The organism is Flavobacterium sp. 38, assembly GCF_057799715.1.
The window spans coordinates 286,473-344,143 of sequence record NZ_JBYNWZ010000003.1 but is presented as its reverse complement, the minus strand read 5'-3'; the positions used below and the strand labels follow the sequence as shown (position 1 = coordinate 344,143).

The 57,671-nt window shown below is 33.9% G+C and carries 41 protein-coding genes (2 of these 41 cut by a window edge); 21 read left to right on the top strand and 20 right to left on the bottom strand.

Translation table 11 applies throughout. The annotated features are described in order from the left end of the window. Nucleotides 1-813, top strand: partial view of an O-antigen translocase gene (locus AC3E9W_RS10205; RefSeq protein WP_488768260.1) — the 3' portion only. The gene continues 462 nt to the left of window position 1, outside the view; 813 of the gene's 1,275 nt are visible here — the last part of the coding sequence; its start codon lies off the left edge, out of view; it ends in the stop codon at nucleotides 811-813. On the opposite strand, the gene AC3E9W_RS10200 is transcribed toward AC3E9W_RS10205, so the two are convergent. Next, nucleotides 810-1,946, bottom strand: a complete 1,137-nt coding sequence (locus tag AC3E9W_RS10200) for a glycosyltransferase (RefSeq protein ID WP_488768259.1) — start codon at nucleotides 1,944-1,946, stop codon at nucleotides 810-812. The two genes, AC3E9W_RS10205 and AC3E9W_RS10200, sit on opposite strands and share 4 nt — an antisense overlap. A 44-nt stretch (nucleotides 1,947-1,990) precedes the next feature. On the opposite strand from AC3E9W_RS10200, the gene AC3E9W_RS10195 reads away from it, so the two are divergent. Together AC3E9W_RS10195 and AC3E9W_RS10190 are read left to right on the top strand one after the other, a co-directional pair. Next, nucleotides 1,991-3,073 (top strand): glycosyltransferase, encoded by a 1,083-nt coding sequence (locus tag AC3E9W_RS10195; RefSeq protein WP_488768258.1) that lies wholly within the window; start codon nucleotides 1,991-1,993, stop codon nucleotides 3,071-3,073. Then, entirely contained in the window at nucleotides 3,046-3,477 is a 432-nt protein-coding gene (locus AC3E9W_RS10190; protein ID WP_488768257.1) for a sugar 3,4-ketoisomerase, read from the top strand. The genes AC3E9W_RS10195 and AC3E9W_RS10190 overlap by 28 nt, the downstream gene beginning before the upstream one ends. Here AC3E9W_RS10190 and AC3E9W_RS10185 read toward each other — a convergent pair. Genes AC3E9W_RS10185 through AC3E9W_RS10175 form a run of 3 tightly spaced genes read right to left on the bottom strand, consistent with a single transcriptional unit; the run spans nucleotide 3,463 to nucleotide 5,963 of the window. Continuing rightward, the gene (locus tag AC3E9W_RS10185) at nucleotides 3,463-4,392 is read right to left on the bottom strand and encodes a glycosyltransferase family 2 protein (RefSeq protein WP_488768256.1); all 930 of its coding nucleotides are present in this window, start codon (nucleotides 4,390-4,392) and stop codon (nucleotides 3,463-3,465) included. The genes AC3E9W_RS10190 and AC3E9W_RS10185 overlap by 15 nt on opposite strands. After that, nucleotides 4,393-5,280 carry a glycosyltransferase family 2 protein gene (locus tag AC3E9W_RS10180; protein ID WP_488768255.1) on the bottom strand — a complete coding sequence of 296 codons (888 nt, stop codon included), beginning with the start codon at nucleotides 5,278-5,280 and terminating at the stop codon, nucleotides 4,393-4,395. Continuing rightward, on the bottom strand, nucleotides 5,280-5,963 hold the full coding sequence (locus AC3E9W_RS10175; protein ID WP_306156918.1) for a cell division ATP-binding protein FtsE: 684 nt from the start codon (nucleotides 5,961-5,963) through the stop codon (nucleotides 5,280-5,282). Before AC3E9W_RS10175 ends, AC3E9W_RS10180 begins: the two co-directional genes overlap by 1 nt. A gap of 401 nt (nucleotides 5,964-6,364) precedes the next feature. Between AC3E9W_RS10175 and AC3E9W_RS10170 the strand changes: the two genes are divergently transcribed. The 11 genes from AC3E9W_RS10170 (at nucleotide 6,365) to AC3E9W_RS10120 (ending at nucleotide 25,914) form a co-directional block, all read left to right on the top strand. Then, nucleotides 6,365-9,388, top strand: coding sequence for a tetratricopeptide repeat protein (locus tag AC3E9W_RS10170; RefSeq protein ID WP_488768254.1), 3,024 nt, complete (start codon nucleotides 6,365-6,367; stop codon nucleotides 9,386-9,388). Nucleotides 9,389-9,498: 110 nt separating this feature from the next. Continuing rightward, a complete protein-coding gene (locus AC3E9W_RS10165) occupies nucleotides 9,499-10,362 on the top strand; it encodes a PhzF family phenazine biosynthesis protein (protein WP_488768253.1) in 864 nt (287 codons plus the stop codon). A 187-nt stretch (nucleotides 10,363-10,549) separates the two neighbouring features. Next, on the top strand, nucleotides 10,550-12,301 hold the full coding sequence (locus AC3E9W_RS10160; RefSeq protein ID WP_488768252.1) for a TonB-dependent receptor: 1,752 nt from the start codon (nucleotides 10,550-10,552) through the stop codon (nucleotides 12,299-12,301). A 218-nt stretch (nucleotides 12,302-12,519) separates the two neighbouring features. After that, nucleotides 12,520-12,969, top strand: coding sequence for a hypothetical protein (locus AC3E9W_RS10155; protein ID WP_488768251.1), 450 nt, complete (start codon nucleotides 12,520-12,522; stop codon nucleotides 12,967-12,969). 17 nt (nucleotides 12,970-12,986) lie between these two features. Then, complete coding sequence (locus tag AC3E9W_RS10150; protein ID WP_488768250.1) at nucleotides 12,987-14,555, top strand: hypothetical protein; 1,569 nt, start codon at nucleotides 12,987-12,989, stop codon at nucleotides 14,553-14,555. Nucleotides 14,556-15,043: 488 nt separating this feature from the next. Then, on the top strand, nucleotides 15,044-16,720 hold the full coding sequence (gene asnB, locus AC3E9W_RS10145; protein WP_306156908.1) for an asparagine synthase B: 1,677 nt from the start codon (nucleotides 15,044-15,046) through the stop codon (nucleotides 16,718-16,720). 319 nt (nucleotides 16,721-17,039) lie between these two features. Beyond that, nucleotides 17,040-18,656 (top strand): asparagine synthase B, encoded by a 1,617-nt coding sequence (asnB, locus tag AC3E9W_RS10140; protein WP_488768249.1) that lies wholly within the window; start codon nucleotides 17,040-17,042, stop codon nucleotides 18,654-18,656. A 352-nt stretch (nucleotides 18,657-19,008) separates the two neighbouring features. Continuing rightward, on the top strand, nucleotides 19,009-20,949 hold the full coding sequence (gene gyrB / locus AC3E9W_RS10135) for a DNA topoisomerase (ATP-hydrolyzing) subunit B (protein WP_306156905.1): 1,941 nt from the start codon (nucleotides 19,009-19,011) through the stop codon (nucleotides 20,947-20,949). Between the two features lie 115 nt (nucleotides 20,950-21,064). After that, nucleotides 21,065-22,000, top strand: a complete 936-nt coding sequence (gene mdh, locus AC3E9W_RS10130; RefSeq protein ID WP_488768248.1) for a malate dehydrogenase — start codon at nucleotides 21,065-21,067, stop codon at nucleotides 21,998-22,000. A gap of 225 nt (nucleotides 22,001-22,225) precedes the next feature. After that, on the top strand, nucleotides 22,226-25,216 hold the full coding sequence (secDF, locus tag AC3E9W_RS10125) for a protein translocase subunit SecDF (protein WP_488768247.1): 2,991 nt from the start codon (nucleotides 22,226-22,228) through the stop codon (nucleotides 25,214-25,216). A gap of 86 nt (nucleotides 25,217-25,302) precedes the next feature. Next, on the top strand, nucleotides 25,303-25,914 hold the full coding sequence (locus tag AC3E9W_RS10120; RefSeq protein WP_488768246.1) for an acyloxyacyl hydrolase: 612 nt from the start codon (nucleotides 25,303-25,305) through the stop codon (nucleotides 25,912-25,914). A gap of 429 nt (nucleotides 25,915-26,343) precedes the next feature. Here the strand turns inward: AC3E9W_RS10120 and lgt are convergent, their stop codons facing one another. The 6 genes from lgt to AC3E9W_RS10090 form a co-directional block, all read right to left on the bottom strand. Further along, complete coding sequence (gene lgt, locus AC3E9W_RS10115; RefSeq protein ID WP_306156897.1) at nucleotides 26,344-27,276, bottom strand: prolipoprotein diacylglyceryl transferase; 933 nt, start codon at nucleotides 27,274-27,276, stop codon at nucleotides 26,344-26,346. 62 nt (nucleotides 27,277-27,338) lie between these two features. Next, nucleotides 27,339-27,581 (bottom strand): membrane protein insertion efficiency factor YidD, encoded by a 243-nt coding sequence (gene yidD / locus AC3E9W_RS10110; protein WP_488768245.1) that lies wholly within the window; start codon nucleotides 27,579-27,581, stop codon nucleotides 27,339-27,341. A gap of 156 nt (nucleotides 27,582-27,737) precedes the next feature. Beyond that, a complete protein-coding gene (cysS, locus tag AC3E9W_RS10105) occupies nucleotides 27,738-29,219 on the bottom strand; it encodes a cysteine--tRNA ligase (protein WP_488768244.1) in 1,482 nt (493 codons plus the stop codon). Nucleotides 29,220-29,271: 52 nt separating this feature from the next. Then, complete coding sequence (locus AC3E9W_RS10100; protein ID WP_488768243.1) at nucleotides 29,272-29,661, bottom strand: four helix bundle protein; 390 nt, start codon at nucleotides 29,659-29,661, stop codon at nucleotides 29,272-29,274. Between the two features lie 38 nt (nucleotides 29,662-29,699). Continuing rightward, entirely contained in the window at nucleotides 29,700-30,371 is a 672-nt protein-coding gene (gene folE / locus AC3E9W_RS10095; protein WP_125721400.1) for a GTP cyclohydrolase I FolE, read from the bottom strand. 203 nt (nucleotides 30,372-30,574) lie between these two features. Next, entirely contained in the window at nucleotides 30,575-31,771 is a 1,197-nt protein-coding gene (locus AC3E9W_RS10090; protein ID WP_488768242.1) for a pyridoxal phosphate-dependent aminotransferase, read from the bottom strand. Nucleotides 31,772-31,894: 123 nt separating this feature from the next. On the opposite strand from AC3E9W_RS10090, the gene AC3E9W_RS10085 reads away from it, so the two are divergent. From AC3E9W_RS10085 to AC3E9W_RS10065, 5 genes are all read left to right on the top strand, one after another. After that, entirely contained in the window at nucleotides 31,895-33,220 is a 1,326-nt protein-coding gene (locus tag AC3E9W_RS10085; protein WP_488768241.1) for a PDZ domain-containing protein, read from the top strand. Between the two features lie 149 nt (nucleotides 33,221-33,369). Beyond that, nucleotides 33,370-36,006 carry a gliding motility-associated C-terminal domain-containing protein gene (locus AC3E9W_RS10080; protein WP_488768240.1) on the top strand — a complete coding sequence of 879 codons (2,637 nt, stop codon included), beginning with the start codon at nucleotides 33,370-33,372 and terminating at the stop codon, nucleotides 36,004-36,006. Nucleotides 36,007-36,038: 32 nt separating this feature from the next. Continuing rightward, nucleotides 36,039-36,965: a PorP/SprF family type IX secretion system membrane protein gene (locus AC3E9W_RS10075; protein ID WP_456893583.1), complete on the top strand. Its 927-nt coding sequence runs from the start codon at nucleotides 36,039-36,041 to the stop codon at nucleotides 36,963-36,965. 10 nt (nucleotides 36,966-36,975) lie between these two features. Beyond that, nucleotides 36,976-39,105, top strand: coding sequence for an OmpA family protein (locus tag AC3E9W_RS10070; protein WP_488768239.1), 2,130 nt, complete (start codon nucleotides 36,976-36,978; stop codon nucleotides 39,103-39,105). Nucleotides 39,106-39,168: 63 nt separating this feature from the next. Then, on the top strand, nucleotides 39,169-39,645 hold the full coding sequence (locus tag AC3E9W_RS10065; RefSeq protein WP_488768238.1) for a hypothetical protein: 477 nt from the start codon (nucleotides 39,169-39,171) through the stop codon (nucleotides 39,643-39,645). Nucleotides 39,646-39,790: 145 nt separating this feature from the next. Here AC3E9W_RS10065 and AC3E9W_RS10060 read toward each other — a convergent pair whose 3' ends face one another. Continuing rightward, on the bottom strand, nucleotides 39,791-40,171 hold the full coding sequence (locus AC3E9W_RS10060; protein ID WP_008462293.1) for a DUF1573 domain-containing protein: 381 nt from the start codon (nucleotides 40,169-40,171) through the stop codon (nucleotides 39,791-39,793). A 231-nt stretch (nucleotides 40,172-40,402) separates the two neighbouring features. Between AC3E9W_RS10060 and AC3E9W_RS10055 the strand changes: the two genes are divergently transcribed. Continuing rightward, nucleotides 40,403-43,036: a valine--tRNA ligase gene (locus AC3E9W_RS10055; RefSeq protein WP_488768237.1), complete on the top strand. Its 2,634-nt coding sequence runs from the start codon at nucleotides 40,403-40,405 to the stop codon at nucleotides 43,034-43,036. 59 nt (nucleotides 43,037-43,095) lie between these two features. Here the strand turns inward: AC3E9W_RS10055 and AC3E9W_RS10050 are convergent, their stop codons facing one another. The 6 genes from AC3E9W_RS10050 to AC3E9W_RS10025 form a co-directional block, all read right to left on the bottom strand. Next, nucleotides 43,096-43,722: a putative polyvalent protein kinase domain-containing protein gene (locus AC3E9W_RS10050; RefSeq protein WP_488768236.1), complete on the bottom strand. Its 627-nt coding sequence runs from the start codon at nucleotides 43,720-43,722 to the stop codon at nucleotides 43,096-43,098. 60 nt (nucleotides 43,723-43,782) lie between these two features. Continuing rightward, complete coding sequence (locus AC3E9W_RS10045) at nucleotides 43,783-45,099, bottom strand: APC family permease (RefSeq protein ID WP_488768235.1); 1,317 nt, start codon at nucleotides 45,097-45,099, stop codon at nucleotides 43,783-43,785. 136 nt (nucleotides 45,100-45,235) lie between these two features. After that, nucleotides 45,236-47,536 (bottom strand): TonB-dependent siderophore receptor, encoded by a 2,301-nt coding sequence (locus AC3E9W_RS10040; RefSeq protein WP_488768234.1) that lies wholly within the window; start codon nucleotides 47,534-47,536, stop codon nucleotides 45,236-45,238. Nucleotides 47,537-47,768: 232 nt separating this feature from the next. After that, on the bottom strand, nucleotides 47,769-48,491 hold the full coding sequence (locus AC3E9W_RS10035) for a DUF4198 domain-containing protein (protein ID WP_488768233.1): 723 nt from the start codon (nucleotides 48,489-48,491) through the stop codon (nucleotides 47,769-47,771). 140 nt (nucleotides 48,492-48,631) lie between these two features. After that, nucleotides 48,632-51,058: a TonB-dependent siderophore receptor gene (locus AC3E9W_RS10030; RefSeq protein ID WP_488768232.1), complete on the bottom strand. Its 2,427-nt coding sequence runs from the start codon at nucleotides 51,056-51,058 to the stop codon at nucleotides 48,632-48,634. Between the two features lie 84 nt (nucleotides 51,059-51,142). Then, the gene (locus AC3E9W_RS10025) at nucleotides 51,143-53,458 is read right to left on the bottom strand and encodes a TonB-dependent siderophore receptor (protein WP_488768231.1); all 2,316 of its coding nucleotides are present in this window, start codon (nucleotides 53,456-53,458) and stop codon (nucleotides 51,143-51,145) included. 232 nt (nucleotides 53,459-53,690) lie between these two features. On the opposite strand from AC3E9W_RS10025, the gene AC3E9W_RS10020 reads away from it, so the two are divergent. Next, complete coding sequence (locus AC3E9W_RS10020) at nucleotides 53,691-54,851, top strand: MFS transporter (RefSeq protein WP_306156865.1); 1,161 nt, start codon at nucleotides 53,691-53,693, stop codon at nucleotides 54,849-54,851. A 398-nt stretch (nucleotides 54,852-55,249) separates the two neighbouring features. On the opposite strand, the gene AC3E9W_RS10015 is transcribed toward AC3E9W_RS10020, so the two are convergent. The 3 genes from AC3E9W_RS10015 to AC3E9W_RS10005 form a co-directional block, all read right to left on the bottom strand. Then, nucleotides 55,250-55,747, bottom strand: coding sequence for a DUF6265 family protein (locus AC3E9W_RS10015; protein ID WP_488768230.1), 498 nt, complete (start codon nucleotides 55,745-55,747; stop codon nucleotides 55,250-55,252). Between the two features lie 117 nt (nucleotides 55,748-55,864). Beyond that, nucleotides 55,865-56,341: a DUF6265 family protein gene (locus AC3E9W_RS10010; protein WP_488768229.1), complete on the bottom strand. Its 477-nt coding sequence runs from the start codon at nucleotides 56,339-56,341 to the stop codon at nucleotides 55,865-55,867. A gap of 247 nt (nucleotides 56,342-56,588) precedes the next feature. Beyond that, nucleotides 56,589-57,671, bottom strand: the final stretch of a protein-coding gene (locus AC3E9W_RS10005) for a type IA DNA topoisomerase (RefSeq protein WP_488768228.1). Its footprint extends 1,224 nt past the window's final position; the window shows 1,083 of its 2,307 coding nt (coding positions 1,225-2,307); its start codon lies off the right edge, out of view; it ends in the stop codon at nucleotides 56,589-56,591.

Here is a 57,671-nt window from a genome sequence, read left to right as displayed (position 1 = left end):
TTTCAAAAAGTAATTAGGATCAACATTATCGGAAATATTATTGGTTTACTAACTTCCATTTTTCTAATCCTACAATTCAAAACCTCTGGAGCTTTATTTGCAATTGTAATTGCGCCAGCGTTGCTATTTTTTGCTACTTTTTATTTAGTTCAGCGAGAGATTCAGTTTCTTCAAATTATAAAATTAGATTCTTTCGATATTAAAATTTTAAAGAACCTTTCTTCATACTCTTTAATGGCGCTTGTTTCTTCTGTTTTTGGACCTTTTGTATTTCTTGCAATTCGAAATCATATTATTCAGCATTTAGGAATTGAGCAAGCAGGATATTGGGAATCAATGACGAGAATTTCGTCCTATTATCTAATGTTTGTAAGTACTATTGTGAGCGTTTATTTTTTACCAAAACTATCTAAAACCCAAAGTGATTTAGAAACAAAAAACATCTTATTACAGTATTACAAGTTCATTTTGCCGATCTTTGGTATAGCACTCACTCTCATTTATTTTATGAGATTTTTTATTGTCCGACTGCTTTTTACAAGAGATTTTTTACCTGTAACCGATTTGTTTTTTTGGCAGCTTTTGGGAGATATTTTTAAAGTTTGTGCTCTTATTTTAGGATATCAGTTTTTTGCTAAAAAAAAGACTTCCGCATTTATTTTAACCGAATTATTTTCGCTTTCCGTTTTATATTTTGCAACTTTATTTTGTATTCAATTGTTTCAAATAGAAGGCGTAGTCATCGCTTATGTTTTTCAGAATTTTATATATCTGATAGTATTATCAGTTTGTTTTAGAAAGAGTTTATTTTAATTCTCGCTCCATTTCTGAATATACTTTTCTGCAATTTTTATATAATGATGATGTTCTTCAATAAAAGTCCTCGCACGCTTTCCTACTGCTGTAATTTCGTTTGGATTTTCAATTAAAAAAGACAATGCATTTACCAGATAATCTACGTTTGGAATGGCATTTATACAGACTTTTTCAGAAAGATTGTACTGCGCTGTAAATTCAGTTTCTGCGCCTGTAAAAACCACTTTTCCTTTTGCCATTGCTTCGAGCGCATTATAGCCTTGATCGTAAGCATAAACCATATCCAATAACATATGACAGCTATTGTAGAGATTGATATATTCAGCATAAGGAACGCTTCGCACGGTAATTATTTCGACTTTTGAAGCATATTTTTGCTCAATTATTTCTAATGCTTTTTCAAAATAATCGTTTCCCTTTTTTAAATAATTATCATTGTTAATGCCATGAAAAATGATGATTTTATCTGTAATGTTTAAAGGTTGAAAAGCTAATTTTTCAATATTAATTGGATTCGGTATTAAGCCCAAGTATTTTTCGTTTCCGAGAAGTGGAAGATGATAATCTAAATCTGAAGCAATTATTCCGTTTACGTTTTTATAAATAAACTGATGCAATTTGAAAAACGCTTTTTCTTGAAATTTTAAAACATTTCCAAAAGACTTTTTATCGATTTTATGATTCAGATATAACGGAAAAACAGATTTAAAATCGGGATTTTCAAAGCAATATTTTATATTCAGAAAATCGTAGCCACAGCTTAATAAATAAAGCTTCTGATTATTTTTTAAAAGATGTGAAATGATTTTTTTTTCGAAGAAAGGCTGGCAATTAAAGCTGTTTTCGTTGATGAGCTGTACCACATCAAAACCAGAACATTGCTTTTTGAATTTTAGAAACTGGCGATAGGTTATAAACGAACTAAAATCAAATCCAGATAATTTATACACCCCAACTTTAATTTTTTTGAGAAAACCCGAATCCCATTTTTTATAAATAGGGAAATCAACAGGAAAATTTTTAAAACCGTCTTTCTGACCGATAATAAAAACTTCATGCCCTAAAGCCAGCAAACCATCTTTTAAAGAATTGTGCAAATGGCTGTATTCGCCTACCAATAAAACTTTCATTTATATGTATATTTGACAAATATATCTACTTTTTTGGTTAAAACATGAGTAAAACGAAAGTTGCGATTGTATCACATTCTTTAGGGCAAGGAGGAGCAGAGCGTTTTGCAAGTTTGCTGACTTTTATGCTGGAAGATTCAGGTTTTGAGATTCATTCTATTATTGTCAACAATTGTGTAGATTATGCGTATACTGGAACTTTATTCAATTTAGAAAAAGAAATTTCGGGCTCAGTTTCTTTTTTTAGAAAATTAAAAAAAGGAAGATTATTGAGAAATTATCTGGTTCAAAATAATATCGAAATTGTTATTGACGGAAGATCGAGAAATGTCCTTTTACGCGAATTAATGACCAGATATATTTACCACGGTTTAAAAATCTATTATATCGTACACAGTTATAATTTTCAGAATTATTTTCCGTCTTCAAAGTTTTGGTCGAGAATGCTTTACAAGAATGTTGAAGCTTTAATTTGTGTTTCAAAAGCAATTGAAGAAAAAGTAAATCGATTATACGAACTCAAAAATACAGTTACGATTTATAATCCTTTTTTTATTGCCGATTCAGCATTTAACAAAGAAATTTCGGAACCTCAAAAAGTGATTTTATATTTCGGAAGATTTGATGAAAAAGTGAAAAACTTCGGCCTGATGTTAGAAGCTTTTTCAGAATCAAAAATATATGAAAAAGGATATCGTTTGCATTTGATGGGAGCGGGAGTTGATTTAGATTTCATGCAGCAGAAAATTGCAGCTTTGAATTTGAATGATTATGTCGAAATTTTTTCTTTTAAAGAAAATCCGTTTGATGAAGTTCGGAAAGCAAAATTTACGGTTTTGACCAGTAATTTTGAAGGTTTTCCGATGTCGATTGTAGAATCATTAGCTTTAGGAACGCCCGTTATTGCTGTCGACTGTAATTCGGGACCGAGAGAAATTATCCAAAATGAATTTAATGGTTTATTGGTCGAAAATCACAATTCTAAAGCTTTTGCTGAGGCCATGAATCGATTTACAGATGACGATGAATTATATAATTTCTGTAAAAAGAATGCTGCTGAAAGTGTAAAACATTTGTCTTTAAAAAATATTTCAGAACAATGGAAGAACCTCCTAAATCATCAATAATGACGAATATTTCAGATGTTCAGCTGATTGAAATTCCTAAAATTCAAGACAGAAGAGGAAACCTTTCTGTTGTAGAAGGAAATACTATTCCGTTTGTTTCTAAAAGAGTGTATTATCTGTACGATGTGCCAAGCGGAAGCAAAAGGGGCGGACATGCGCATATTGAACAGCAGGAATTTTTAATTGCTTTAAGCGGCAGTTTTGATGTGGTTTTAAAAGACGGAAAAAGCTTAAAAACCGTAACGCTGAATAAACCAAATGTAGGCCTGCTGATCGTTTCTGGAATTTGGCGCGAACTTAAAAATTTCTCTTCAGGAAGTGTTTGTCTGGTTTTATCTTCTGGCGAATTCAATGAAGAAGATTACATTCGTGAATATAAAAAATTCAGATTATTTAAAGACTGACGAACCAATTCCGGTATTGGCTAAAAAGGTTTTAAAAGAAATTAAAAAGTGTAAGGCAAAAGCAGGAAGGCGAAGTAAAAAACTTTTTTTCCAGCCTAAATTTTTTAAATCTATTGCGTTGTGATAGTTGTAAAAAAGTGCTTTCTCTCCGGCTAATTTGCTTTTAATAGCAAGAGAAAAACGGTTTAAATCCAGAAACTTTTTTAAATCTGAATTAGTTTTTTCTGCCATTTTAAATTTCGAAAAATCCATTTTTTCTTTTATGAAATTGCGGTTTTTTGAAAGACTGTTAGGATCATAAACATAACGCGCTAAAATTTTCCAAGAAAAAACAATAGGATAAACAAGTCCGATTCGAATCCATAAATCTACGTCTTGCCCGCTTTTAATTCTAGTATCAAAATTTCCAATTTCTGCAAAAACAGATCGATGAAAAACGGCGCAGGAAGTGCAAAGAACCGTTTCTTTTATACTAGCTTTAAAGTAATTTACAATTTCAAATTCGTTATTTGTTTTTGAAATAGAATAGGTTGAAGGAATGATTTTTTTAGAAGTATCGACTTCAATCGCAGCCGAAAAAACTTTCTGTTCGGACAATTTCGAAATTAAGCCAAACATCGTTTCTAAAAATGTTGGATACCAAAAATCATCAGCATCGAGAAAAGTGATGTATTCTGAAGTTGCTTTCTCGATTCCGAAATTTCTTGCATCGGAAGCGCCTTCATTTTGTTTACTGAAATATTGGATTCTAGAATCTTTAAACTGCAATAGCTTTTCTTCGCTTTTATCTGTAGATCCGTCATTTACTACAATAATTTCAAAGTCCTGAAAAGTCTGATCCAAAACGCTTTTCATCGTGTTTTCGATGAAATTTTCTTTGTTGTATAGCGGAATAATGATAGAAAAAAAAGCCATTTATTTTGTTTTTAAAGAACAGAAATAACCCAGTTTGTAAATATCGAAAAGAAAAAGAGATGGTTTTTCTGAAAGCAAATTTCGCTCGATTTTCCGTTCTGATTTTTGGAAGATAAAATAAAATAGAGAAACCAGTTTTAGTTTGTTTAAAAGCCCAAATGCAGTAATAACTTTACTCTGATCTTTTGATATTTTAAGGCTGGCCTGTAAAAAGACTAAATTTTCTAAAGCCATTTTTGTTTTGTTTATAAAAACGGCTGATGTTTCAAAATTCAAATGAAAAATCGGATTTTCAATTTGAGAAATCGTAATGCCGTTTGATTTTAAAACAGTAAAAAAAAGTAAATCTTCGTAACCGTATTTTGTTAATGTTTCATCAAGAGGAAAACGAATAAAGATTTCTTTTTTGATTAATAAGTTAGAAAGCAAAGCAAAATCAGATGCGCTTTTATTGCGTTCATGTAGACTCTGAGATTCTCTTTTTCTTCCGTAAATCCAGCGTAAAAGCAGTTCTTTTGCTGGTTTTTCGTCTTTATATAATTGTCCGCCAAAGACCATTTTTTTTTCCTCTTTTATGGCAGCGATATATTTAGAAATAAAATTATCGTGAACAGGAATTACATCAGCATCTAAAAGAAGCAGATTTTCATAAGCAGCTTTATTGGCCAATAAGTTCCGAATCGCGCTTCGTCCAATATTTTTTTCTAAAACAGAAAAAGAGCAATTTTGAAACACATTGATTTTTTCATTCTCTGTTGTAAAAAGAGTTGATGCATCGTCAAAGCAAAGTATTTCAAAAATAATTCCGCACGAATTGCATTGCTTTACGAGTTCGCCTGCGAGCGGTAAAACATTGTAATTATAAACCGGAATTAAAATGGAAAGCATTACACGCTTCTTTGCACCACTTCGAAGATTCTTTCATCTTCGCATTTTAAGGTTTTAGAAGGGAATTTCATTAATAAAGCATAATCATGCGTTGCCATAATAACGGTTTTACCTGCGGCATTAATTGCTTTTAAAACTTCTAAAACTTCAGAACTTGTCTGTGGATCAAGATTTCCTGTAGGTTCGTCAGCAAGGATAAATTCTGGGTCGTTCAATAGCGCTCTAGCGATTGCAACACGCTGCTGTTCTCCTCCAGAAAGCTGATGCGGCATTTTGTTTACAAAGTCTTTCATTCCAACTTTGTCCAAAACTTCATCAATTTTATGTTGCATGGCTTCTTTTTCAACCCATCCTGTAGCTCTTAAAACAAAAAGCATATTGTCTTTTATAGAACGGTCTGGAAGCAGTTTAAAGTCTTGAAACACAATTCCGATTTTACGTCTTAAATACGGAATTTCACTTTCTTTTAAAGTTGCCAAATCAAATTCAACAATATGTCCTTCACCTTCAACTAGCGGTAAATCAGCATATAAAGTTTTTAGAAAACTACTTTTTCCAGAACCAGTTTTCCCGATAATGTAGATAAACTCACCATGGTTAACATCTAAGTTAATGTGAGAGATAATTTTTCTTCCTTCTTGATATATAGTGACTTCTTTAAGAGACAGTACGGTTTGTGACATAATAAAATTGGTTTGAATGGTAAAAGTAATAAGATAACGCTTGGATTCAAAATAAATTTAAATGAATTCTTATGAAAAAGTTTAAATGTAATTAAACCATATAAGCCATATAAGTTCATTTAATAAAATTGGAGCAAATTTATTTTTGGAAAGGCTTAAATTAAACCATATAAGCGATAAAAGCTTACTTTATAAAACGCAACAAAGTTTTAGAATATTATATTTATTTACATCACTTATATGGTTTCAAAATTTTTTTTAGAAGCTTTGAGAACCAATATTTTGAGATTGATTTGTTAAAAAAAATGAAGCAGTTTAATTTTTTAGAGATAATAAAAGCTTGAAACGTTTCGTTATAAACCGTATAAAAATGATACATTTGAATACTAAATATTATTAAAATGCGTAAACTTTCCAGGTTCTTTTTATTCCAAATTTTCCTTGCTTCGACTATAGCTTCCGCACAAAAATCAGCTATTTACACTTACGAATTAAAGGATTTTGACAAAGCACTGGCTTTATATAACGACAAACAATATGCCTCGGCTCAACTTATTTTTGAGCACGTAAAGAACAATGAAAACACAGCTATTACCGAGGAAGTGAAATCGGATTGTGCTTTTTATATTGCTAATTGCGCTATAAGAACGAATAAGGCAAATGCTGATGCTTTGGTAGAACAGTTTGTTAATGATTATCCAACAAGTACGAAGCAAAATCAGGCTTATATAGAAGCAGCGCAATTTTTCTTCGAACAGGGAAATTACCCAAAAGCTTTAATGTGGTTTGATAAAGTTGATGAAAGCTACATGAGTAAAGCTGAGTCTGATAAGTTTAACTTTATGAAAGGCTACAGCTATTTTAATGCTAAAAAGAAAAAAGAGGCGACGAACTATTTTAATAAAGTAGTGAATTCTAAAGAATACGGTTCTCAGGCCAAATATTACTTAGGTTTTATGGCTTATGAAGGAGATGATTATAAAGAAGCTACAAAATATTTTGATGAGGTTTCGGGAGAAGAAAAATACAAAGAAAAACTGTCGTACTATCAGGCTGATATGAATTTCAAACTTGGAAATTTCCAAAAAGCAATTGATTTAGGTCAGCAGGCGATGGGCAAATCAAACGAAATTGAAAAATCGGAACTGAATAAAATTATTGGAGAAAGTTATTTCAACCTAAAACAATACGGAAAAGCAATTCCATATTTAGAGCAATATGCTGGTAAAAAAGGGAAGTGGAATAATACCGATTTTTATCAGTTAGGTTATGCGTATTATGAGCAGAAAAACTACGAAAAAGCAATTTCCCAATTTAATAAAATTATTGAAGGAAAAGATTTTGTGGCTCAAAATGCATACTATCATTTAGGTTTGAGTTATCTGAATATTGGTAAAAAGCAAGAAGCCTTAAATGCTTTTAAAAATGCTTCAGAAATGGATTTTAATGCACAGATTCAAGAAGATGCTGCGTTAAACTATGCAAAATTGAGTTATGATATCGGAAACGCGTACCAAGCTGTCCCTGGAATTTTATTAGATTTCCTTAAAAAATATCCGAATAATTCAAGCCGTGCTGAGGTAGAGAAATTATTGGTCGATTCTTATATTTCTTCTAAAAACTACAAAGAAGCACTGGCTTTATTAGAAAAAAATAGAACTGCAGAAAATAAAGCAGCGTATCAAAAAGTACTTTTTTATCGTGGATTAGAATTGTACAATGAGAATAATTATCAGGAAGCGGGTAAACTGTTTAAAAGCGCGATAAACGAACAAAAAACTCCTGAATTTACGGCACGTGCCACTTTCTGGAAAGCAGAAACAGAATATTTGAACGATGATATGCAAAACGCATTATTAACGTACAAGCAATTTGCCGGAATGGCAGCGGCAAAGTCGACTGACGAATATAAAAATATCAACTACAATATTGGTTACACGTATTTCAAACTGAAAGAATACGATCAGGCTGCAAATTCTTTTCAAGCTCAAATTGATCAATCGCCTTCAGATAAAGTTCGTTTAAACGATTCTTATTTACGTTTGGGAGATTGCCGATTTGTAACGTCTAAATACAGCGCTGCAAACGAAGCTTACGCAAAAGCAATCGCTGCAAAAGGTGTAGATGCTGATTATGCTCAGTTTCAAAAAGCGCTTTCTTACGGATTTATGTCAAATAATGCGAAGAAAGTAGACGAGTTGAATAATTTCCTTCAGATGTACAAAAAATCATCGTACAGAGATGATGCTTTGTTCGAATTAGGAAATACGTATGTGGCAGAAAAGAAAAACGATCAAGCAATTAAAACTTACGATCAGTTAATTTCTGAATTTGGTAACGGAACATTTACATCAAAAGCAATCTTAAAACAAGGTTTAATCTACTATAATTCTGATCGTGATGCACAAGCTTTAACGAAGTTTAAAAAAGTGGCGGCAGAATTCCCAAAAACTCCAGAAGCTTTAGAAGCAGTTTCGACAGCAAGATTAATTTATGTTGATTCTGGAAAAGTAGACGAATATGCAACTTGGGTTCGTACGCTGGATTTTGTTTCTGTTACAGATGCAGAATTGGATAATGATACTTACGATGCAGCTTTCAAACAATACAGCCAGAATAACAGCAAAGCAGCAAGTACTGGTTTTGCGGGTTACGTAAGCAAATTCCCGAACGGATTACATGCGTTAGAAGCTAATTTTTATTTAGGACAATTAACGTATGCCGAAGGTTCTGAAACAAAATCTATTGCCAATTATCAATATGTAATTGATCAGCCGAGAAACGAATTTACAGAGCAAGCTTTAAACAGATTGGCTCAGATTTATCTAAAAGCAAAAGATTGCGATAAAGCAATTCCGGTTTTAGTAAGTCTAGAAAAAGAGGCAGATTATCCTCAAAATAAAACTTTTGCGCAAGCCAATTTAATGAAATGTTATTACGATAAAAAAGATTATGACAATTCGGTTGTTGCAGCAGATAAAGTATTAGAAAATCCAAAATCTGATGCAGGTGTAAAAGCCGATGCGCAAATTATCGTGGCGCGTGCAGCAATGCAGACAGGAAATGAAGATAAAGCAAAAGCGGCTTACGCAAAACTAGCTACAACTTCTAAAGGAGAATTGGCGGCAGAAGCGTTGTATTACGATGCGTATTTCAAAACAAAAGAAGGAAAATTTGAAGCTTCGAATACTGCGGTTCAAAAACTGGCAAAAAGTTATTCGGCTTACAAATATTACGGAGCTAAAGGTTTGGTCTTAATGGCGAAAAACTTCTACGGATTAAAAGACAGTTATCAGGCGACTTATATTCTAGATAACGTAATCAACAATTTTACCGATTATCCAGATGTGGTGGAAGAAGCAAAAAGAGAATTAAGCGCTATTAAATCAGAAGAGTCAAAAACGAATTCTTCAATTAATAAATAAGAAAAAAGATTATAGAACATAGAGAATAGAATATAGATTAAAAAATATTCACACGAAAGATTGAAAGTCTATTTTCTATACTCTTTTTTCTAATTTCTAAAAGAAAAAATATGAGTTTACCTTTTTACATAGTTGATGTTTTTACAGAAAAAAAATATGCTGGAAATCAGCTGGCGGTTTTTTTAGATGCTGGAAATTTAAGTTCGAAAGAAATGCAGCAGATAGCGCTTGAGATGAATTTTTCAGAAAGCACATTTATTACGAAACTAGACAAAGAAAAGAATAAAGCAGAGATTAGAATTTTTACTCCGTCTCAAGAAATGCAGTTTGCAGGGCATCCAATTATTGGGACTTCATGGGTTTTGATGAACAAAGTTTTTGAAAATTCTCCCGAAAATATAACAGTAGAAGTTCCGATTGGGCCAATTCAAATTAAACAATCTGAAGGCTTGATTTGGTTAAAAGCGGCACAGCCAAAATTCTGGGATGTTTTTGGGAAAGAAGATTTTCCAACTTTCAGTAACCTGACCATTGATGATTTTGACAATCAATATTTGATTCAGGAAGTGACAACAGGAAGTGCTTTTGTAATTGTGCCTTTAAATAGCAAAAGAGCTTTAGAAAATCTGACTTTAGATAAAGACAAAACAGATAAATGGCTTAAACAGCATTGCAAAACCGACCACCAAGGATTGTATTTCTATAGTTTTGAAGATGGTAAACTGGCAAGCAGACTTTTATACATTGAACACAATCAGCTGAAAGAGGATGCAGCGACAGGAAGCGCAAGTACTTGTCTGCAAGCTTATCTTTTAAAATACCATTCGCCAGAAATTGAAAAAATCAATTATCAGGGAGATTATATGGGGCGCCCTTCTCAGATTCATTTTAAAGGAAAATTAGCCAACGATCAATACGATATTACAATAGGAGGAAAAACTCAGTTTGTGGCCAAAGGGGAGTGGGAAGCTTAATTAATTTTAGATTTAAGACTGTAGATTTTAGATTTAAGAATATAGAGAATAGAACACAGATTTTAGAATATAGAAAATAGAACAAAAAATGTAGAGCAAATGAAATGAGAAAATGTAGAAAAATGAGAATTCTATTCTCTTTATTCTATTTTCTTTTCTCTAAATAATGCTCTCAAAAGAAAGAAATATGAAATTAAACTGCCGACATAAAATTATCATTTTGTTAGTGTTATTTGCTGCTCAGTTTTCGTTTGCACAGAAGAAGAATGAAAGTATCGGAACCGAGACAGTAAATGTTGTAAAACCGTATTCGCCGACTATTTCAGATGCTTTTAAAGTGAAAGAAACGCCTTCGCTTGACGACAGCGGAAATCAGCCAAAGGAAGTTATTAAGTATAGTATTTTGTCTGTTCCTGTGGCTTCTACTTTTACTCCTTCTAAAGGAAAAGCTGAAGGTGTAGAAAAAGCAAAAAAAGAAAGATTGTTTAATAATTATGCGACTTTAGGTTTGGGTAATTACAGTACTCTAAATGCTGAATTGTTTGTAAATCAGGACTTAGGGAACAATGATTATCTGGCAGGAATGTTTCGTCATCATTCTTCTCAAGGCGGAATTAAAGATGTGGAATTGAATGATGAGTTTTACGATACGGCGATTAATGTAGGTTACGGACAGAATAATAGAGATGTAACTTGGGGTGTTGATTTAGGGTATCAAAATCAGATTTATAATTGGTATGGACTTCCTTCAGATTTTGGATCGACAATTCCAGACCAGCGTTATGATTTGGTAAACAGCATTAATCCGGATCATTCTTATAATACCATTTCGCTTGGTGGAAATGCAGAATTTAACGAAAGTATTTTTAGTAAGCTTTCAGCAAGATTTACGCATTTTTCAGACAGTTATTCTTCATCAGAAAATCGTTTTTATTTAAAGCCAACTTTTACAGTTGATGTAATGGATCAGTCGATTAAAACAAACGTTATTGTAGATCACGTAAGCGGCTCTTTCAAGAATAATTATTTCCAAGACAACACAGAAGCATTAAAATATAGTTTTACAAATGTTGGAATCGAACCAAGTTTTGTAATCAATGAAAATGAATGGACTCTTGAATTAGGTGCGGGAGTTTATTACAGCGCAGATTCTGAAAACAGCGGAAACAAATTTTATTTCTATCCAAAAGTAAATGCTTCTTACAGACTGGTTGGCGATTTGATGATTTTCTACACAGGGGTAAATGGAGCTTTGAACCAGAATTCTTATGCAGATTTTGTAACCGATAATCCGTTTTTGTCTCCAACTTTAAATATGCGTCCGTCTAGCACGCAGTACAATGTTTTTGCTGGACTAAAAGGAAAATTGGCTAATAATGTTAATTATAACTTGACCGCTTCTTATTTAAATGAAAAAGATAAAGCCTTATTTAAAGCCAATGATTATACTGAAGTTATTACAAACGAAGATTACGCATTCGGAAACTCGTTTGGGGTAGTTTATGAAGATATTAGAGCTTTCCGTTTTTATGGAGAATTAAAAGCTGATTTTTCTCAGAATGTAACTTTCGGAATCAACGGAACTTTTAATAGTTATAATACTGATAATGCTGTTGAAGCATGGAATTTGCCGTCAATGAAATTAAGTTCAACTTTAGACGTTAGTATTACTAAGCAATTGTACGCAGGATTGAATGTGTTTTATGTTGGCGAAAGAAAAGATATGCAATCGAATTTAAATTTGACAGTTGATCCAGTCATTACAACGCTTAAAAGCTACTTTGATGCGAATGCTCATGTTGGTTATAAATTCAGCGAACGTTTAACGTTTTTCTTGAAAGCAAATAATATTGGAAATCAAGCTTATCAAAAATGGTTAAATTATCCGGTGCAAGGATTCCAGATTCTTGGAGGAGCTAATTATAAATTTGATTTTTAAGAGCGTTTAGCCACAAAGACACTAAGGCACAAAGAGTATTTTAATATAGAAGTGCCTTTTTTTTAAGCCACGGATTCATGGATTTTTTGGAGTAAATTCGTGAATTTGTGGCTTTTTAAATTTTTGTAATTGTAAAAATAGAAATTCTTTAGGCAGTAAGATATTTAAATGCTTTTTAACGATCTTTGTGTCTTAGCACCTTCGTGGCAAAATTAATTATGGACTTCAAAGAAAAAATATACTCTCATTATACTCAAATGGTTCAAGATAGAATTGATGTTTTTAAAGACATGATTTCGAACTTAACCGAAGATTCTAAAAACGATGCTAAAGGTTCTGCGGGCGATAAGCACGAAACGGCGCTGTCTATGATGCATATCGAACAAGAAAAATTGACGAACAAGCTAAAAGAAGCCATTGCTCAAATAGCGATTTTAGAAAAAATTGATCCTTCAAAAATTACAGAAAACATCAGTTTAGGAAGTTTGGTAAAAGCCAACGGCATTTATTTATATGTAAGTGTTGCACTTCCAAAAATCGCTATTGACGGAATTAATGTTATTGCGCTGTCTCCGCAGTCTCCGCTTGGGGCACATTTAATGGGGAATAAGGTTGGGTTTCAATTTGAGATTAATAAGACACATTATACGATTGAAAATGTTGAATAAGTAATTTAAAAACGAAAATGATGAGAAAACTATTTGCTTTTATGGTTTTGATCTGTTTGGATGTAACTGCTCAAAACACCGAATTTAAGGTGTATGATAATGGTTTGATTTACTCAGAAAATTCTGTTTCTAAATTGAAGCACATTGTTGATTCTTTAAATTTAAAATTTAAGGTCTGTGAGTTTGATAAAACTTTTAGGTCTTACGGGCAGGCAAAAGCAAACTTTATCCAAATCTCAAAAACGGATGTTCTCAAAGCAAAAGCAGATTTAGAAAAAGGCATCTCATATTCAGATTTTAAAGCTAAGTATGGAAAAGCACGTTATGATGAGAATCGAATTGTTTTAAAAGAGAATTACACTAATTATGATAATGTAGAGAAAGTTCAGTTTTCAAGCGTGTCTTTGGGAAACAGAGATGGAGAAAATATTACGAAAAACAAAAAAGACGTTGATCTTAATACAGATTTCAAAGGAAAATGGGTTTTGGAGTATCATGAAAAAACTTCATATTCAGATGAATCTTTAAAAGCTTTTTATTTTATAGAAGGTTTTAATACTAAACCGCTTTCTGAAAAATACGCTCGATTAATTCAATATTCAGATTGTCTCGTTGATACAACGTCTCAAATTTTTTATGATACTGCAAAAGATTCTGGTTTAAGATATTTGGATACAGTGCCATCAAAAGCGTCAAAATTTAATGCTTATGTTGAGAAAGTTTTAAAGAGACCAGATTATGATTCAGAAAAATATTCATTTTATTTTCAATTTTATCAGTTAGATAATAATGGAAAAGCAAAGAAAAAAAGTGAGGAAGAAATTGCTAAAAAAGATGCGATAAAAAAGGAATTAGATGCGTACCATAAAAAAATGGAAGAGTGGGAATCGCAGAGATTAGAAAGAGCAGATTCTCTTCGAAAGGCAGATAAAAACTTTGATGTTATGCTTCGTGATGCATTAGCGCAAGTCAAAATAACGAAATTTTCTGATGATAAATTTGAAGAATATGTTGAGCGCTATATAGGTAAGGAAGAAGCGTTAGAATTAAAAAGAAATAGGAATGTTATCGGAGGTTGTAGTATGGATAATGGTCCGAGAGTACATGCGCTTAATATTGCAATGCTTTCTGCTGAGACAGTAAAATGGGAAATTTTCCTTCGTTCTCATCTTAATATAATGAACGATCGTTTTGACAGGGCAAGTGATGGCAGTTATGCTCAAGACGCTCGAAGTACCTATATAAAAGAAATTGAAGTCTTGGATATAAATGTCCTGGATTTGATTCTAGGAATATCATTGCGAATTGACAATCCCTCAAAAAATCATTACTATTCAAGTATCGGAAGAGTTGGTCGTGCGCTTTCAGAAAGTTCAAATAAAGAACTAGTTGAAACAAGTTTGTTAAACATGATAAAAGATAATAATCTGGATGATTATAACAGGATTTTAATGTATTACTTATTTGATAATTACAATTACAATCTGAAAGACGAAAAGGTAAAAGAAATAAACGAATCGAAACTGAAGTTAGCGGTTGCGACTATGCCTGATTATATTTCTTCGAAAATTACTTTTGAAAAATAAAGGATAAAGTCTTTTTTTGTTTCGTCAAGCTTAAGCATGTAAACCCGACAGGTTTCCAAAACCTGTCGGGTTTCGACCATTATTTCAATTAAGAAACTTTGCGTCTTAGCGACTTTGCGAGATTATTACTTTTAGGTCTTTCACTCCGAATTAGGAAATGACAAACTTAAACTTGAATTGATTGTATAAAATACAATTCCAAAACAACTTTTCTTCTTCTCTTTACGAATCTTTCATTCATAAAGAAATAACTCAAAATTTAATTCAAATATTTCTCTAAAACTTTAAGTTTTAAAGCAATTTTCTGTTCGAAATTGAAATTTTCAAGTTTCAAGCTTTTTTTGATATCAAAATTTTACATTTTATATGTAAATGCGTAATTATGGTTTTAAATTGAAATTAAAATCGATTATTGTGTTTTTCAATTGTAACTAATATTCCATCTTTGCCCTATCAGATTAAAATTTAAAAAACAAAAATATAGAATTATGTGTGGAATTGTATGTGCCTTTGATCTTAAACAAAAAGCCGAAGCGTTAAGACCTCAAGTATTAGAAATGTCAAAAATCATTCGTCACCGCGGACCAGACTGGAGCGGAATTTACAGCAATGATAAAGCAATTCTTTCTCACGAGCGTTTGGCAATTGTAGATCCAGCGTCTGGAAAACAACCTTTATTTACAGAAGATAAAAAATTGGTTTTGGCTGCAAATGGGGAAATCTACAACCACAGAGAGCTGCGTAAACAATTTGCGGGTAAATATAACTTTCAAACTGAAAGTGACTGTGAAGTTATTTTGGCTTTATACAAAGAAAAAGGAGTAAGTTTCGTTGACGAATTAAACGGAATCTTCGGTTTCGCAATCTACGATGTTGATAAAGATGAATATTTTGTTGCTCGTGACCATATGGGAATTATTCCATTATATATTGGATGGGATCAGCACGGAACCTTTTACGTAGCTTCTGAGTTAAAAGCTTTAGAAGGATATTGTACAAAAATCGAATTATTTCCTCCAGGACACTACTTGTCAAGCAAAGACGGAGAATTTGTACAATGGTACAAAAGAGACTGGACAGAATATGATGCAGTAAAAGATAACGAAACAAGTATTCCTGCAATTAAAGAAGCGCTAGAAGCTGCGGTCCACAGACAATTAATGAGTGATGTTCCTTATGGGGTTTTACTTTCTGGAGGTTTAGATTCTTCTATTACTTCAGCTGTAGCTAAAAAATTCGCTCAAAAAAGAATTGAGTCAGATGATACTACAGATGCTTGGTATCCGCAATTGCACTCTTTCTCAGTTGGATTAGAAGGTTCGCCAGATTTAGCGGCAGCAAGAAAAGTAGCAGATCATATTGGAACTATTCATCACGAAATTAAATTTACAATCCAAGAAGGTTTAGATGCAGTTCGTGATGTAATTTACAACTTAGAAACTTACGATGTAACTACAGTTAGAGCTTCGACTCCAATGTGGTTAATGGCAAGAGTTATCAAATCTATGGGAATCAAAATGGTTCTTTCGGGAGAAGGTGCAGATGAGCTTTTCGGAGGATATTTATATTTCCACAAAGCGCCAAACGCAAGAGAATTCCACGAAGAAAACGTTCGTAAATTAGGAAAACTTCATATGTACGACTGTTTACGTGCGAACAAAAGTTTAGCAGCTTGGGGAATTGAAGGTCGTGTTCCATTCTTAGACAAAGAATTTATGGATGTTGCAATGCGCATCAACCCACAAGATAAAATGATCAACAAAGAGCACCCGATGGAAAAATGGGTTGTTCGTAAAGCTTTTGAAGACATGCTTCCAGAAAGTGTGGCTTGGAGACAAAAAGAGCAGTTTTCTGATGGAGTAGGATACAGCTGGATTGATACTTTGAAAGAAGTAGTGGCAAGAGAAGTTTCAGACGAGCAATTGGCAAACGCAAGATTCAAATTCCCATTGCAGACACCAACTTCAAAAGAAGAGTATTATTACCGTTCTATTTTTACAGAACATTTCCCAAGCGATGCAGCGGCATTATGCGTTCCTCAAGAAGCAAGTGTGGCTTGTAGTACAAAAATTGCTTTGGAGTGGGATGAAGCTTTCAAAAACCTAAACGATCCATCTGGAAGAGCAGTTGCCAATGTTCACGATGATGCTTACGTTAAGGCATAAAAAAAGAGTTTAATTTTTAGAATTAGTATATATTTTTTAGGAAAAACGTTCTCTAGCCGAGAGCGTTTTTCTTGTCTAAAGATGTTAAATAATAGGATTTGAAAAAGTTTGCACACTTTCAAATACAGTTGTTTGACTTTCTTTTAATATATTTGAAATCTGCTGTATTGATACTGAATTCTAAATATTTTAATCAATTTAATAGCTGAAAGCAAAAATTAATACATAGTTTTGCTTTCGCTGAAAAATTTTAATGATTTTTTAATGTTCAATTTATATTTTGAACACTAGAGGAAATAGAATAATAAAATAAAAGATTATGTCTGGATTATTAGCTGTAATTGGTAAAGGAAAAGACCCCAAACTTGTAAAAGAACTTTCTGAAAGAATGTCGCACCGCGGCCCTGATGAAAGCGATATTCATATTATGGAAAATGGCAGTATTTTGTGTCATGAAAGCTTATCTATTATTGATCTTACTTCTGGGAAACAGCCAATTCAAGGTACTGATAAAGCTTGGATGATTCATGATGGGGAAATTTATAACTATCAGGAACTTAAAAATACGGTTTTAAAAAATCATACTTTCAGAACCGAATCAGATTCGGAAGTAATTGTGCATCTTTATGAAGAATTCGGATACGATTTCTGTAATAAATTAGACGGAGATTTTGCTTTTGTGTTGGTTGACGGTGATAAATATATTGCAGGTCGCGATCCGATTGGAGTGAAACCTTTATATTATGGTTTGGACGAAAGAGGAAGAATTTATTTTTCTTCAGAAATGAAATCTATTGCTGATCAGTGCAAATCGTTTTCTACTTTTCCTCCAGGACATTATTATACCGCAAAAACCGGTTTTGTAAAATATTATCATCCAGAATACGAAGATCATAAAAAAGCAACTCAACCGCTAGATTTAGAATTGATTCGCGAAAGTCTGATTCAGGCTACTCGCAAACGGCTATTGGCAGAAGTGCCTCTAGGAGTTGTGCTGTCAGGAGGTTTGGATACATCTTTGATTTCGGCAATCACTTCGAGATTGCTAAAGGAAAAGGGAGAAAAACTGCATTCTTTTTCTATCGGATTAGATGCTGATGCGCCAGACAATATTTCGGCCAGAAAAGCGGCAGCATTTTTAGGAACAGAACATCACGAAATTCATTTCTCTGTTGAAGAAGGGGTTAAAGTTTTGGAGAATGTAATTTATCATATTGAAACTTACGATATTATTTCTGTGCGTTCTGGTGTTCCAATGTATTTGCTTTCTAAAGCAATTGCAGATCAAGGCATAAAAGTGATCTTGTCGGGCGAAGGTGCAGATGAAGTTTTTGGAGGGCATTTGTATTTTAGAAATGCGCCTTCTGAAGAAGAATTTCAAGATGAAACTATAGAAAGAGTGCAGAAGCTTTTTACAGCCGATTTACTGCGTGCAGATAAAACGACAATGGCAAATGGATTAGAAGTTCGTATTCCGTTTTTGGATACCGAATTTTTAGATGTTGCTATTCGAATTAAAACAGAAGAAAAACAGCCAAAAAATTATGATGGCGTTGAAAAATATATTTTAAGAAAAGCTTTCGATACTCCAGAAGATCCTTATTTGCCTTCAGAAGTTTTATGGCGTCAGAAAGAACAGTTTTCTGATGGAGTAGGATACAATTGGGTTGATGAATTGATTGAATACTGTTCTTCACAAGTTACAGATGAGCAATTGGCTGGAGCAAGTGCAGAATTTCCGTATAATTCGCCAACGACTAAAGAAGCGTATCTGTACAGATCGATTTTTCATAAATTCTATCCACAGGTCAGTGCGGCGCAAACTGTTCGTAAATGGATTCCGAAATGGCAAGAAAACCTTGATCCAAGTGGAAGAGCAAATGCAGCACACTTGAAAGGAAATTTTGAAGGTGTGAAGGCTAATGTTATTGCTTAGAATGAAATTCCAATAAAATAAATTGCAAATTCCAATTTTTATTGAAATTCCAATTAAATAAATCCCAAATTCCAATTGTGTTGAAATCCCAATAATAAAATTCCAAATTCCAATTTGGGAAATAGTATAAAATCCGAAACAGAAACTGTTTCGGATTTTTAGTTTTTTTACAGTATCTTTAGTATTTAAGCGTTGGAATTTGGAATTTTTAGCGCAAAGGTTTGAGATTGGAATTTAAATTCAAGTTTCTGTTGATAACTTACACGCTTTAACGTTTAATTTACTGGGTATATAGCCTGCATTTTTATATATTTGCGTGTTAGACATAAATACATTTATTAGAATAAATTATATGAGCGAAGAAATCAAGAAGAACAATTATTCAGCAGATAGTATTCAGGCATTAGAAGGGATGGAGCACGTAAGAATGCGTCCGTCGATGTATATTGGTGATGTAGGGGTTCGAGGACTACACCATTTAGTTTACGAGGTTGTTGATAACTCTATTGATGAGGCGATGGGAGGACATTGTGATACTATTAGTGTCTCAATAAACGAGGATGGTTCTGTTACTGTTGAAGATAATGGTCGTGGTATTCCAGTTGACTTGCATAAAAAAGAAGGAGTTTCTGCACTTGAGGTTGTAATGACTAAAATTGGTGCGGGAGGTAAATTCGACAAAGATTCATATAAAGTTTCTGGAGGTCTTCACGGGGTTGGGGTTTCTGTAGTAAACGCACTTTCTGTTCACATGAAATCTACTGTATTTAGAGAAGGTAAGATTTATGAGCAGGAATACGAAAGAGGAAAATCTTTATATCCGGTAAAACAAATTGGAGAAACTGATAAAAGAGGTACTCGTCAGACTTTCTTTCCAGATGATACAATCTTTACTCAGACAACTGAGTTTTCTTATGATACACTTTCTGCACGTATGCGTGAGCTTTCTTTCCTTAATAAAGGAATAACAATTACGTTTACAGATAAAAGAGAAGTTGATGATAAAGGCGAATTCAGAAGCGAAGTGTTTCATTCAGATGAAGGTCTAAAAGAATATATTCGTTATTTAGATGGTAACCGTGAGCCAATTGTTTCGCATGTTATCAGTATGGATAATGATAAAGGCGAAATTCCAGTTGAGGTTGCCTTAATCTACAATACAAGTTATACAGAGAATATTTTCTCTTACGTAAATAATATCAATACACACGAAGGAGGAACGCACTTGCAAGGTTTTAGAAGTGGTTTGACAAGAACGCTTAAAAAATATGCAGATGCTTCTGGTTTATTAGATAAATTAAAATTCGAAATTGCTGGAGATGACTTCCGTGAAGGATTAACAGCGATTATTTCGGTTAAAGTTTCAGAGCCTCAATTTGAAGGGCAAACAAAAACCAAGCTTGGAAACAGAGAGGTTGTTTCTCCAGTTTCTCAGGCGGTTGGAGAAATGTTAGAGAATTATTTGGAAGAAAATCCAAATGATGCAAAATTGATTATCCAAAAAGTAATCTTAGCAGCTCAGGCACGTCACGCAGCGAAAAAAGCGCGTGAAATGGTACAGCGTAAAACTGTTATGGGCGGCGGCGGATTGCCAGGAAAATTATCAGATTGTTCTGAGCAGGATCCAGCAAGATGTGAGGTTTACCTTGTCGAGGGAGATTCGGCTGGTGGAACAGCAAAACAAGGGCGTGATCGTAACTTTCAAGCAATTTTGCCATTACGTGGTAAGATTTTGAATGTTGAAAAAGCAATGCATCATAAGGTATTTGAAAACGAAGAGATTAGAAATATCTTTACTGCTTTAGGAGTTACAGTAGGAACTGCAGAAGACAGTAAAGCGCTTAATCTTGAAAAACTAAGATATCACAAGGTAATCATCATGTGTGATGCCGATGTCGATGGTAGCCACATTTCTACCTTAATATTAACGTTCTTCTTCCGTTTCATGAAAGAATTAATCGAAGAAGGTCACGTATATATTGCAGCGCCACCTTTATACTTAGTTAAAAAAGGAAATAAAAAAGAATATGCTTGGAATGATGTTCAGCGTGATCAGGCTAACGAAAGAATGGGTGGAAGTGCCAATATTCAACGTTATAAAGGTCTTGGAGAGATGAACGCAGAGCAATTGTGGGAAACTACAATGGATCCAAACTTTAGAACTTTACGTCAGGTAAATATCGACAGCCTTGCAGAAGCAGATCAAGTTTTCTCTATGCTAATGGGTGATGAAGTGCCACCACGTAGAGAGTTTATCGAGAAAAATGCAGTTTATGCAAATATTGACGCATAAAATGAAAAATTAATAATTTCAATTCGTTTAATTGTTTAAATTTACTAGACAATTAAACGAATTGTCTTTTTAAGGAAGAGACAAAAATAAATTAATAACCGATAAAGTAAAAAATATGAAAGTTACCATTGTAGGAGCAGGAAATGTTGGAGCTACATGTGCAGATGTTATTTCTTATAGAGGAATTGCAAGTGAAGTAGTATTGTTGGATATTAAAGAAGGTTTTGCCGAAGGTAAAGCGTTGGATATTACCCAGTGTGCTACAAACACAGGTTTTAATACCAAAGTTTCTGGAGTTACCAATGATTATTCTAAAACTGCTGGAAGTGATGTAGTTGTAATTACATCAGGAATTCCGAGAAAACCAGGAATGACAAGAGAAGAATTAATCGGCATCAATGCAGGAATTGTAAAAACAGTTGCTGAGAATGTGTTGAAGTATTCTCCAGATACCATTATTGTTGTAGTTTCCAATCCTATGGATACTATGACTTATTTAGCTTTAAAAGCTACTGGTCTTCCAAAAAATAGAATTATAGGTATGGGTGGTGCTTTGGATAGTTCTCGTTTTAGAACTTATCTTTCATTGGCATTAGATAAACCTGCAAATGATATTTCGGCAATGGTAATAGGAGGTCATGGTGATACAACTATGATTCCGTTAACGCGTCTGGCATCTTACAACGGGATTCCAGTTGCAGAATTTCTTTCAGAAGAAGTCTTGCAAAAAGTTGCAGCAGACACCATGGTAGGAGGAGCAACTCTTACAGGTCTGTTAGGAACTTCTGCTTGGTATGCTCCAGGAGCTTCTGTAGCGTATTTAGTAGACAGTATTTTAAACGATCAAAAGAAAATGATTGCTTGTTCTGTGTTTGTTGAAGGTGAATATGGACAGAATGATATTTGCATAGGTGTACCGTGTATAATTGGTAAAAATGGAGTCGAAGAAATTTTAGATATAAATTTAAATGATCAGGAAAAAGCATTATTTGCCAAAAGTGCAGATGCAGTTCGAAGTATGAATGATGCCTTGAAATCCATATTAGTATAATAAAAACCGCAAAAAAGAAAAGAAGCTGCACTTTTGCAGCTTTTTTTTTGAGATTAATTAATAAATAAATTGGTTAATATTTTCGTAAATAATATATTTGCTCGGTTTAAAAAAAAATTGGTAATTCGTGATCTCGTATTTTTGTTTTAAAAAATCATGTCAGGGCTTATTTTATGGGACTTTAAAACAAAAACAAAAATAAAACATAATTAATTTTTAGTAATAATGCAGAATAAAGGACTTATTAAATTTTTCGCAATTCTATTTGCATTGGTAAGTATTTACCAACTATCATTCACTTTTGTGGCAAATAGTGTCAAAAGTGAAGCTAAAGCTTTTGCAGGAGATAATCCTGATAAAGAGCTGAAATACTTAGATTCTATTGGTAAAGAAAAAGTATTAAATCTTGGTTTTACTGATTTCACTTATAACGAAGTGAAAAACAAACAGCTAAACAAAGGTCTTGACTTAGAAGGAGGAATCAACGTGATTCTTCAAATTTCTATTAAAGATGTTTTAAAAGGTTTAGCTAACAACTCTAAAAACCCAGTATTTAATAAATCGTTAGCTGATGCTTCTGCAAATTTAGAAGGAAACAAAACGTATTTAAATAAGTTTTTTGAAGCTTTTGAAGCAAACTCAAAAGGTTCTGTAAAATTAGCATCTCCAGATATCTTCGCAAACAGAAGTCTTCAAGGAGAAGGTGGTGTAGATTTTCAAATGTCTGACGCACAGGTTCAAAAAGTTATCAAAAGAAAAGTTGATGAGTCTGTAGAAAGTGCTTTTAAAGTATTAAGAGAGCGTATCGACAAATTTGGTGTTACACAGCCAAACATTCAAAAATTAGGAGAAACAGGAAGAATCTTAGTAGAGCTTCCAGGTGCTAAAGATGTTGATAGAATTAAAAAATTATTAGGTGGAAAAGCTCAATTAGAGTTTTGGGAAACTTATAAAGTTGAAGAAATTGGTAATTTCTTAGTGTCAGCAAACGAAGCTTTGAAGAAAACTGAAGTTAAAAAGACTGAAACTAAAACAGTTGCTAAAGATTCATTAAATGCATTATTAACTGATGCTAAAGATTCTTCAGAAGTTAAAAAAGGAAACAATCCTTTATTTGATAAAATGATCGTTCAAGGTGGCGGACCAGTTTTAGGTTATTTCGCTCCTAAAGATACTGCTGCTATCAATGATTATTTAAAAAGACCAGAAATTAGAGTTTTATTAGCTGCTGACCAACACTATGCAAAATTTGTATGGAGTAAGCCAACAACTATTAAAGATCCTAAAGCAAAAGATATTAAAAGCGCAGCAGATATCGAAGCTGTTGAATTATACGCTTTAAAAGGAAACAGAGACAATAATCCAGCAATGAGCGGTGGTGTTGTAACTGATGCAAAAGATACTTTTGACCAAATGGGTAAACCTGCAGTTTCTATGCAGATGAACAGCCAAGGTGCTAAAGTTTGGGAAGAACTTACAGGAAGAGCATTCGCTCAAAAAAGCTACATTGCTATTGTATTAGATGATATCGTATATTCTGCTCCAGGTGTTACAAGCGGTCCTATTGCTGGAGGAAGATCTGAGATTACAGGTTCATTTGATGTAGCTGAAACTAAAGATTTAGCTAACGTATTAAATGCAGGTAAATTACCAGCTTCTGCAGATATTATCCAGTCAACTGTTGTTGGTCCATCTTTAGGACAAGCAGCTATTGACGCAGGTACAATTTCTTCTGTATTAGGTTTCTTATTAGTTTGCGTTTGGATGGTATTCTATTATGGTAAAGCTGGTTGGTATGCTAACCTTGCATTATTATTAAACTTACTATTCTTATTCGGAATTATGGCAAGTTTTGGTTTTGTATTAACATTACCAGGTATTGCAGGTATCGTATTAACATTGGGTACTGCGGTAGATGCGAACATTATTATCTACGAAAGAGCAAAAGAAGAATTGCGTGAAGGTAAATCACTTTCAGAAGCAGTTCAAGCTTCTTACGGATGGCATGGTGCAATGCGTTCTATTATTGACGCAAACGTTACTCACGTTTTAACTGGAGCGATCTTATTTATTTTCGGTACAGGTCCAATTAAAGGTTTCGCATTAACATTATTAATTGGTATCGTAACTTCATTGTTTACATCAATCTTTATTGCTAGAATCTTTATCGACAGAAACATTGCAGGAAAAGCAGATTTAACGTTCTCTACAAATATTACTAAAAACTGGTTTACAAACTTCCACTTTGACTTTATTAAAGTTAAAAAATTCACATATATCTTCTCTACTATTGTAACAGTAGTAAGTTTAGTTTCTATCTTCTTCGTTAACGGATTAGATGAAGGTGTTGATTTTGTTGGAGGAAGAACATTCCAAGTTAAATTTGAAAAACCAGTTGATGCAACTGCTGTTTCAGATGAATTGTCTGCTGCTTTTGGTACTCCGGTTGAAGCTAAAATTTTAGGTGATGATGATCAGTTGAAAATCACAACTAAATATAAAATTAAAGAAGATGGTGTAGCTATCGATGAAGAAGTGAACCAAAAATTATATGCAGCATTACAGAAATATTTCCCAAATACTTCTTACGATAAATTTACCAACTCTTATAATGGTAAAACAGTAGGTGTATTACAAGCTTCTAAAGTTGGTGCTTCTATTTCTGAGGATATCAAAACTAACTCTTACTGGGCGGTTCTTGGTGCGATGGCGGTTATTTTCTTATACTTAATGGTATCTTTCCGTAAATGGCAGTATTCATTAGGTGCGATCGCTGCAGTAGCGCACGACGTTATCTTTGTATTAGGAATCTACTCTTTATGCTACAAATTCATGCCATTCCACATGGAAATGGATCAGCACTTTATCGCTGCGATCTTGACTGTAATTGGATACTCTATGAACGATACGGTAATTGTATTTGACAGGGTAAGAGAGTTTATCATCGGAAACCGTAAAGGTAGCTTCGAAGATATCGTAAACGCTTCTATTAATACTACATTATCAAGAACATTGAATACTTCATTAATGATGATCATCGTATTATTAACGATGTTTATCTTCGGTGGAGAGTCTATCAGAGGATTTATCTTCGCAATGTTAATTGGTATTATTGTTGGTACTTATTCTTCATTATTCATCGCAACTCCAGTATTGGTTGATACGATTTCTAATGATGAGAAACATACAATCGAAGACAAACACAATAAAGCATAATTACTGTTTTAATTATATAAAAAAGATCCAGCGCAAGCTGGATCTTTTTTTTTGTGCTATATTTAAATAGAATTTCAAAACAATTTATGACAAGAAAATTACTTTTAAGCTTACTGTTTCTTCTAGCTTTAAAAATGACGGCACAGCAGAATAATTCGCATTTCTCCCTCGGTTTTAATTATGGTTTTGGAAGTGAGTTTAATAATAGAAACTACACGTTTACAAATCACTTTTATAAACTTCAGGTATATTACAAGTTAAAAGAAGCAAAACATTTTCAATATCAAATATTGATTCAGCCTGAGGTTAATTTTGGGAAGCATCAATTGTTGAATTTCTATTTCGTGAAACCTGAAACGCCCAATTATCAGCAAAAAAGAGATGAGTATACGCAATTAAAAGATGTTCGAGAATATGTGCTTAATTGTGGTTTTTTAATTCGAAAGCCTATCGGTAAAGTTTGTTCGTTTTATATTTTAGGAAGTATTGGGCCGATGATTACAGATACAGAAACAGAACGAATGTCTAAAGGTTTTGCTTTTGCAGATGTTTTAGCTTTTGGTTTTACTGCAAGATATCATGAGTTTCGATTTGATATCCGCCCGAGTGTAAGGCATGTTTCGAATGCCGGCTTAGGAAGCAGTAATGCAGGCTATAATACAAAGAATATTGAATTTGGTATTTCTTATCAGCTATAAAAAGAAAATACCTAATAAGTGAGATATTGATCATTTTTTTATTTAAAGCATATTTACAACATCAGAATCCGGAGGATTCAAATGTTTATAGAAATTGTTTTCTGCGGTTAACATTCGACCCCGATGGGGTCGTAAAATAATTCAGGATTAATTTGCTATAGATATTTGAACCTTTCAGGTTCATTTGAGGTGTTTGTATATTTTTTAAAATCCTGAGTTCTATTTTTAACATCAGAATCCGAAGGATTCAAATGTTTATAGATATCGTTTGTTAAGGTAGCATGCGACCCCGAAGGGGTCGTATAATTCCGGACGATAAATTCGTTATAAACATTTGAACCTTTCAGGTTCGATGAAATACTTTATAATAAAAAAAATCCTAAACTCTATTTTAGAATTTAGGATTCGTTTTTTTTATTTTAAAATAACCTATGCTTCTGCCAATGGATTTCTCTGTGCTCTAATAATAAAGAAAAGTCCAATAATAATAAATGGAATACTTAACCATTGTCCTGTTGAGAATAAGCCCAGTTCGTTTTCAAAACCGCCCTGGCTTTCTTTTACAAATTCTACAATAAAACGAACAACAAATAAAAGCACTAAAAATAAACCGAATAGAAGACCAGATTTAAGTCTTGCATTTGTTCTCCAGTATAAAAAGAACAAGATAGCGAAAACAAAAACATAACAGATAGCTTCGTACAATTGAGTAGGATGTCTCGATGGTACTTCTGCTAGCAATGTTGCAAATTTTGGATCTGTTGCTATTGCATTATACGCTTGTTTTGGATCTGCAATTCCAGTTTTTTGTACTGCTTCGGCTTTGCTGAAAGTGTCGTGTAAGAAACGAATTCCAAATGCAGATGAAGTTTCGTGACCAATAATTTCAGAATTAAAGAAATTTCCTAAACGGACAAAAATAGCGCCACTTGCAACCGGAATTACTACACGATCTAAAATCCACAATAATGAACGTTTTAAGATTCTTTTGCTGTAATAATACATGGCAATAATAATTGCAATGGCAGCTCCGTGGCTTGCTAATCCTTGGAAACCTGTAAATTGAAACTCAGGTTCGAATTTAAATGGAAGGAAAATCTCTAATAAATGATTTCTGAAATATTCCCAATCGTAAAAGAAAACATGACCTAAACGTGCTCCAATTAGAGTTGCAAGAACAGTCCAAACAAATAAAGAATCTAGTTTTTCAATCGACTCGTTTTCTCTTTCGAAAATCTTTTTCATTAGGAACCATCCTAAGCCAAAAGCAATTACAAACATTAAGCTGTAATAGCGAATCATAAAAAATCCTAAGTTGATTCCCTCAGAAGGATTCCAAACTAAATTTAAGGCGTGTGTCATGTATGAATGTTTTTATATCTGTAAAAATAAATATTTAATGTAAAGTTCCGTTTTCTAAAAAGTTAATGTTTGTGACTGCATTTCTTTTCTGGCACAGGATCGTAACCACTTTTTCCCCAAGGATGACAACTTAAAATACGTTTAACGCCTAGATATCCGCCATAAAACAATCCGTGAATTTGCAGTGCCTGAATCATATAAGTCGAACATGTCGGCTCAAATCTGCAGGAAGCAGGTGTAAACGGAGAAATGGCAGTTTGATAAAAACGAACCAGCAGTACAAACGGATAGATTAGAAATTTCATAATTTAGTGTTCAGTGTTCAGTTTTTTTAGTGTTCAGTAAAAAAATATAAAATGATAAATCATTTAGATAATCAATTCTTAGCGTCGTCTACTTTTAGTCCGTTAATCTTTAGCTTAAAGCTGATCACTAAAAAACTGAACACTGAATACTTTTTTTTACTGAATACTAAACGTAGTTCCTTCTTTTCCGTCTTTCAGCTGAATTCCTAAAGCAATTAACTGATCGCGAATCTGGTCAGAAAGTGCAAAGTTTTTATCGGCTCTAGCTTGATTTCTCATTCCGATAAGCATATTTACAACACCGTCTAGCTTATCACTGTCACCGTCAGCAGCTTTATCATCATTAAGTCCTAAAACATCAAATACGAAAGCGTTTACTGCTTTTTTGAAATCGGCAAGATCATCAGCAGAAATAGTTTCTTTGCCATCTTTTAATAAATTGATATAACGAACCGCTTCAAACAACTGCGCAATTAAAATTGGCGTATTGAAATCGTCATTCATTGCATCGTAGCAAAGCTGTTTCCATGCAGCAAAATCTATAGAACTAGAAGCTCCTGCAGTAAGATTTGGTAAAGCATCAAGTGCTTCCATTAATCTTTTGTATCCTTTTTCAGCGGCAACAATTGCATCATCAGAAAAATCTAAAATACTTCTGTAATGTGCTTGAAGCATGAAAAAACGAGTTACCGAAGCAGAAAAGGGTTTGCTTAGAATAGTGTTGTCTCCGCTAAGAATTTCGCCTGGAAGAATATTATTTCCAGTCGATTTTGCCATTTTCTTTCCGTTTAGCGTAAGCATATTAGCGTGCATCCAGTAATTTACTGGAGCCTGACCCGTGCAAGCTTCATTTTGAGCGATTTCGCATTCGTGGTGAGGGAATTTTAAATCCATTCCGCCTCCGTGAATATCAAAATGATTTCCAAGATATTTAGTACTCATTGCAGTACATTCCAAATGCCATCCAGGGAAACCATCGCTCCAAGGAGAAGGCCATCTCATGATATGTTCTGGTTCCGCTTTTTTCCAAAGTGCAAAGTCCTGCGGATTTCTTTTGTCAGACTGTCCGTCAAGATCACGAGTATTTGCCAGCATATCGTCGATATTTCTACCGCTTAAGATACCGTAATTATTGGTTTCGTTATATTTTACAACGTCAAAATATACAGATCCGTTGGCAACATAAGCAATGCCTTTATCGATAATTTTTTTAATAATTTCGATTTGTTCAATAATATGTCCAGTTGCTGTAGGCTCGATGCTTGGAGGTAAAAAGTTGAACGCTTTTAGAATGTTGTGAAAATCTACAGTATAACGCTGTACCACTTCCATTGGTTCCAATTGCTCCAAGCGTGCTTTTTTGGCAATTTTATCTTCACCTTCATCCACATCATCTACGATATGTCCAACATCGGTAATATTTCTAACATAACGAACTTTGTAATCTAAATGCAGAAAATATCTGAAGATTACGTCAAAAGACATAAAAGTTCTCACGTTACCTAAGTGAACATTGCTATATACCGTAGGTCCACAAACATACATTCCAACGTTTCCATCATGGATTGGTTTGAAATCTTCTTTTTCACCCGAAAGTGAATTGTATATTTTTAGCGGTTGTGTTGTATATAACGGCATATTTTAATCTGTTTGTTGTTTATTGTTTGTTGTTTTTAGTTTGTCTATAAAATTATTTAAATTTTAGTCCTTTTATCTCGCAATTATTTAAATAATTCATCATCGCGCCAATTTTATTTTTGACCAATTCAACCGTTTCATTTAGTTTTGAATGTTGCTCTTCATTAATTAATTTTTTATCAAAAGCTCTGTAAGATTGTGATTTTACTTCTCCAGCAGAACCTTTTGCGATACTTAAAAAATTAATAAATTCCCTGTTGCCATTTCGTTCAAAACCTTCGGCAATATTATCCATTATAGAACCTGAACTTCGATCAATTTGATCTCTTAAAGAATAATTAGTTTTTAAATTGGTGTTTTGAATGAGAAATTCAACCTGCTGACAAATCACTCGTGCCAGTTTCCAAATCTCCAGATCTTCAAATTTTTCAATTTTTGCCATCAGAACAATAAACAATTAACCAAAAACAATAAACTTTTTTAGAACTGAGTATCTAATTTTATGTAGTCAAGAAATTCTCTTTTTGTTTGTGCGTCTTTGAATTTTCCTCCGAATTCAGAAGTTACAGTGCTGCTTTCGATATCTTTAATTCCGCGAGAATTTACGCAAAGGTGTTTCGCATCGATAACGCAGGCAACATCTTCTGTTCCTAAAGCTTTTTGCAGTTCTTGAACAATCTGCATAGTAAGACGCTCTTGAACTTGAGGTCTTTTTGCATAATATTCAACGATACGATTCATTTTTGATAAACCGATAACGCGTCCGCTTGAGATATACGCTACGTGAGCACGTCCGATAATTGGCAGTAAATGGTGTTCGCAAGTAGAGTAAACCGTAATGTTTTTTTCTACAAGCATTTCGCCATATTTATAATTATTGTCAAAAGTAGAAGCTTTTGGCTGTTTTGCTGGGTTAAGACCACCAAAAATTTCTTTTACAAACATTTTAGCAACTCGGTTTGGAGTTCCTTTAATGCTGTCGTCTGTCAAATCCATTCCTAAAGTTTGCAGAATGCTTTCGACATCTTTTTTAATTTTTTCTATTTTTTCTTCGTCAGTTATATCAAAAGCATCCTCTCTTAAAGGGTTTTTTGCATTACTGCTAAAGTGATTGTCTCCTATTTCGTCTAAAAATTCTTCGTTGTTTATCATTAAAAACTACTATTAGTATGTGTATTCCTTTTTTAAGGCGGTAAAGATAATTAATAAATGGGAAACCTTTTCTATGGTTTTTAGGATTTAATTGATCGTTTTTGATTATAATTCAATTTACATTTTAAATAACAGGATTTAAAACACAAAAGACAATAACGAAAGGGCTATTGTCTTTTGAAAATTTTATTATAACGAACTGATTATCTGTTGTTGTAAACCTGTAAAGCTTCCTTTAAAATATTTACTGCTGTAATCAAATCTTTTTTGTTTAAAACATAAGCAATACGAACCTGATTAAGTCCCATTCCTGGTGTAGAATAAAAACCTTTGGCAGGCGCAATCATTACCGTTTCGCCATTTAGATCATAACTTTCTAAAAGCCATTGTGCAAAAGCGTCTGAATCTTCTATTGGAAGTTCTGCAATGCAATAAAAAGCCCCTTTAGGTTTTGTTACAATAACACCGTCAATCTTGTTTAATTCGGCAATTAAAGTGTCGCGGCGTTCTTTATATTCGCCAATAACTTCGTCAAAATAACTCTGAGGCGTATCAATTGCAGCTTCACAAGCAATCTGTTCAATAGTTGGCGGACTCAAACGTGCTTGGGCAAATTTCATTACCGTTGCAAGCACTTCTTTGTTTTTAGTTACCAAACAGCCAATTCTTGCTCCGCACATGCTGTAACGTTTAGAAACAGAATCGACCATGATTACATTTTGCTGTACATCTTCTAGATTCATTACAGAAAAATGTACATCGTCGCCATCGTACAAAAATTCACGATATACTTCATCAGCGATTAAATATAAATCGTGTTTTTTAATTAGACTAGCTAACTGTTTAATTTCGGCTTCAGAATATAAATATCCAGTCGGATTTCCAGGATTGCAAATCAGAATGGCTTTTGTTTTAGGTGTTATTAGCTTTTCGACTTCATCAATACTTGGCAAAGCAAATGCCGTTTCAATAGTAGAAACAAGAGGCACTACAGTTGCACTTGTAGAAGAAGCAAACGCGTGATAATTAGCATAAAAAGGTTCTGGAATAATAATTTCGTCTCCTGGATCTGTTATTGTGGCCAGTGCAAAAAGTAAGGCTTCAGAACCACCAGTTGTAACAATGATGTCTTCTGTGTTAACGTTTACATTTTGGCGCTGGTAAAATTGAGCTAATTTTTTTCTATAGCTTTCATATCCGGCAGACGGACTGTATTCTATAAGAGTCAAATCAATACTTTTTACCGCCTCGATGGCCACTTCCGGTGTCTTGATATCCGGTTGACCAATGTTTAAGTGATACACCTTGTGTCCTTTTTTCTTTGCTAAATCAGCAAAAGGAGCCAGCTTGCGTATCGGAGATTCGGGCATGTTTTTTCCCTTGTGTGAAATTGTCGGCATGAGTATAAATTATTGAAGTGCAAATTTGCATTTTTTTTTCGAATTTAACGTAAACAATACGGGTACTTCCAAAAATGTAACAATAATAAATATATTTACTAATTTTATAATAAAATATTGTCAATGAAAAAATATAAAGTATTGTTTTTTGGGTTATTCTTACCTTTTTTGCTTTTTGGGCAAGGCGATTTTTTATTGGAAAACAATGCGACTAGGGCTACAATTCCTTTTAAATTGATTAATAACCTTGTTTTTATTCCTATAAAAGTGAATGGAGTAGAGCTGAATTTTCTGCTGGATTCGGGTGTCGAAGAAACCATTCTGTTTAGTATGGAAGAAAAACAGGAGGTCAGCTTTAATAATGTGGCCAAAATCAAACTCCGTGGATTGGGAAGCGAGGAGGAGATTGAAGGTTTAAAATCGACAAAAAACATTTTAGAAACACATGGTCTGAAATCCGATGATCATATGGTTTTTATTATTTTGGATCAAAGCTTTAATCTTTCTTCTCATATCGGAATTCCCGTCAACGGAATTATTGGGCATAAATTCTTTCGAAATAATTTTGTCGAAGTGAATTATCAGAAAAAGAAAATCATAGTTCATGCTAAGAGCGATAAGTTTCAAGAAAAACTAGATAAAAAGTTTAAAATGGTTCCGATAACTGTAGAAAGGGCAAAACCTTATATTATGACAACCGCTACAGTTAATAATGAAGAGATTCCAGCAAAACTTTTAATTGATATTGGAAATAGTGATGCCTTCTGGATTTTTGAAAACGATAAAATAAAACTCCCAAATAAAAATTTTCCTGATTTCTTAGGAAAAGGATTTAGCGGCGACATTGAAGGGCATCGCGCAAAAATTGATAAAATTTCGATCGATGAATTTGATTTTAAAAAACCAATTGTCTCTTTTCCTGATTCTATTTCGATTCGAAACGTTAAGATGGTTCCAGGACGTATTGGTTCTGTTGGTGGTGAAGTGTTGAAACGATTTACTCTGGTTTTGGATTATAAAGGAAAAAAACTGTACTTAAAAAGAAACAGCAAGTTTGGAGAGCCTTTCACCTATAATAAGAGCGGAATCACGATTCAGCACAACGGACTTCAGTGGGTGCAGGAAACAGTGCATTTAGAAACAGTGCGAGTTGCTTCTTCGATGGATGAGCTTCAGGAAAAAGATAAAAATAACAATAATTTTAAATATAAATTTGCTCTTAAACCGGTTTACGAAATTGTAAATGTGCGTAAGAATTCGGCAGCTGAGAAATGCGGTTTGCGTAAAGGAGATGTTATTGTCAGCATTAATAGTACTCAGCCTTATAGATATAGTTTGCAGCAAATAAACAATCTCCTAAAATCAGAAGATGATGTTTGGATAAATATGGAAGTAGAGCGAAATAGTCTAGTCATTAAATTTAGATTTAAGCTTGAAGATGAATTGTAAAAAGTAGTTAATCGCATTTTTTTTAATTTATCGTAAAAGCGTGTTTTATAATGCTGTAATGTAGATTTGTGTTCTTTTTGTGAAAATAAGTTTGTTAAAAATTAGTTTTTTAGTTAAATATTTTCTTATGTTTAGCAAAAATTTAATCTATGGCAAAAAACTACATTAGCTACCTACATTTTGTATTGTTTTTTATTTTTTTTACTGTATTTCCCTCAAAACTAACTGCACAATGTGCTGGTGATGATAACGTAAACGAATTAATTTGCGATGTCACCAATCCGATTTATCAGGCGGTAAATTTATTTTCTTTATTAGGAGGTTCGCCAGTTCCAGGTGGGACATGGACAGATAATAATAATTTGAAAGGGCTTAATCCTTCTACTGGTATTTTGAATGCGCAGTATATTCTAGGAGGCGGAACTTATCGTTATACATACACAGCTCCAGCAACTTCTGGCTGTACAGATAACAAAGCTGTAGTCACGATTACAATTGGCGCATACGTTGGAGTAGGTTCTGAAGCAACGATTTGTAACGAAGACAAAAAGTTTAATCTTTTTACAGCTTTTGACAGTAAAGTAATGCCTCCTCACGTAAATGGCTGGTGGACAACCGACACGGGCGCACCAGTAAATGCCATGATAGATGTTGAAGCTATAACCGAAAAAACCACGCTTCACTTTATCTATACCGTACCAGCTGTATTAGCATGTTCTCCAGATGAAAAATCGACTAATGTACAAGTGACCATTTTGAGAGGTCCAAAAGCAGGAGAACCATCACATTTAGAATTATGCGGAACTACCGATTTGGCTGGATATACCGATTTGGATTTGTTTGACCAATTGGAAAAAGAGGACAAGGGAGGTACTTGGGATGGTATAGGACTAACTTCTCCAACAGATCATAATATTAACCTTCAAGAAGTGTTTGATAATTATGGGCCAGGAGAATATAGTTATAAATATACCGTTTTGGCTCAACCTAATAGTAATATATGTGAAAACAAAGACGCTACTGTAAAAATTTTGCTCGAAAAAAGACTTGATTTCACGGGATCAAAAATTGAGGTCAGCAAAGATATCTGCGAATCTGAAATTGCAACAGTAACTTATTCGGCACAAATTACGCAAGGATCCGATCCTATTCCGAATGGAGAATATAATGTTAGTTTTACTGTTAGTGGACCAGGAGCATCAGGATCTGAAATTGCAAAGGCTAATTTTGTAAATGGAGTATTCAACTTTCCCATACGATCGTCTTATTTTAAACAAGTTGGGGAATATACTATTACTGTTACCCGCATAGTTTCTACAACAAGCAAAGGATTATGTGCAGATATCTTTAGTCCGTTTTCGGCAATTTTAACCATTTATCCGTTGCCGCGTTTAACTAATGCTACATTGGCAGCGCTTCCTGTTTGTCAAAATGATGATGCGACAATTCAAGTTACAGCGCCTCAGTTGCTTGACGGTCTTTATCGTATTTCGTATAATATAAATGGGGACAATCTGGCTCTAGGCGAAACAGCAGAAATGCAGTCGGTTGGCGGAAAAGCTTCTTTCGTAGTTCCAGGAATCCTCAATGCAAGAAGCGGATTATCAGTAATTACCATTTATAGTATAACCAATATTACAAATCCTGCGCCTCAGTGTACCAACACCGCTAATGTTGCTGGGAATCTAAATATAAATCCGTTGCCGAATGCGGTAACGGTAACGGCCGCAGTTAAAGATTTCTGTTTGAATGCTCCAGTTACGGTAGCAGTTTCTGGTTTAGGAAATTTAACCGATGCTAGTATTTCATATTTACTTTCAGAAAGTAATTCTTCAATAGTTCAGGTTGTTAGTAAAGCCGTGACAAATGGAAAGTTAGATTTTGTTATTCCAGCAGAATTGCTTTTAAATACAGGTTCGACAAAAATTACATTATTGAATTTAACCAACACGGTTACCAATTGCGATGTCAATTTAATTAATGTTACAGACGATTTTTTAATAAATCCAATTCCGCCTGCGCCAATCGTCATCAATCAGCAGTTTTGTAAAGTTGATGGAGCGGTAATAGCTAATTTAGAGCCAAAAGGAACCCAATACAAATGGTATAATTCGGCGACGGCAACAACTCCGCTTGCCGCCGATTATGTTTTAAAAACAGAAGATTATTTCATTAGAGAAACTTCTGCAGCGGGCTGTACCTCAGAACCTGCAAAAGTTTCGGTAATTATCAATGATACGCCAGCGCCAGAAATGACCGAAACATCAGATTTTTGCGGATTGGCAAATCCGAGAATTAGTGATCTGTCTGCAAAAACAAATGTTCCTTCAACAGTTGCTTGGTACGATGCTGTAGATGGAAATTTATTGCCTTCAGCTACATTATTGGTTCATAATGCCATTTATTACGGATACGATTTAAATGAAACCACAAGATGTCTTTCAGAAAATTATAAGGAAGTAAAAGTTTCACTTCAGGACTGCGAAGTCGAGCAGTATGATTTCTTTGTTCCAGACGGATTTTCGCCGAATGGAGACGGTGTAAACGATTCGTTTGTGATAAAAGATATTGAATTTTTATATCCAAATTATACACTAGAAATATATAACAGATATGGAAATGGAATGTATAAAGGAGATAATAGTAAACCAGCTTGGGATGGCAAAAATTACGAAAAGAGTGGTATCGCTGGAGGTATCGCACCCAACGGAGTTTATTTTTATGTGCTGCATTTTAATAAAGACAATAAACCGCCCAAACAAGGCCGTCTTTATTTGAATCGATAAATCTCTTTTTACATTTTTAATATAATTTTCGAATGAAAAAAATAATACTCCTTATAAATTTCCTTTTCTGTTTATCCGTTTCGGCGCAGCAAGATCCAGAATATACGCACTATATGTACAATATGAGCGTCATCAATCCTGCGTATGCGACTGGAGTTCCCGCCATGATGAATTTTGGAGGATTGTACAGAACGCAATGGGTTGGTGCTTACGGTGCTCCAAAAACATTTACCTTTTTTGGACATACCGCCATTACAGACAAAATAGAAGCTGGAATCTCATTTGTTTCTGACGATATCGGAGACGGTGCTAAAAAAGAAAATAATGTCTATGCCGATTTTGCGTATGTTTTAAAATTAAGCAAAAAAGATAAATTGTCTTTGGGTGTAAAAGCAGGATTTTCATCCATGCAAAGCAATTTTAACGGTTTTCGATTTACAGACCCTGATACAGATTTTGCTTTTGCACAAAATATAAATGCAACAAAACCCAATATTGGAGTGGGAGCTTACTACTTCAGGGATAATCTCTATGTGGGATTATCTGTTCCGAATTTGTTGAAATCAGATTATATAGAAGAAAAATCGGGAGTTAATGCTTTTGGTTCTGAAGAAATGCATACTTTTTTGACAGCTGGTTATGTTTTTCAGTTGAATGATAAACTGAAATTGAAGCCAGCATTTTTGTCCAAATTTGTAAAAGGTGCGCCTATAACTTTGGACGTTACAGCGAATGTTTTGTATAACGAAAAATTTGAATTTGGAGCAGCCTACAGAATTGATGATTCTGTAAGCGCGCTTTTCAATATTAATGTCACGCCGACACTGAGAGTAGGTTATGCCTATGATTACACGCTTACAAACTTCGGACAGTTTAATTCGGGAACGCACGAAATTATGCTATTGTTTGATTTGGACTTGTTAGGAAAAGGATTTGATAAATCTCCAAGATTCTTCTAAAATGAAAAATATGAAAAAATTACTCGTTATTATATTCGTATTTTCAATACAGTTTATAAACGCCCAAGATCAGGAATTGGCTAGAGCAAAACGTTTTTTTGATAAAACCTATTACAGTGAAGCGATTATTTTATATCAAAAATTGGCAGACGAAAGACCTTCGCAAGAAGTCATTAAAAATCTGGCTGATTCTTATTTTTATACCAATGATTTGGTCAAAGCACAACGTTATTATCGTTTTTTAGTCAATAATTACAGTAATAATCTGGACAGAGAATATTATTTCAGATATGCACAGACATTAAAAGCAACAAATGCTGTCGACGATGCAAATGCCAATTTAAAAGAATATTATACAAAATCTGCCAATTCAGAAGACATTGTCAATTTTGAAAGAGAATTAAAAACCTTAGAAAATGTTACCGCAATCGGTAAGCGTTTTGATATTAAAAACTTGGCTATAAACACACCAAATTCTGAATTTGGAGCTGTTACATACAAACAAGATCTAGTTTTTGCAGGAGTAAAATTGAAGCCGGGTTTATTCGATAAAAAATACAAATGGGACAACGAAACCTATTTAAATCTGGTTACGATTCCGCTGAAAAATATAAATTCAGCAGATTCTATCGTTCATTATTTTGCTAAAGAATTAAAAACGGGAATGCACGAATCTAATGCTGTTTTTACAAAAGATGGCAAAACCATGTATTTCACTAGAAATAATTCTAAAGGAAGCAGAAAAAAGAAAGACGATAAGAAAATCTCCAATCTTCAGATTTTTAAAGCAGAATTAGTTGAAGGAAAATGGACAAATGTAACATCACTTCCATTCAATAGTGCCAATTATTCTGTAGAACACCCAGCTTTAAGCGCAGATGAAAAAGTATTGTATTTTGCTTCAGATATGCCTGGAACTTTAGGTTCGTTTGATATTTATTCGGTTAATATAAATAAAGGAGCATTTGATACTCCGAAAAATTTAGGATCAGAAATTAATACCAACAAAAGAGAGCAATTCCCTTTTGCCTCGGCTGACAACAAATTATATTTTTCATCAGATGGACATTTGGGGTACGGATCTTTGGATGTTTTTGTTTCTGAAATTAATGGAAACGAATATTCAAAACCTATAAATGTTGGACTTCCGCTGAATTCTAATTTAGATGATTTTGCTTTCTACATAGATTCAAATACAAAAGAAGGTTTTTTTGCTTCGAATAGAGAAGGAGGCAAAGGAAGCGACGATATTTATCAATTTAAAGAAATAAAAGTTCTTATTGTTGAAGATTGCAAACAGTTTATTGCAGGAACCATTACGGATATAGATACGCAATTGGCTCTAGAAAACGCTACCGTATTATTGCAGGATTCAGAAAATAAAACGTTAAATACGATTACGACTTCTGCCGACGGAAAGTTCAGTTTTACAGTTGCTTGCGAGACTTCATATAAAATTAGTGCTTTCAAAGAAAATTATACCAACGCTTCAAAAACATTGACTTTAGACAAAACTCGAGACAAAGTAAATGATGGTTCGCTGGCATTGAAATCTTTAGAAGTTATTAAACAGGAAGAAAAACTAATTGCTGAAAATAAGAGAAAGCAGGAAATTATTATAGAAGAAGAAAACAAGAAAAAAGAAGCTTTGGCAGCAGTTGAATTAAAACAAAAAGAAAAAAAAGCCAAAGAAGCCGCAATCGTAGCAGCTGAAATTAGAAAGAATGAAAAAGTAAAAGAGATTTTAGAGAAGGAAAAAGATGTTGTAAAAGACAAAGACCGCTTAATCATTAAAACAGATCCGATTTACTTTGATTACGATTTGTGGTATATTCGAAAAGAATCAAAAGTAATTTTGGGAAGAGTTGTCGAACTGATGAAAAAATATCCTGGAATGGTAATCGAAATTGGATCGCATACCGATTCACGAGGAAGCGTAAAATACAACGCTGATCTATCTCAGAAAAGAGCAGATTCAACTCGAGAGTTTATTATTCAATCTGGAATTGACGCCAAAAGAGTTTCTGCAAAAGGTTATGGAGAATCGGTGCCAATTATAAAATGTAAAACAGACGAATCGTGCTCAGAAGAAGAACACGAGTTGAACAGAAGATCTGAATTTGTAATTAAAAATTTATAAAATTATGGTAAGAAGAAAATCTTTTTTCTTTAATTTTATAAGATCAACGAAATAAAAGAAATTATGAAAAATCTAACCTTGTCTTGTTTGCTTTTATCCGTTATCGGATTGCAAAGCTGTAAAAATGAAGAAAAACAAAAAGCCGCCGAAGCTGTAAAAGCAGAAGGTGAAGCAGTAGTAAGCACTGTATGCTATAAAGCAATTTATGAAAAGGATACAATAGATTTAAAATTGAATACGTTGAAAAACGGAAAACTAGCTGGAGATATGATTATGAAAGTCGCTCCATCAACAGTTAGAACGGGAGAAGTTGCGGGTGAATTTCACGGCGATACTTTATTTGTAGATTATACTTTTAAAGACAATGTGAATGGAAATAAAACATTCAAAAACCCAATGGCACTTTTAAAACGTGATAAGCAGCTGATTTTAGGAAACGGAGTGATGCAAACTACAATGGGAGTTACGTATTTAGTAAAAGACCAGCCAATTGATTTTGAAAGCGTGAAATATAAGTTTGACGAAACAGAGTGTAAATAAGTCCTTAGTCTCTAGTCCTTAGTTTTTTAGTCTTTTTTCTAAGCGCTATTTCTAAGGACTAGGGACTAAAAAACTAAGTACTAAAAAACAAAAAAGCCGTTTCAAAATCAAGAAACGGCTTTTGTTATTTAGAAAATTTGAATTCTTATTGAACTTCACCCTTAATTTTAAGAGCTACTCTTCCGTCAGGATAGTTTACTGCGTTGGTTTCAACAGTAATTGTTTTACGAATAGGTCCTGCAACCATATTATATTTTACATCGATTTTTCCTTTTTTGCCCGGCATAATTGCTGCCGCAGGTTTGGTTACAATGATAGAACTTACGGTAGATTCTGCGCCTGTAATTAATAAAGGAGCATCTCCTGTGTTGGTAAATTCAAAGGAACGAAGCCCATTGTCACTTTTAGAAATTTTTCCATAATCAATTGTATTATCAGGGGCTGCAAATTCAATTTTTGGGCCATTTTGTGCATAACTTATCGCGCTAAACAATAAGACTGCAATAAAAGAGGCTGCATTTTTCATATGAAATTAGTTTTTAATTGTAAGTAAATATACATTCTTTTAATTAACACACAAATTATTAATTCGCTTTTTATAGTCTACTTAATTATTTACTTTTGCTGTCAGTTATAAATACAAAAACTGAACCAAAGTTTCGTTTATTTGTTTAACTTGTCTAATCCTTATAATTACCGATTAAACAAATTACTGATAAAACGAATCAATAAAAATTAAACGATTAAACATATATAAATGACAATTCCAGCACAATTTGACGCTAAGACGATTGAGAGTAAATGGTATGATTACTGGATGAAAAATAATTATTTTCATTCAGAACCAGATCATAGAACACCGTACACCATTGTAATCCCGCCGCCAAACGTCACTGGAGTCCTTCACATGGGACATATGCTGAATAATACGATTCAAGATGTTTTAATTCGTAGAGCACGTTTGAAAGGATTCAACGCTTGTTGGGTTCCAGGAACAGATCACGCTTCTATTGCAACTGAAGCAAAAGTTGTAGCAAAATTAAAAGCAGAAGGAATCAATAAAAATGATTTGACCCGTGAAGAATTCCTAAAACATGCTTGGGAATGGACTGATAAATACGGCGGAACAATCTTAGAACAACTTAAGAAATTAGGTGCTTCTTGCGATTGGGAACGTACTAAATTTACGATGGATCCAGATATGTCTGCTTCTGTAATTAAATCTTTTGTTGATTTATACAATAAAGGATTAATTTACCGTGGCTACCGAATGGTAAACTGGGATCCAGAAGCGAAAACTACTTTGTCTGATGAAGAAGTTATTTACGAAGAACAGCAAGGAAAATTATTTTTCTTAAAATATAAAATCGAAGGTTCAGAAGATTTCTTGACGATTGCAACAACACGTCCTGAGACTATCTTTGGAGATACTGCAATTTGTATCAATCCGAATGATGAGCGTTTTACACATTTAAAAGGTAAAAAAGCGATCGTTCCAATTTGCGGAAGAGTTATCCCGATTATTGAAGATGAATATGTTGATGTTGAATTCGGAACAGGGTGTTTGAAAGTTACGCCTGCACACGATATGAACGATAAGACTTTGGGTGAAAAACACAATCTTGAAATCGTTGATATTTTTAATGAAGATGCAACTTTAAATAGCTTCGGATTACACTATCAAGGAAAAGACCGTTTTGTAGTTCGTAAGGAAATTGAAAAAGAACTGGAAGAAATTGGCGCTTTGGCTAAAACAGAAATCCACTTAAATAAAGTTGGAACTTCTGAAAGAACAAAAGCAGTAATCGAACCAAGATTATCAGACCAATGGTTCTTGAAAATGGAAGAATTGGTAAAACCAGCAATTAAATCAGTTTTAGAAACAGGAGATATTAAATTACATCCAAAACGTTTCGAAAACACTTATGCGCACTGGTTAAACAATATTCGCGATTGGAATATTTCTCGTCAATTATGGTGGGGACAGCAAATTCCAGCGTACTATTACGGAGACGGAAAAGAAGATTTCGTAGTTGCTGAAAACATTGAAGACGCATTAGCTTTAGCGAAAGTAAAAACGAATAATGCAGGACTAACGACTAGCGACTTAAAACAAGATGTTGATGCCCTAGATACTTGGTTCTCATCTTGGTTATGGCCAATGTCTGTTTTTGGTGGAATTATGGATCCAGAAAGTCCAGATTTTAAATACTATTATCCAACAAACGACTTGGTTACAGGTCCAGATATTTTGTTTTTCTGGGTAGCGAGAATGATTATTGCAGGTTACGAATATGCTGGCGAAAAACCATTCACCAATGTATATTTGACTGGTTTAGTTCGTGATAAACAACGCCGTAAAATGTCTAAATCATTAGGAAACTCTCCTGATCCTTTAGACTTGATCGATAAATTTGGTGCAGATGGAGTTCGTGTAGGATTGCTTTTGAGTGCTTCTGCAGGAAACGATATTATGTTTGATGAAGAACTATGCAACCAAGGAAAAGCGTTTTCAAACAAAATCTGGAATGCTTTTAAATTGATTAAAGGTTGGGAAGTTTCAGATTCTATTCCGCAGCCAGAATCATCAAAAGTAGCGATCGAATGGTACGAAGCGAAGTTGCAACAAACATTAGTTGATATTGAAGATAATTTCGAGAAATATAGAATTTCAGATTCATTAATGGCGATCTACAAATTAGTTTGGGATGATTTCTGTTCTTGGTTCTTAGAAATGATCAAACCAGCATATCAACAGCCAATTGACAGCGTAACTTTCGCGAAAGCGATCGAAATGTTAGAAAATAACTTGAAATTGCTTCATCCGTTTATGCCTTTCTTGACAGAAGAAATCTGGCAGTTAATTGCAGAAAGAACTCCAGAAGAAGCTTTGATTGTTTCGACTTGGCCAGAAGTAAAATCTTTTGATGCTAAATTGATCGCTGATTTTGAAAACTCAATTGAAGTAATTTCTGGAATTAGAACGATTAGAAAAGATAAAAACATTCCGTTTAAAGATGCAATTGAATTAAAAGGAATCAACAGCGAAAATGTTTCAACGTATTTTGATTCAATTATAACGAAATTAGGAAACGTTTCTGCTTTCGAATATGTTTCTGAAAAAGTAGACGGCGCATTGTCTTTCCGTGTAAAATCAAACGAATATTTTATTCCGATTACAGGAAACATTGACGTTGAAGCTGAAATTGCAAAACTGACAGAAGAATTAAATTATACAAAAGGATTCTTGAAATCGGTTGAAGCAAAACTTTCTAACGAGAAATTCGTAAACGGAGCTCCAGAGAAAGTATTAAATCTTGAAAAACAAAAACAAGCCGATGCTTTAGCAAAAATTGCTACAATCGAGCAGAGTTTGGCTGGGTTGAAATAAATATAAAACTTAGTCTATCAATAAAAGTAAACCCGACAGTTTTTTAAAGTGTCGGGTTTTTATATTTGGTAAAAGGAGTTTTGGATATAAAAAACGGTATCTATAAACTTCAGTATACCATTTTCTGTAAGCACATTTTCATCATGAAGATCTTCAAGAATTATTCCTAAGTCTGGATTGAAATAATCGTTGTTTTTTGTGTTTTGAAAGCCATTTGAGGACATGAAATTTTTAACAGTTTCTAAATCGGTTTTTTCAGTAGCTTTTACAAAAAGCTGTTCTACAACTGCATATAAAATGTCTTCATTTTGATAAAAGCCTAATAGGTTATAAGCAGTATCTGGAAAAAAGAAATTGTTTAGTAAAAGATTGTTGAAGTAATCAATCCACGAACTGTAATAAATAGAGTCGTTTAGTTTCAGGACAGTTTTTCCATCTTTTAAGTAAACTTTTTGTTCGGCTCCTTCAGAAACATAGTTTTCGGGATTAATATCTAATACCCAAAGATTATTTTTATTTGCAAACCTAATTAAGGCTTCTGTTTCTTGTTTTTTGAAGTGCTTGAATTCTTTAACCACTTCACTTGAGCTTTGGCTTCTTCTAAGGTAACGGGTTGCTGCTTGGATAATTGCTCCATGCTTAACTTCGCTCTTTCCTGAAATGATAAGTTGTAATTCATATTTCATTATTCTAAAATGTAAAGGTAATACATTCTAGCAAATTTAAAAATAATTGTAAGTTTTGTATTATTTTTTGTTTTTCCTCAATATCAAAAATAAAGGATAAGAAACCACCGCAATTCCAACAATAATACTAAAACTAATAGGATCGCTGTAAATAAATCCTCCAAGTAATGCAATGGAGAATATAATAGCAAGTATGGTTGACCACGGATACCAAAACGAGTGATAAGGTCTTGGTAAGTCTGGTTCTTTGGTTCTTAATTTTAAAAGGGAATAGTAAGCCAATCCCCAAACGATTATGGAGATAAAAGCAGCGAAAGAAAACAATACTTCAAAAGAGCCTATGCAAATTAAAAATAAGCTAAAAAATGAAGAAACTAACAGCGCGACAATTGGTGTTCCGCCTTTGTTAACTTTTGTTCCTTGTTTAATGAAAAATCCATCACGGCTTAATCCGTAGAGAATTCTTGGCGGAATCATCATAAAAGCATTTAGAATACTGATTAAAGAAAAAATCGAAATTACCGTTACAATTTTTGCTCCGTTTTCTCCAAAAAGAATCTTCGCTACGTCTGCTGCAGCCAAATTTGATTTTGCTAAAGTTTCGATTGGCAGAACATGAAAAAATGCGGCGTTTACCAAAATATAAATCACGACAACGAGCAAAACGCCGCTGTATAATGATTTCGGAATATTTTTACCTGGATCGTCATTTTCTTCTGCAAAAAAACAAACGGCATTCCAACCATTATAAGTTCCAATAATAAGCTGAAGTGATTTAAAAAATCCAAAAACAAGTCCAATTTGAAAGATGGAATTATCTGTTTTTATTGGCGGAACTTCAACGCCAGAATACATGAAACAAGCTACGACCAAAGCCACAAAGCAAATAACTTTCAATAAGCTGGTAATTTGCTGAATCACGCTTCCGTTTTTGACACCGCTTAAATGGAGCAATACAAATGCAACCAATAAGGAAATGGATAAAACTGTAGAATAATTGGCTAATTGCGGAAATAAAATAATCGTGTATTCGCTAATTACGATACAATAAAAAGCAGGCGGAATAGCATTTACGATATAATCGTACCAGCCAGAAAGAAATCCAGCATATTCGCCCAAAGCTCTTTTGATGTAGTTGTAAGATCCTCCTGCTTTTGGCAGCATTGTCGCCAATTCAGAATACGAATTGGCTCCCAGTAAAACATACAAACCTCCAAAAAGCCAAGAAGCCAAAATAAGCCAGTAATTATTTAGCATTTCAGCAATTGTTCCAGGTGTTCTTAAAATTCCGACACCGATTGTTCCTCCAATCAAAACGGCAATATTAAAACTTAGGCCTAAACTTTTTTGCAATTGGTTTTTCTTGGAATCTGACATTTCGAGTTAGTTTTTAGGGATATAATTTCAAGCAAAAATAGTGTTAATTGAATTAGTATCGGACTTAAAATAAAAATCCCAAGACTTTTCTGTTTTCAGGAAAATCTTGGGATAAAAAAATCTAATTCAATGTTTTTTAGAACTTGTAACGCAAGCTTGTCATAACCTGACGTGGAGCGATTGGGTTCACACTATAGTTCTCGTGAACCGTATAATTTAAGGTGTTTGTAATGTTTGATAATTTGCACAGAATCGAGAATTTTTGCCAAGTATATCCAAGAGAGGCATCAATGGTAACATAACCTTCTAGCGGAATATCACGATCTCTAATGGTTACAGTATACGTTTTCGGATTTGTTGAAGGTTTGTTTTCTGTCCAAACATAATCATCATTCCATCCGCCTAAACGGTCTCCGACATAATTTCCAATTGCACCAAAAGAAACATTTTTAAAGAATCCTGACTGTAAAGTATAGAAGAAACTCAAGTTAGCCGTATTTAATGGCGTTCTTGCTACGCGATCTCCTTGGACAAAACTTCCATTTAATCCAGAAGTTTTAGTGTAGCGCATATCATTATAGCTGTATCCTGCAATAATATTTAACCCATCTGCAGGTCTTGCTGTCACATCAATTTCAACACCTTTACTTTTTGTTTCTCCACTTAGCATTTTAACGTTAGCATCTAAATTATCTGTTCCATCAGCTTTATAAGGTGCCATTTGTGCCAAGTTGCTGTTTGTAATTTGGTAAACCGTAACATTTGTGCTTAATAAACCCTTAAAGAAATCTGTTTTTACACCAGCTTCATATTGATCGATTATTGAAGCTTCGATAGGCTGTAAATCGACAGTTGTTCCAGTATTTGGCGTAAAAGAGGTTGAATAACTTCCGAATATCGAAACATCTTTTGTTGGCTGATACACTAATCCAGCTTTTGGAGAAAACGCATTGTCTAAACGTTTTGGCGTAACAGTTGGAACCGCATCTTGTGGGTTTCCTGCGCCTGTTTTTGTTTCTTTGTAAGTGCTAACTTCTGCTTCCTGCCAAGACCATCTGATACCTGCTAAGACTTTAAATTTGTCTGTAATTGAGATAAAATCCTGAAAATATATTCCAAAACGATTGGTGTCTGTTTTTGTGATTTGAGTCGCTCTATCAGTTGTTGGAATATCCATTCTTTGATTTGCGGGATCAAAAGTAAATAGATTTATAGTATCATAAAGAGTTGGTCCGTAAACTGGTTTGCCATCTTTTGTTCCAGTAATAACATATTTCTCGTCAAATGTAAAAGTATAAGCGGTCGCAAATGAGTTTTCCCAATCTACACCTGTAAAAATCTGATGTTTTACAGATCCAGTATTAAAATTTCCTTGCAGACTTAATTGGTCTCCAAAGATTTGCTCTAAGTTTTTGTTCTTTGTTAAACCTCTATTCCAATCACCAGGAGTTGAATACGTATCTAAACCTGATAATTGTGCGGTAGAATAACTTCCTCTATCAAAATTTTGGAAAGAAGAGTTGAAATTTAATCTCCAATTTTTGTTGAAATCATGGTTTAATAATACCGATGCACTAGCAGATTTTGTATTACCATTTGACCAAAGAGATCCGTAGAAAGCATTGCGTGGAAGATCAAGAATTTCTTTTCCGATAATTCCAGTTCCAAAATCGGGTGTCCAGTCTGCACTTAAATAATCTCCTTGAACCGTAATTTGAGTTTTCGGATTCACAATAAAAAGTAAAGACGGATTAATGTAGAAACGTTTATTTTTTACAACATCTCTAAAACTTTCTGAGTTTTCGTAAGAACCATTAATTCTAAATGCGATTGATTTATTAAGACCTCCATAAAAATCAAATGCAGGTTTGTAATACGCGTAACTTCCTATTTGCATAGAGATCTCTCCACCGCTTTTAAACTGAGGAGTTTTGGTAACTAAGTTTAAAATTCCTCCTGGAGCGACATTTCCAAACAATAGGGCAGAACTCCCTTTTAAAAATTCTACTTTATCTAGACCCGAAACATCAGGAATTGATCCTGAATTGTAACGGAAACCGTTTTTAAACATATTATTGGCAGACATATCATAGCCTCTTGAGAAGAAAGATTCCTGTGCGCCACCACGTGCAGAGCCCACATAAACTCCATTGGCATTTTTAAGCACTTCACTTAATCGGATGGCTTGCTGCTGTTCGATAACTTCAGAACCAATGACTTGTATAGATTGCGGATTGTCCATTGGTTTTAATCCAGAGCGAACTGCTGTTACTGGTTTTGGTTCTTTGGTTTTAGTAACGACTACTTCATTTAAAATTTCTCCTTTTTTATTCTTAACGGTATCGTTTACAGATGAAGCAGATTCAGAGTTTGAATAGTCTTGACCATAAGAGACAAAACTTAATAATCCTAATGCAAATAGTAAATTGTATTTCATGGTATTTATTTAGATTCAATAAAAATAGATCGCCGCAAATATACAATTGCATGAATGTGTTGAGGAAATTTAGAGGGCGTTTTCTTGCTTAAACCTTTCTTATTCTTTTCTTAAGATTTGCTTAAGAATTTTTCAATGTTATTTTAATTTTGTAGTTAAAGCAAAAAAAAACCTTGCCGTGAAGCAAGGTTTTTTAAATTGAAAAAAAATCTAAGAATGAGTTTCTTCTAAATTATTTTACTGCAATTTGGTAAGTAGCCATTTTCCAGATTTCGTCGTATTTTTTTCCGTTGTGTTCACCAGAAGCTTTGTCTGTGTGAGCGTATTCAACCATATAATTTCCAGACCAGATCGGAGTAAAAGAGAACTCTCCTTTATCATTTGTCCATAATTCTTTTTCCCATCCGTTTGGAGCAATAACTTTGATTTTAGCTTCTTTAGCGATAGCACCATCATAAGAAGCAACTCCAGTTACTTTTGTATCTTTTTTTGCAACATCTGCATTTTCTGAGAAAACAGCAATTTTGTTTGAATTTGCTGCGATATTATTTCCAGCATTTTTGTTTCCAACCACAACATTTGCACTAGAATTATAATCTAATTTCATAGTTCCGTAAACATCTCCTACTGTGTGCTGCATTACAATCGTGTAAACGCCATCTTCTGTTGGTGTAAAGAATGCTTGATATTTATTTTCTAAAGCTTTTGCAGTTAGTTTCGTTTCTTTTTTTGATGGACTTACTACAATTAAGCTGAAATTTTTCAAATCAGAAAACCATTTGTCTGCTTTTGTAATGTCATTATCAGAGAATTCTCCAAAGTAAACAGAAATTTCCTGAGCTTTACCTTTTGTTCCTGTAGCTTTAGTTTCGATCCAAAGTGCGTGCGCAAATGTTGGAGCAGATACCAGCATTAAAAAGAAAAAAGCTATGATTTTAAAAGTATTTGATTTCATAAGATCAAGTTTAAATTATTAGAATGATATTTTTTACAAACATAAGTCTTATTTAGAACAATTAAAAATAAAACTTAAAAAAGTCTCAAAAATCCCTGTTTTTAGGAACTTTGAGACTTTCATTACATTTTTAAATAATATTAAAATTTATAAGCAAAACTCGCGACAACATTTCTAGGTTTTTGCGGGTTTAATGTAGACCAGCCTCCATTAAAATAATCTTTATTGGCAATGTTGTTTACGTTTAAAGCAACGCGAAATTTATTCGAATTATAAAAAACAGATCCGTTGATTACAGTGTATTCTGGAAGCACAAATTTTCCAGTTACCGAACTGTCTAAAATAGCATTATCACTCGCATAGTTTCCGCCAAAGCCAAGACCAAAGTTTTCTAGTGTTCCTTCTTCAAACTTATAAGTTGCCCAAAGGTTTACTAAGTTTTTTGGACCAGACCAAAAAGGTCTTTTTCCTTGTTCTAACCAAACATTTCCTTCATCACCTTTTGTAATTTTACTGTCATTATAACTGTATCCGGCAATAATGCTTAAGCCTTTAATTGGATTTGCATTCAGGTCAAATTCAAAACCATTGCTTCTTGCTTCTCCGCCTTGAGCGCTAAACATCGGATTGCTCGTTACTAGATTGGCAACATTGATGGTATAGTAACTAATTGTTCCTGTCAGTTTATCTGAAAAAAGATTGGCTTTAATACCCGTTTCAAATTGATTAGCATGTTCTGGCTCAAAAGTTTGAGAGCCTATTAAGTTTCCGTCATCATCATAAGTTGCTCCTGGAGCAATATTTCTGAACCCATTCATGTAATTGGCAAAAACAGATAATTTATCTTCAATTGGCTGATAAATCAATCCAAATTTTGGAGAAAAAGCGGTTTGCGTGTATTCGTCACCGCTTGCATTGGCGTTTCCGTCATTGTCAAAATAATCGATTCTTAAACTCGCCATAGCCAATAAAGTTGGCGTAATATTTAATACGTCTGAAGCGTAAGCACTGTAAGTAGCATCTTTCGGATTATAGTTTCCTGCCGCTTCGTTTGCCAAAAGTCTATCTACAGATGTTGTAGTTAGAAAATTAGGATTGTCAGCATCAAGCTGTCTCACTTCGCCTTGAGCGGTAAGATTGTATAAATGGCCATAGCCAGAACCACCATACATTACATTTCTTTCAAAATAATCTAAACCTACAACAAGTCGATTGCGCATATTGCCAATTTTAAAATCACCAATAAAATTTTGCTGAATATCTGTTGTTGCAGTCTGAGATTGTTCTTTGGTTATCCATAATGCAAAATCTTTGTTTCCGTCTTCATTATCGTAGATATACGTGTAATATCCTTGAGATTTGGAAGAACCTCTTGATAATACCGTTTGTGAAGTCCATTGATCTGAAATTTTATACAGCATTTGTGCCTGTAAACTAAATCTCGGATTTTTCATTGACAAATCATTACTGTAAAACGATAGATTGGTATTGTAATTCAGTTCTGCTAAATTAGCCCATTGCAGTGGAGTATCTCTTCCTAAAAACAACATAGAAGGCGTTGTTTTTTCTTCCTGCATAAATTCTGTATTAATTAAAAAAGACAGTTTTTCATTTACTTTAAAAGATAGGGAAGGCGCAACAAAAAGAGAAGTGCGGAATCCAGCATCCTGAAAACTATTTTCTGTCTGATAAGCTGCGTTTATTCTAAAAGCAATATTGTCATTATCGTCAAGCGGAGTATTTACATCTGCCGTCACTCTGTTAAGACCAAAACTTCCTGTAAGATAAGAGAACTCGCCGCCAAAACCGCTGTAAGGTTTTTTGGTTACGGTATTAATAAGACCGCCGTAGCTTACTAAACTGCTTCCAAACAAAGTTCCAGAAGGCCCTTTTATAACCTCAATACGCTCTACATTTGCAGGATCAAGACTTCCGTTGGTAAGGCCAGGCAAACCATTTACAATATTGGCTTGAACTTCAAAACCACGTAAAGAATAATAAGATCCTCCATCGCCGCCACGGCCTGTAGATTCCCAAAGTTTTTGAATTCCAGGCACATTTTTTAAAGCATCTTCATAATTAGTAATCGCTTGTTCTTTTAGCAATTCTGAAGAAACAATATTGTAAACCTGAGCATTTTCAAGATTTTTCAGGGGCATTTTTGAAACGTAGTTACTTTGTTTCGGGAATTTTTTTCCTCGGTTATTAGTAACAATCACCTCTTTCAATTGCTTGTCAGAAACCGTTAATTGCAGATCAAGAGTAGAAGTTTCATTTGCCGTTACGGTTACTTGCTGTTCTAATGTTTCATATCCAGTTAAGGAAACTTGCACGGTGTACGTATTTGGTTTTACCCTGTTAAATTCGAAAGTTCCGTCTTCGTTACTGATTGTTCCGTATTTTGAACTTTTAAGAATAATGTTTACTCCAACAGCAAGTTCTCCATCAGATGTTTTAATAGTTCCTTTAATTTTTCCTGAATTCTGCTGAGCGAATACATTTGTACTAAACAGAAATAGTAAACAGATAATAGTCGCTATCTGCTTTAGGGGATTTAAATAATTCATGGTTTTTCTTTTTTTGGTTTAGTTTTTATTTAAAATGAAAAAATCCTTATTTACTTAGAAATAAGGATTTTTGAAATTGAAATATTATAGTCTAACGGTAAGATTTACTGCAAAATTTGAGATTGCCTGACCCATTCCGTAAGAATCCCAATATTTTTTATCTGTCAGGTTATTCCATTTAACGCCCAATCTCCACATTGGTCTGTCATAAAATACTGTTGCATTGTAAACAGAATAAGATGGGCTGTAGAATCCTTCATCTTCAAATTTATATTGTTTGTCAACGTAATTTCCTCCAAAACCAAGTCCGAAATCTTTTAGCACATTCTGAAATTTATAAGAAACCCAGAAGTTAACCACATCTTTTGGTGCACCACTTACTGTATTGCCTTCAATTGCAGCATTGTCTGATTTTACGATACGATTATCATTATGAGCATAACCAGCCATAATATTTAAACCTGTTAAAGGATTTGCAATTAATTCAAAATCAAAACCTTTACTTACTTGTTTACCGTCTTGATGCGCAAAACCATCAGCATCAGTTCTTAAAGCATTGTCAATTGTAATATTATAATAACTAAGAGTAGTGCTTAGTTTTTTGTCAAAAGCTTCAGCTTTTAGACCACCTTCAAACTGATTGGCGTAAACTGGTTTTGCAATAAATAAAGTTCCGTCTGGCTGTTGCGGTGATTGCGTATTCTGAAAACCATTCATGTAATTTCCAAATAAAGAAACCTGATCTTTAACAACCTCATAAACCACACCTAACTTTGGAGACAAAGCCGTTTGGTTATATCCTTCTGAATCTTCCAATTTTTTCTGAACATAATTGTCTAAACGCAAACTCAACATAACAGACAAACGATCTGTAAAGTTTACAACATCTGAAGCATAAGCACTAAAAGTCTCTTCACTAGGAACTCCAAATGCCATTGGAGTCAAATTGGCATCGACTTGTGCTCTTCTGATAGGCTCAAAAGGCTGTGTAACATCGATAACATCAAGAACATTTGTAGTGGCATAATTAAAAGATGCTTTCGTAAACCTATAATTTAATCCAACTAATAGTTTGTGTTTAATGCTTCCTGTAGAAAATTCACCATTAATATTTTCCTGTATATTGGTGAATTTATTGCGGATTGGTCCAAATTTCGACACCATTCTTTCTACTTCTGTAGCAGAATTCCATTTTGTATAATATTGGTAACTATAATCTACCTGTTCATCTACTAAAGAAAAAAGTGTAGTCGATTTCCAGTTGTCTGCCAATTTATATTCTGCCTGAGCAAAGATTTTTGGTGATGTCGTTTTAGCATCTAGATCATCCGCAAACAAACTAGTTCTGTAATCCAATTTCAAATCGTTCGGATTCGTAAGTGCTGCTGCATAAGAACGTCCGTAAGTTGGACGCGTATTGTTGGTGTTGTAAATTTCTGTATCTACAGTAAACGTTAATTTGTCTGTTGCTTTGTAAATAACACTTGGGGCAAATAAAAATGTTTTATTGAAGCCATAATTTAGAAAACTGTTTTCTGTATTTCCAGAAGCATTAAGTCTAAACAAAACTTTATTATCTTTCGTTAAGGGCATATTAAAATCTACAGCCACACGATTTAACCCAAAGCTTCCGCCGGTATAAGAGATTTCCGTTTTTCTAGTCTCAAAAGGTTTTTTCGTAACTAGATTGACAACACCACCAAAAGAAGAAACAGAAGAGCCGAATAAAGTTCCCGATGGCCCTTTTAATACTTCAATGCGTTCCACATTGTCGACAGAAATAGAACTTCTTCCTGTAAGCGTTTCCATACCGTTTCTCGCATTTACTCCCGTACTGAAACCTCTAAAAGAAATTTCAAGTCCGCCAGAAGGATAGATTTTAGTCACAATACCAGGCGCATTTTGCACCGCACTTCTAATGTCGACTGCAACTTGCTCTTTAAAAAGTTCTTTGGTTATAACGTTATAAACCTGCGGATTTTCCAGATTGCTGATAGGCATTCTTGCCACATAATCTGTTTTTTTGGTAATCATTTTATTATTGTTAATGATAACTTCCTGCAGTTCCTTATTAGAAAAATTTAATTGTAAATTAAGTGAAGTCGTCTCATTTTCTGTAACCGTAATTTCTTTTTCTAAAGTTTCATAACCTGTTAAAGAAATTTGCAAAGTGTAAGTGTTGGCTTTTACTTTACTAAATTCAAATGCGCCGTATTCATTTGCTGTGGTGCCATATTTTGAATTTTTTAGAATGACATTTACGTCAGATGCTGGTTTTCCGTCAGAAGTTGTAATAACTCCTTTTATTTTACCATTGTTTTGCTGTGCTGATAAATTAGAAATAACAAAAAACAAAAAGGCAGATAGAAATTTTAAATGCTTAAATTTTATAATATTCATGGTTTGAAATTTGGTTGGTAATTCATTTTCTTATTTAGACTGAATAAAAACAGCGCAAATGTAGCTATAAAAGTGATGTATGCAACTCTTTTGAAGGTTATTTTTTAATGTTATTTTAATGTTGGATGGATTTATAAAATGTTAAAAGAACATTTAAAAGAATCTTCTTTTAACTATTTCCATAAGTTAAAGTTTTAAATGTTTTACTTTTGCAGTCAGAAAAAACGACTTCATGATTTTACCCTTTTTTAAAAAGATTCAAAATACGCCTAGAGGATATCGTATTGCCAACACTGTCTTTTTCTTCCTTTCAGGTTTTGGTTATTCTTCTTGGGTTTCGAGAATTCCACATATACAAGCACAATTGCATTTGTCTGAAGCCGAATTTGGAGCAGTTTTATTTGCTTTTCCGATAGGTTTAATGCTAACAATGCCTTTTACAGGAAAACTGTTAAATAAATACAGCAGCCGTTATATTATGCTTTTGGGAGCCGTTATGTTTAATGTGGCGCTGTCTCTGCCAGGTTTGGCGGCATTTGTTTGGCAGCTGGTTATCATACTTTTATTCTTTGGCGCTTCTCGTAATATTTTCAATTTATCTATAAATGCGCAGTCTCTTGAAGTGCAGAAATTGTATCCAAAATCGATTATAACGCGTTTTCATGCCGTTTGGAGTATTGCCGTTTTTTCGGGAGCAGGATTAGGCTATGTTATGGTTACACAGAAAATTGCACCATCACATCATTTATTGGGAGTGAGTATTTTTATGCTGGCGCTAACGGCTTGTTTTTATCCAATGAGCATTCATAATGAACCTGTTCCGGTTAAGAAGAAGTTTTTCTCAATGCCAGAAAAGAATCTGATAAAATTTGCTATGATTTGTTTCGTCTCTATGGCGTGTGAAAACACAATGTACGACTGGAGCGGAATTTACTTCGAAAATATTCTAAAAGCTTCTCCAAAATTAACCAGTGCCGCGTTTGTATTTTTTGCATCGGCAGTAACGTTAGGACGTATTTTTGGTGATTATGGAGTAATGAAATTTGGAACTAAAAAAATCCTGCTTTATAGCGGTATATTAATAACAGTTGGTTTCGGCGTTTGCTTTATTTTGCCGTATGCGTATCCAACTATTTTTGGATATGTTTTGATTGGTTTTGGAGTTTCTTGTGTTGTTCCGCTAGTATTTAGTATTGCTGGAAGATCTTCAAAATTAAGCAGTGGTTCGGCTTTGACTTCGATATCTACAATTGGTTATTTAGGATTTTTACTTGTTCCGCCAATGGTGGGTTTTATATCTGAATATTTAAGCATGAAATGGGCATTCCTAATTATGGCACTTCTAGGAATCCTGATGATTTTTATGGTGAATAAGATAGGGGAGAATGAGTGATTTTTTAAGCTTCTAAGGTGCTGAGATGCTGAGGTTTTTTGCCACGAAGACGCTAAGGCACAAAGTTTTTTTGTTTAATTTAAGTTGCTAAGATTCTGAGTTTCCGTTTTGCCACGAAGGCACTAAGACACGAAGTTTTTTTAATCTCGCAAAGTTGCAGTCCCGAGGCTTCGGGAGCAAAGTTTTTTTCCTAAGATTGGCAGGTAACAAAGTTTAGAATTCCGTAGGAATGAACTATTTTGTAGCCACGGATTTTAATCCGTGGGGTTTAAACGAAACCAATTCGAAAATTCCGTAGGAATGAATTATTTTGTAGCCACGGATTTTAATCCGTGGGGATATGGAAATAATACCAATCAAAAGTTCAGTAGGAACGACACATTTATTGCCGTGCTAATTTATCTTTTTTTCATTAGAAATTTTTCCGAAGCAGTTTTCCCTTTTTTCATTCCGAAAATCTCTGCGACTAGAGAATCATTTCCAACTTTATTGTAAACAATTTTAGATGGATAATCGTGTTTTGGGTTTTCAAAAACAATTTGATTGTCGGTAGAAGAAGTCATTTCAAAAGTTACGGGAAGTTCATCATTTTGTTCTGGAACAGTTACGATAAAAGATAATTTACCATTTTTATCTTCAAGATTTACATGTTCTCCAAAAACAGTATCTTTTCCTCCAACAACAAAATACGATTCACCAAAATAAACCGAATCATTTACTTTTTTCCAGCGTTCTGTAAGTTCGCCTTCTTTAGATTTATTACCCCATTCGCCAATAAACCACGAAGCTTTTTCGATAGTATAAGACTTCACAGGAGTTTCTGTTTTGATTTCTTTTTTACAAGAAATGATAGATGTTAATCCAAGTACTAAGAATAAAGAAAACGGTAGTTTCATGATGATTTTTTTTTAGTTAAAATAAGGTAACCATGGCTTTGTAAGTCCTTCGACTTCGCTCAGGAGGACACAAAATGTGGGCAAAATCTTCGTGCCTTCGTGGCAAAACAAAAAAAATTACTTTTTAGTCAAAACAAACTTCTCAGAAGAAGGCTTTCCGTTCAGATTACCAGAAATCTCAGCTGTCAAAGTATTATTGGCACCTTTTGTATAGGTAATCTTTTGCGGATAATCATGTTTTTGATTTTCAAAAACCAATTGATTTTCAGATTCAGTAGTAGAAGGGAAGAAAACAGGTTTGTCTTCATTCTGGCCTTTTACTGTTGCTTTATAAGTCAATGTTTCACCTAATTGCGCTAGAATAATAGTTTCAAAATGCAACGTATCTTTTCCTTTAATAAAGTAAGATGAAGCACTGAAAGTACTGTCGTTTAGTTTTTGCCAATTCTCAGATAAAACTCCTTCAGGAGAAGTATTTTCCCAGTTTCCGATTAACCAGTCGGCTTTTTTGATTTTATCTTTTTCGATTGTTTCTTTTTTCTGGCAAGAAACAAAAGCTATAATAAAGGCTATAAAAGTAATTTTCTGAAACATATTTTTTAAGTTTTGGTTTTGTTTGGAGTTACTAATGTAGGAAAAAAAAGTGTTCGCCACGAATTACGCGAATTTCCACGAATTATTTGCTGAAATTAGTTTTGCCACAGATTAAATGATTTTTTTGTTTCACGCAGATTTAAATTTTGATTTATTTAAATAAAAATCTGTGGACATCAGCTTAAATCTTTTCCAATCTGCGTGAAATTAATTCGTGCAAATTCGTGCAATTCGTGGCTAAAAAAACTTAAACGCTAGCACTCAAAATCTCGTAAACCAATTCTTTAGTTGGTTTTTGGTCGCCAAGTTTTGCTCGAACATCGTCGAAAGTCACTTTAAAATCGCAACCCGATTTATATTCAGCGCAGCCGTAAGCCGTCTTGCCTTTTAGGATTGTTCCTTTTTTACATTTCGGACAAACCAATGCATCTGAACTTTCTTTTGGTGCTTCTTTTTTGTCTGTTTTCTTAGGTTCTAATTTCAGTTTGTAATTTTCTTCAAACCGAATCAAACCTTCAACCGTTCCAGAATCTGTTTTAAAACCTTTTATATTTACAGTTGAACCCTTCTGAACCAACCTTAAATACTGGCTTTCGGTGATTTTTTTTTCATGGAAAACAAAAGGCAAAACAAAATCGCAACCTGATTTGTATTCGCTGCATCCAAAAGCCGATTTGCCTTTTAAAATAGTTCCTTTCTGGCATTTCGGACACGTTTCTGCCGAAATTCCAGAAGCTTTCTTTTTTTCTTTTTCTTTTACAACAGGTTTCTGAACCATTGCGGCATGCGAAATATTGGCATGTTTCGTTTCCATTCGCACCTCATAAACCAAAGCTTCAACCATGCGTTTCATGTTTCTTATGAATGCCGCAGCGGTGAAAGTGCCTTTCTCGATATCTTTCAGCTGTTTCTCCCAAGTTCCCGTAAGTTCGGCCGATTTCACTAATTCATTTTGAATCGTGTCAATGAGCTGAATTCCAGTTAAAGTTGGTAAAACCTGTTTTTTATTTCGAACAATATATTGTCGTTTAAAAAGTGTTTCGATAATGTTCGCACGCGTTGACGGACGACCGATTCCGTTTTCTTTCATTAATTCGCGTAAATCTTCGTCGTCGACTTGTTTTCCAGCCGTTTCCATCGCACGTAATAAAGTTGCTTCGGTAAACTGATTGGGCGGTTTGGTTTCTTTTTGAAGAAAGGAAGGTTCGTGCGGACCTTTTTCGCCGACCACAAAGCTTGGCAGTAAATCAGGTTCTTTTTCCTTGGCATTCGGATCTTCAAATACAACGCGAAAACCTTTTTTCAGGATTTCTTTTCCCGTTGCCTTAAA

What these genes read in the sequence shown, in the direction of transcription:
- AC3E9W_RS10030 (WP_488768232.1), bottom strand. Translation starts at nt 51,058, where the DNA reads ATGAATTATTTAAATCCCCTAAAGCAGATAGCGACTATTATCTGTTTA.
- AC3E9W_RS10060 (WP_008462293.1), bottom strand. Translation starts at nt 40,171, where the DNA reads ATGAAAAATGCAGCCTCTTTTATTGCAGTCTTATTGTTTAGCGCGATA.
- AC3E9W_RS10090 (WP_488768242.1), bottom strand. Translation starts at nt 31,771, where the DNA reads ATGCCGACAATTTCACACAAGGGAAAAAACATGCCCGAATCTCCGATA.
- mdh (WP_488768248.1), top strand. Translation starts at nt 21,065, where the DNA reads ATGAAAGTTACCATTGTAGGAGCAGGAAATGTTGGAGCTACATGTGCA.
- AC3E9W_RS10150 (WP_488768250.1), top strand. Translation starts at nt 12,987, where the DNA reads ATGATGAGAAAACTATTTGCTTTTATGGTTTTGATCTGTTTGGATGTA.
- gyrB (WP_306156905.1), top strand. Translation starts at nt 19,009, where the DNA reads ATGAGCGAAGAAATCAAGAAGAACAATTATTCAGCAGATAGTATTCAG.
- AC3E9W_RS10085 (WP_488768241.1), top strand. Translation starts at nt 31,895, where the DNA reads ATGAAAAAATATAAAGTATTGTTTTTTGGGTTATTCTTACCTTTTTTG.
- secDF (WP_488768247.1), top strand. Translation starts at nt 22,226, where the DNA reads ATGCAGAATAAAGGACTTATTAAATTTTTCGCAATTCTATTTGCATTG.
- asnB (WP_306156908.1), top strand. Translation starts at nt 15,044, where the DNA reads ATGTGTGGAATTGTATGTGCCTTTGATCTTAAACAAAAAGCCGAAGCG.
- AC3E9W_RS10185 (WP_488768256.1), bottom strand. Translation starts at nt 4,392, where the DNA reads ATGGCTTTTTTTTCTATCATTATTCCGCTATACAACAAAGAAAATTTC.
- yidD (WP_488768245.1), bottom strand. Translation starts at nt 27,581, where the DNA reads ATGAAATTTCTAATCTATCCGTTTGTACTGCTGGTTCGTTTTTATCAA.
- AC3E9W_RS10165 (WP_488768253.1), top strand. Translation starts at nt 9,499, where the DNA reads ATGAGTTTACCTTTTTACATAGTTGATGTTTTTACAGAAAAAAAATAT.
- lgt (WP_306156897.1), bottom strand. Translation starts at nt 27,276, where the DNA reads ATGACACACGCCTTAAATTTAGTTTGGAATCCTTCTGAGGGAATCAAC.
- asnB (WP_488768249.1), top strand. Translation starts at nt 17,040, where the DNA reads ATGTCTGGATTATTAGCTGTAATTGGTAAAGGAAAAGACCCCAAACTT.
- AC3E9W_RS10070 (WP_488768239.1), top strand. Translation starts at nt 36,976, where the DNA reads ATGAAAAAATTACTCGTTATTATATTCGTATTTTCAATACAGTTTATA.
- AC3E9W_RS10190 (WP_488768257.1), top strand. Translation starts at nt 3,046, where the DNA reads ATGGAAGAACCTCCTAAATCATCAATAATGACGAATATTTCAGATGTT.
- AC3E9W_RS10035 (WP_488768233.1), bottom strand. Translation starts at nt 48,491, where the DNA reads ATGAAATCAAATACTTTTAAAATCATAGCTTTTTTCTTTTTAATGCTG.
- AC3E9W_RS10050 (WP_488768236.1), bottom strand. Translation starts at nt 43,722, where the DNA reads ATGAAATATGAATTACAACTTATCATTTCAGGAAAGAGCGAAGTTAAG.
- AC3E9W_RS10015 (WP_488768230.1), bottom strand. Translation starts at nt 55,747, where the DNA reads ATGAAACTACCGTTTTCTTTATTCTTAGTACTTGGATTAACATCTATC.
- AC3E9W_RS10100 (WP_488768243.1), bottom strand. Translation starts at nt 29,661, where the DNA reads ATGGCAAAAATTGAAAAATTTGAAGATCTGGAGATTTGGAAACTGGCA.
- AC3E9W_RS10045 (WP_488768235.1), bottom strand. Translation starts at nt 45,099, where the DNA reads ATGTCAGATTCCAAGAAAAACCAATTGCAAAAAAGTTTAGGCCTAAGT.
- AC3E9W_RS10025 (WP_488768231.1), bottom strand. Translation starts at nt 53,458, where the DNA reads ATGAATATTATAAAATTTAAGCATTTAAAATTTCTATCTGCCTTTTTG.
- AC3E9W_RS10080 (WP_488768240.1), top strand. Translation starts at nt 33,370, where the DNA reads ATGGCAAAAAACTACATTAGCTACCTACATTTTGTATTGTTTTTTATT.
- AC3E9W_RS10170 (WP_488768254.1), top strand. Translation starts at nt 6,365, where the DNA reads ATGCGTAAACTTTCCAGGTTCTTTTTATTCCAAATTTTCCTTGCTTCG.
- AC3E9W_RS10020 (WP_306156865.1), top strand. Translation starts at nt 53,691, where the DNA reads ATGATTTTACCCTTTTTTAAAAAGATTCAAAATACGCCTAGAGGATAT.
- folE (WP_125721400.1), bottom strand. Translation starts at nt 30,371, where the DNA reads ATGATAAACAACGAAGAATTTTTAGACGAAATAGGAGACAATCACTTT.
- AC3E9W_RS10200 (WP_488768259.1), bottom strand. Translation starts at nt 1,946, where the DNA reads ATGAAAGTTTTATTGGTAGGCGAATACAGCCATTTGCACAATTCTTTA.
- AC3E9W_RS10065 (WP_488768238.1), top strand. Translation starts at nt 39,169, where the DNA reads ATGAAAAATCTAACCTTGTCTTGTTTGCTTTTATCCGTTATCGGATTG.
- AC3E9W_RS10075 (WP_456893583.1), top strand. Translation starts at nt 36,039, where the DNA reads ATGAAAAAAATAATACTCCTTATAAATTTCCTTTTCTGTTTATCCGTT.
- AC3E9W_RS10010 (WP_488768229.1), bottom strand. Translation starts at nt 56,341, where the DNA reads ATGTTTCAGAAAATTACTTTTATAGCCTTTATTATAGCTTTTGTTTCT.
- AC3E9W_RS10040 (WP_488768234.1), bottom strand. Translation starts at nt 47,536, where the DNA reads ATGAAATACAATTTACTATTTGCATTAGGATTATTAAGTTTTGTCTCT.
- AC3E9W_RS10155 (WP_488768251.1), top strand. Translation starts at nt 12,520, where the DNA reads ATGGACTTCAAAGAAAAAATATACTCTCATTATACTCAAATGGTTCAA.
- AC3E9W_RS10175 (WP_306156918.1), bottom strand. Translation starts at nt 5,963, where the DNA reads ATGTCACAAACCGTACTGTCTCTTAAAGAAGTCACTATATATCAAGAA.
- AC3E9W_RS10180 (WP_488768255.1), bottom strand. Translation starts at nt 5,280, where the DNA reads ATGCTTTCCATTTTAATTCCGGTTTATAATTACAATGTTTTACCGCTC.
- cysS (WP_488768244.1), bottom strand. Translation starts at nt 29,219, where the DNA reads ATGCCGTTATATACAACACAACCGCTAAAAATATACAATTCACTTTCG.
- AC3E9W_RS10055 (WP_488768237.1), top strand. Translation starts at nt 40,403, where the DNA reads ATGACAATTCCAGCACAATTTGACGCTAAGACGATTGAGAGTAAATGG.
- AC3E9W_RS10195 (WP_488768258.1), top strand. Translation starts at nt 1,991, where the DNA reads ATGAGTAAAACGAAAGTTGCGATTGTATCACATTCTTTAGGGCAAGGA.
- AC3E9W_RS10160 (WP_488768252.1), top strand. Translation starts at nt 10,550, where the DNA reads ATGAAATTAAACTGCCGACATAAAATTATCATTTTGTTAGTGTTATTT.
- AC3E9W_RS10120 (WP_488768246.1), top strand. Translation starts at nt 25,303, where the DNA reads ATGACAAGAAAATTACTTTTAAGCTTACTGTTTCTTCTAGCTTTAAAA.